The sequence below is a fragment of the Massilia sp. Soil_C_3 genome (genome assembly GCF_057657035.1).
In genome coordinates this window covers 1-57,671 of the sequence record NZ_JBDGJG010000015.1, presented here as the reverse complement: position 1 = coordinate 57,671, position 57,671 = coordinate 1, and the positions used below count along the sequence as shown (strand labels likewise).

46 protein-coding genes and 1 tRNA gene (1 of these 47 running past the window's edge) are annotated in these 57,671 nt (G+C 65.4%); 25 read left to right on the top strand and 22 right to left on the bottom strand.

Features of this window, described 5'->3' with window-relative positions; genetic code table 11:
- The 4 genes from AC3A6F_RS24565 to AC3A6F_RS24550 form a co-directional block, all read left to right on the top strand.
- Positions 1-1,500, top strand: partial view of a type I secretion system permease/ATPase gene (locus tag AC3A6F_RS24565; protein WP_487686266.1) — the 3' portion only. 279 nt of this gene lie to the left of the window's left edge; only the last 1,500 of its 1,779 coding nucleotides appear in the window; its start codon lies off the left edge, out of view; its stop codon occupies positions 1,498-1,500.
- Complete coding sequence (locus AC3A6F_RS24560) at positions 1,500-2,852, top strand: HlyD family type I secretion periplasmic adaptor subunit (protein ID WP_487686264.1); 1,353 nt, start codon at positions 1,500-1,502, stop codon at positions 2,850-2,852. The genes AC3A6F_RS24565 and AC3A6F_RS24560 overlap by 1 nt, the downstream gene beginning before the upstream one ends.
- A gap of 3 nt (positions 2,853-2,855) precedes the next feature.
- On the top strand, positions 2,856-4,220 hold the full coding sequence (locus AC3A6F_RS24555) for a TolC family outer membrane protein (RefSeq protein ID WP_487686262.1): 1,365 nt from the start codon (positions 2,856-2,858) through the stop codon (positions 4,218-4,220).
- Between the two features lie 198 nt (positions 4,221-4,418).
- The gene (locus tag AC3A6F_RS24550; RefSeq protein ID WP_487686259.1) at positions 4,419-5,018 is read left to right on the top strand and encodes a DUF4214 domain-containing protein; all 600 of its coding nucleotides are present in this window, start codon (positions 4,419-4,421) and stop codon (positions 5,016-5,018) included.
- Between the two features lie 249 nt (positions 5,019-5,267).
- On the opposite strand, the gene AC3A6F_RS24545 is transcribed toward AC3A6F_RS24550, so the two are convergent.
- The gene (locus tag AC3A6F_RS24545) at positions 5,268-6,164 is read right to left on the bottom strand and encodes a sulfurtransferase (protein WP_487686256.1); all 897 of its coding nucleotides are present in this window, start codon (positions 6,162-6,164) and stop codon (positions 5,268-5,270) included.
- A gap of 181 nt (positions 6,165-6,345) precedes the next feature.
- Between AC3A6F_RS24545 and AC3A6F_RS24540 the strand changes: the two genes are divergently transcribed.
- The 3 genes from AC3A6F_RS24540 to dnaE all read left to right on the top strand — a co-directional run bounded on the left by AC3A6F_RS24540 (position 6,346) and on the right by dnaE (position 14,209).
- A complete protein-coding gene (locus AC3A6F_RS24540; RefSeq protein ID WP_487686253.1) occupies positions 6,346-7,461 on the top strand; it encodes an acyltransferase family protein in 1,116 nt (371 codons plus the stop codon).
- A gap of 224 nt (positions 7,462-7,685) precedes the next feature.
- Entirely contained in the window at positions 7,686-10,571 is a 2,886-nt protein-coding gene (locus AC3A6F_RS24535; protein ID WP_487686250.1) for a DUF4214 domain-containing protein, read from the top strand.
- A gap of 143 nt (positions 10,572-10,714) precedes the next feature.
- Positions 10,715-14,209 (top strand): DNA polymerase III subunit alpha, encoded by a 3,495-nt coding sequence (dnaE, locus tag AC3A6F_RS24530; RefSeq protein ID WP_487686248.1) that lies wholly within the window; start codon positions 10,715-10,717, stop codon positions 14,207-14,209.
- 159 nt (positions 14,210-14,368) lie between these two features.
- On the opposite strand, the gene AC3A6F_RS24525 is transcribed toward dnaE, so the two are convergent.
- Positions 14,369-15,202, bottom strand: coding sequence for a glycosyltransferase family 2 protein (locus tag AC3A6F_RS24525; protein ID WP_487686245.1), 834 nt, complete (start codon positions 15,200-15,202; stop codon positions 14,369-14,371).
- A gap of 87 nt (positions 15,203-15,289) precedes the next feature.
- Between AC3A6F_RS24525 and AC3A6F_RS24520 the strand changes: the two genes are divergently transcribed.
- Entirely contained in the window at positions 15,290-16,546 is a 1,257-nt protein-coding gene (locus tag AC3A6F_RS24520; protein WP_487686242.1) for an O-antigen ligase family protein, read from the top strand.
- Positions 16,536-18,263, top strand: a complete 1,728-nt coding sequence (gene msbA / locus AC3A6F_RS24515; protein ID WP_487686239.1) for a lipid A export permease/ATP-binding protein MsbA — start codon at positions 16,536-16,538, stop codon at positions 18,261-18,263. Before AC3A6F_RS24520 ends, msbA begins: the two co-directional genes overlap by 11 nt.
- A gap of 167 nt (positions 18,264-18,430) precedes the next feature.
- Here msbA and AC3A6F_RS24510 read toward each other — a convergent pair whose 3' ends face one another.
- Positions 18,431-20,692, bottom strand: coding sequence for a family 1 glycosylhydrolase (locus AC3A6F_RS24510; protein WP_487686236.1), 2,262 nt, complete (start codon positions 20,690-20,692; stop codon positions 18,431-18,433).
- 151 nt (positions 20,693-20,843) lie between these two features.
- On the opposite strand from AC3A6F_RS24510, the gene AC3A6F_RS24505 reads away from it, so the two are divergent.
- Positions 20,844-21,083: a hypothetical protein gene (locus AC3A6F_RS24505; protein ID WP_487686232.1), complete on the top strand. Its 240-nt coding sequence runs from the start codon at positions 20,844-20,846 to the stop codon at positions 21,081-21,083.
- Between the two features lie 115 nt (positions 21,084-21,198).
- Here AC3A6F_RS24505 and AC3A6F_RS24500 read toward each other — a convergent pair whose 3' ends face one another.
- The gene (locus AC3A6F_RS24500) at positions 21,199-22,695 is read right to left on the bottom strand and encodes a class I adenylate-forming enzyme family protein (protein WP_487686229.1); all 1,497 of its coding nucleotides are present in this window, start codon (positions 22,693-22,695) and stop codon (positions 21,199-21,201) included.
- Positions 22,696-22,892: 197 nt separating this feature from the next.
- Between AC3A6F_RS24500 and AC3A6F_RS24495 the strand changes: the two genes are divergently transcribed.
- From AC3A6F_RS24495 to AC3A6F_RS24480, 4 genes are read left to right on the top strand one after another with little or no spacing between them, the layout of a single operon-like run.
- Positions 22,893-23,795: a formate dehydrogenase accessory sulfurtransferase FdhD gene (locus tag AC3A6F_RS24495; protein WP_487686397.1), complete on the top strand. Its 903-nt coding sequence runs from the start codon at positions 22,893-22,895 to the stop codon at positions 23,793-23,795.
- A complete protein-coding gene (locus AC3A6F_RS24490; RefSeq protein ID WP_487686227.1) occupies positions 23,795-24,502 on the top strand; it encodes an ABC transporter permease in 708 nt (235 codons plus the stop codon). The genes AC3A6F_RS24495 and AC3A6F_RS24490 overlap by 1 nt, the downstream gene beginning before the upstream one ends.
- A complete protein-coding gene (locus AC3A6F_RS24485; RefSeq protein WP_487686224.1) occupies positions 24,499-25,152 on the top strand; it encodes an energy-coupling factor ABC transporter ATP-binding protein in 654 nt (217 codons plus the stop codon). Before AC3A6F_RS24490 ends, AC3A6F_RS24485 begins: the two co-directional genes overlap by 4 nt.
- Positions 25,153-25,200: 48 nt before the next feature.
- Positions 25,201-26,004, top strand: a complete 804-nt coding sequence (locus AC3A6F_RS24480; RefSeq protein WP_487686221.1) for an ABC transporter substrate-binding protein — start codon at positions 25,201-25,203, stop codon at positions 26,002-26,004.
- Positions 26,005-26,010: 6 nt separating this feature from the next.
- On the opposite strand, the gene AC3A6F_RS24475 is transcribed toward AC3A6F_RS24480, so the two are convergent.
- The 15 genes from AC3A6F_RS24475 to AC3A6F_RS24405 form a co-directional block, all read right to left on the bottom strand.
- Complete coding sequence (locus AC3A6F_RS24475) at positions 26,011-26,958, bottom strand: zinc ribbon domain-containing protein (protein ID WP_487686218.1); 948 nt, start codon at positions 26,956-26,958, stop codon at positions 26,011-26,013.
- Between the two features lie 119 nt (positions 26,959-27,077).
- Positions 27,078-29,489: a catalase gene (locus AC3A6F_RS24470; protein WP_487686215.1), complete on the bottom strand. Its 2,412-nt coding sequence runs from the start codon at positions 29,487-29,489 to the stop codon at positions 27,078-27,080.
- Positions 29,490-29,634: 145 nt separating this feature from the next.
- Positions 29,635-30,156, bottom strand: a complete 522-nt coding sequence (locus tag AC3A6F_RS24465) for a molybdopterin-dependent oxidoreductase (RefSeq protein WP_487686211.1) — start codon at positions 30,154-30,156, stop codon at positions 29,635-29,637.
- Between the two features lie 126 nt (positions 30,157-30,282).
- Positions 30,283-31,743 (bottom strand): DUF7125 family protein, encoded by a 1,461-nt coding sequence (locus AC3A6F_RS24460; RefSeq protein ID WP_487686208.1) that lies wholly within the window; start codon positions 31,741-31,743, stop codon positions 30,283-30,285.
- 11 nt (positions 31,744-31,754) lie between these two features.
- Positions 31,755-32,147, bottom strand: a complete 393-nt coding sequence (locus tag AC3A6F_RS24455) for a hypothetical protein (RefSeq protein WP_487686205.1) — start codon at positions 32,145-32,147, stop codon at positions 31,755-31,757.
- 116 nt (positions 32,148-32,263) lie between these two features.
- Positions 32,264-33,076 (bottom strand): sensor histidine kinase, encoded by an 813-nt coding sequence (locus tag AC3A6F_RS24450; RefSeq protein ID WP_487686202.1) that lies wholly within the window; start codon positions 33,074-33,076, stop codon positions 32,264-32,266.
- A gap of 146 nt (positions 33,077-33,222) precedes the next feature.
- Positions 33,223-34,686, bottom strand: a complete 1,464-nt coding sequence (rng, locus tag AC3A6F_RS24445) for a ribonuclease G (RefSeq protein WP_123069359.1) — start codon at positions 34,684-34,686, stop codon at positions 33,223-33,225.
- A 158-nt stretch (positions 34,687-34,844) separates the two neighbouring features.
- Positions 34,845-35,462: a Maf family protein gene (locus AC3A6F_RS24440; RefSeq protein WP_487686199.1), complete on the bottom strand. Its 618-nt coding sequence runs from the start codon at positions 35,460-35,462 to the stop codon at positions 34,845-34,847.
- 28 nt (positions 35,463-35,490) lie between these two features.
- Entirely contained in the window at positions 35,491-35,961 is a 471-nt protein-coding gene (rlmH, locus tag AC3A6F_RS24435; RefSeq protein WP_071361491.1) for a 23S rRNA (pseudouridine(1915)-N(3))-methyltransferase RlmH, read from the bottom strand.
- A gap of 8 nt (positions 35,962-35,969) precedes the next feature.
- On the bottom strand, positions 35,970-36,692 hold the full coding sequence (gene rsfS / locus AC3A6F_RS24430) for a ribosome silencing factor (protein ID WP_487686195.1): 723 nt from the start codon (positions 36,690-36,692) through the stop codon (positions 35,970-35,972).
- The gene (locus AC3A6F_RS24425; protein ID WP_487686192.1) at positions 36,692-37,378 is read right to left on the bottom strand and encodes a nicotinate-nucleotide adenylyltransferase; all 687 of its coding nucleotides are present in this window, start codon (positions 37,376-37,378) and stop codon (positions 36,692-36,694) included. The genes rsfS and AC3A6F_RS24425 overlap by 1 nt, the downstream gene beginning before the upstream one ends.
- The gene (hemF, locus tag AC3A6F_RS24420) at positions 37,375-38,286 is read right to left on the bottom strand and encodes an oxygen-dependent coproporphyrinogen oxidase (RefSeq protein WP_487686189.1); all 912 of its coding nucleotides are present in this window, start codon (positions 38,284-38,286) and stop codon (positions 37,375-37,377) included. Before hemF ends, AC3A6F_RS24425 begins: the two co-directional genes overlap by 4 nt.
- A 109-nt stretch (positions 38,287-38,395) precedes the next feature.
- On the bottom strand, positions 38,396-39,661 hold the full coding sequence (purD, locus tag AC3A6F_RS24415) for a phosphoribosylamine--glycine ligase (RefSeq protein WP_487686186.1): 1,266 nt from the start codon (positions 39,659-39,661) through the stop codon (positions 38,396-38,398).
- 12 nt (positions 39,662-39,673) lie between these two features.
- Positions 39,674-40,399, bottom strand: a complete 726-nt coding sequence (locus AC3A6F_RS24410; RefSeq protein WP_123069365.1) for a YebC/PmpR family DNA-binding transcriptional regulator — start codon at positions 40,397-40,399, stop codon at positions 39,674-39,676.
- Positions 40,400-40,478: 79 nt separating this feature from the next.
- A complete protein-coding gene (locus AC3A6F_RS24405) occupies positions 40,479-41,294 on the bottom strand; it encodes a copper chaperone (RefSeq protein WP_487686183.1) in 816 nt (271 codons plus the stop codon).
- A 376-nt stretch (positions 41,295-41,670) separates the two neighbouring features.
- Between AC3A6F_RS24405 and AC3A6F_RS24400 the strand changes: the two genes are divergently transcribed.
- The 7 genes from AC3A6F_RS24400 (at position 41,671) to AC3A6F_RS24370 (ending at position 48,720) form a co-directional block, all read left to right on the top strand.
- A complete protein-coding gene (locus tag AC3A6F_RS24400; protein WP_487686180.1) occupies positions 41,671-42,072 on the top strand; it encodes a methylglyoxal synthase in 402 nt (133 codons plus the stop codon).
- Between the two features lie 20 nt (positions 42,073-42,092).
- Entirely contained in the window at positions 42,093-43,082 is a 990-nt protein-coding gene (locus tag AC3A6F_RS24395) for a quinone oxidoreductase family protein (protein WP_487686178.1), read from the top strand.
- Positions 43,079-43,240 (top strand): hypothetical protein, encoded by a 162-nt coding sequence (locus tag AC3A6F_RS24390; RefSeq protein WP_187271644.1) that lies wholly within the window; start codon positions 43,079-43,081, stop codon positions 43,238-43,240. The genes AC3A6F_RS24395 and AC3A6F_RS24390 overlap by 4 nt, the downstream gene beginning before the upstream one ends.
- A gap of 4 nt (positions 43,241-43,244) precedes the next feature.
- Positions 43,245-44,165, top strand: coding sequence for a TIGR03571 family LLM class oxidoreductase (locus AC3A6F_RS24385; protein WP_487686175.1), 921 nt, complete (start codon positions 43,245-43,247; stop codon positions 44,163-44,165).
- A gap of 133 nt (positions 44,166-44,298) precedes the next feature.
- Positions 44,299-46,176 carry a glycoside hydrolase family 2 protein gene (locus AC3A6F_RS24380; RefSeq protein WP_487686172.1) on the top strand — a complete coding sequence of 626 codons (1,878 nt, stop codon included), beginning with the start codon at positions 44,299-44,301 and terminating at the stop codon, positions 46,174-46,176.
- A gap of 35 nt (positions 46,177-46,211) precedes the next feature.
- Complete coding sequence (locus AC3A6F_RS24375; protein ID WP_487686169.1) at positions 46,212-47,273, top strand: LacI family DNA-binding transcriptional regulator; 1,062 nt, start codon at positions 46,212-46,214, stop codon at positions 47,271-47,273.
- A gap of 97 nt (positions 47,274-47,370) precedes the next feature.
- Positions 47,371-48,720 (top strand): enolase C-terminal domain-like protein, encoded by a 1,350-nt coding sequence (locus AC3A6F_RS24370; RefSeq protein ID WP_487686166.1) that lies wholly within the window; start codon positions 47,371-47,373, stop codon positions 48,718-48,720.
- A gap of 232 nt (positions 48,721-48,952) precedes the next feature.
- On the opposite strand, the gene AC3A6F_RS24365 is transcribed toward AC3A6F_RS24370, so the two are convergent.
- On the bottom strand, positions 48,953-49,600 hold the full coding sequence (locus AC3A6F_RS24365; protein ID WP_487686163.1) for a DUF4136 domain-containing protein: 648 nt from the start codon (positions 49,598-49,600) through the stop codon (positions 48,953-48,955).
- Between the two features lie 184 nt (positions 49,601-49,784).
- Between AC3A6F_RS24365 and pepN the strand changes: the two genes are divergently transcribed.
- From pepN to AC3A6F_RS24350, 3 genes are all read left to right on the top strand, one after another.
- Entirely contained in the window at positions 49,785-52,442 is a 2,658-nt protein-coding gene (pepN, locus tag AC3A6F_RS24360; RefSeq protein WP_487686160.1) for an aminopeptidase N, read from the top strand.
- A 28-nt stretch (positions 52,443-52,470) separates the two neighbouring features.
- Entirely contained in the window at positions 52,471-53,472 is a 1,002-nt protein-coding gene (locus tag AC3A6F_RS24355) for a class 1 fructose-bisphosphatase (protein ID WP_487686157.1), read from the top strand.
- A 139-nt stretch (positions 53,473-53,611) separates the two neighbouring features.
- Positions 53,612-53,687 (top strand) — tRNA-Thr (locus AC3A6F_RS24350).
- A gap of 75 nt (positions 53,688-53,762) precedes the next feature.
- Here AC3A6F_RS24350 and AC3A6F_RS24345 read toward each other — a convergent pair.
- The gene (locus tag AC3A6F_RS24345) at positions 53,763-54,737 is read right to left on the bottom strand and encodes a LysR substrate-binding domain-containing protein (protein ID WP_487686154.1); all 975 of its coding nucleotides are present in this window, start codon (positions 54,735-54,737) and stop codon (positions 53,763-53,765) included.
- A gap of 159 nt (positions 54,738-54,896) precedes the next feature.
- Here AC3A6F_RS24345 and AC3A6F_RS24340 point away from each other — a divergent pair, with 159 nt between their 5' ends.
- Positions 54,897-56,153 (top strand): aminotransferase class V-fold PLP-dependent enzyme, encoded by a 1,257-nt coding sequence (locus AC3A6F_RS24340; RefSeq protein ID WP_487686151.1) that lies wholly within the window; start codon positions 54,897-54,899, stop codon positions 56,151-56,153.
- Between the two features lies 1 nt (position 56,154).
- On the opposite strand, the gene AC3A6F_RS24335 is transcribed toward AC3A6F_RS24340, so the two are convergent.
- On the bottom strand, positions 56,155-57,336 hold the full coding sequence (locus AC3A6F_RS24335; protein WP_487686148.1) for a DUF2325 domain-containing protein: 1,182 nt from the start codon (positions 57,334-57,336) through the stop codon (positions 56,155-56,157).
- Between the last annotated feature and the right edge of the window lie 335 nt (positions 57,337-57,671).

The window sequence follows — 57,671 nt, the reverse complement described above, 5'->3', positions numbered from 1 at the left end:
ATGCTTAACAAACGCATCTATACGGCAGCGTTCGAGCAAAACCTGAAGCAATCCGGCGGCAATGCCGGCCAGGCGCTGAACGACTTGACCAGCCTGCGCCAGTTCTTGACCGGCAATGCGCTGTTTGCCTTCTTCGACGCGCCCTGGTTCCCGATCTACCTGTTCGTCATCTTCATGTTCGAGCCGTCGCTGGGCTGGTTCGCGCTTGCCGGTACGCTGATCCTGGTGGTGCTGGCAATCGTCAACGAACGTGTGACGCGCGCACCGCTGTCGGAAGCCAACTCGATGGCGGTGTCGGCGAGCGCCATGGCAACCAATAATCTGCGCAATGCGGAGGTGATCGAATCGATGGGCATGTTGCCCAACCTGATGGGCCGCTGGTTCAAGACCCATGGTAAGTTCCTGTCGCTGCAGGCGGATGCCAGCCAGAAGGCAGGCACGATCGGCGCAGTGACCAAGTTCGTGCAGACCGCGCTCCAGTCGCTGGTCCTCGGCTTTGGTGCGCTGCTGGTTCTCGAGAACAAGCTCACACCAGGCATGATGATCGCCGCGTCGATCCTGGTCGGCCGCACGATGCAGCCGGTGCAGCAGGTGATTGGTGTGTGGAAGAGCTGGAGCAGCACCCGCAGTGCCCACGAGCGCTTGACCAAGCTGCTCGAGACCAATCCGGCACGTTCGGCGGGCATGGAGCTGCCGAAGCCGAATGGTGCCCTGACCGTTGAAGGCGTCACTGCGGCCCCACCGGGCGTGAGCACGCCGATCGTGCGCAATCTGAGTTTTTCGGTCGCCCCTGGCGACGTCCTCGGCGTGGTCGGCCAAAGCGGTTCGGGCAAGTCGACCCTGGCGCGCCTGCTGGTCGGTATCTGGCCTTCGATGATGGGCAAGGTACGCCTGGATGGCGCCGATATCTATCAGTGGAACAAGGCCGAGCTGGGCCCGCACATCGGCTACCTGCCGCAGGACATCGAACTGTTCAGCGGTACCGTGAGCGAGAATATCGCCCGCTTTGGCGAGGTCGATGCCGAGAAAGTCGTGACGGCCGCCCAGCGCGCCGGTGTGCACGACATGATCCTGCGCCTGCCGAAAGGCTATGACACGCCGCTCGCGGACGGTGGCGGTGGCCTGTCGGGCGGGCAGAAGCAGCGCCTGGCCCTGGCCCGTGCGATGTACGACGATCCCGCGCTGCTCGTGCTGGACGAACCAAACTCGAACCTGGACGAGATCGGCGAGCAGTCGCTGGTCCAGGCCGTGCTCGACCTGCGTCGCCGTGGCAAGACCATCGTGCTGATCACCCACCGTCCAAGCATCCTTGGTGCGACCAACAAACTGCTGGTACTGAAAGAAGGTTCGGTGCAGGCATTCGGTCCGACCCAGCAAGTGATGGCAGCAATCCAGGAAGCAAACAAGAAAGCGATCGAAGCCGCGCAAGCGGCGCGCGCCACGCCCGCTCCTGCCGCCCCCGCCGCGGCAACGCCTGCGACTACCGGAGAATCGAACTAATGAAGCTGGTGAAGAAAGACGCAGCGGAAGTCATCACCCACGACGTGACGCCGCTTGAAGTGAAGACCGATGCGAAAGCGTTCAGCCGTATCGGCTGGCTCGTCGTGTTGATCGGGTTTGGTGGTTTCCTGCTGTGGGCGTTGTTCGCACCGCTCGACAAGGGCGTGCCGCTGTCGGGCACCGTGGCGACTGAATCGAACCGCCAGGCCGTGCAGCATCAGGCTGGCGGCACGGTCCAGGAATTGCTGGTGCGCGATGGTGACCAGGTCAAGAAAGGCCAGGTGCTGGTACGCATGAATCCAATCATCGCCCGCTCCGCATTCGACGTTACCGACGCCCAATACTTATCGGCACTGGCCACCGTGGCCCGCCTGACGGCGGAGCGCGACGGTTCCCGCACGATCAAGTTCCCGGAAGAGCTGGAGAAGCGCCGTAGCGAGCCACGCGTCATGGAAATGATGACTACCCAGAATCAGCTCCTGATGTCGCGCACCAACGCGCTGCAGAGCGAGCTGTCCGGCGTTGACGCCAGTATCGAAGGCCTCAAGATGCAGATCAGCGGCCTGCAGGAATCGCGCGACAGCAAGAAAGAACAGGTCGAATTCCTGAAGGAACAGCTGGGCGGCATGCGTGATCTGGCGAAAGAAGGCTATGTCGCTCGCAACCGCCTGCTCGAACTGGAGCGCACCTATGCTCAGCTCGGCGGCGCGATCTCCGAAGACATCGGCAATATCGGCCGCTCACAGCGCCAGGTGATCGAGCTGACGATGCGCCGCGCGCAACGCCTCCAGGAGTTCCAGAAGGAAGTGCGTACCCAGTTGACCGACTACCAGCGCGAAGTCGATGCCCAGGGTTCACGCCTGCAGGCGCAGCACTTCGAACTGTCGAACGTCGAAGTCCGCTCGCCGGCCGACGGCGTCGTGGTCGGCCTGGCTGTGTTCACCAATGGCGGCGTGGTGCCGCCCGGCTTCAAGATGATGGACATCGTCCCGAGCAATGCGCCGTTGATCGTCGACGGCCAGCTGGCGACCAACCTGGTCGACAAGGTGCATCCGGGCTTGCCGGTCGAGCTGATCTTCTCGGCCTTCAATACCAACAAGACCCCGCACATCAATGGCGAAGTGCTGTACATCTCGGCCGACCGCAGCGTCGACGAGCGCACCGGCAATCCTTACTACAAGGTGCACGTGAAGGTCACTCCGGAAGGCGAGAAGAAAGTTGCCGCCCACAAGATGGACATCCGCTCCGGCATGCCGGTCGAGCTGTTCGTCAAGACCGGCGAGCGCACCATGATGAGCTACCTGCTCAAGCCGATCATGGACCGTGCCCACTCGGCGCTGAGCGAGGAGTAAGCGATGGCGTCGATCAACAAGTTTCGCCTGCGTGGCCTGGTTGCGGGCGCGCTGCTGGCTGCGGGCCTGTGCATGACCGGTGGCGCCGACGCGGTCACCCTGGAAGAGGCCTACCAGGCCGCGCTCAAGCACGATCCGGTGTTCCGCATGCGTTACTACGAGAACGAGAGCGGCAAGGAAAACGCGATCCTGGGCCGCTCGCAGTTGCTGCCGCAGGTATCAGCCAGTCATACGGTCAACCAGAACCGGGTAGACCGCGAGTACACCACCAAGGATGTCCTTGGCCGAGAGCAATTCATACAGGATTACCCAAAATACCTGAGCCGCTCCTCGGTCGTGCAGCTGCGCCAGTCGCTGTTCAATATGGACGCGATCCAGCGCTACCGCCAGGGCAAGGTGCAGAGCGCCCAGGCCAAGGAAGCTTATGAGGCGGGCGCTGACGAAGTCTCGGTGCGCCTGGTCAGCACCTATATGGATGCCTTGTTCGCCGAGGATCAGCTGGCGCTCGCGCGTGCCCAGCGCGACACGCACAGCGAGCAGCAGAAGGTGAACCACTTGCTGTTCGAAAAAGGCGAGGGCACCCGCACCGACATGCTGGAAACCCAGGCCCGGCTCGATGTGGCCGAAGCTGCGCTGGTCGAAGCCCAAGACCATGTGACCGCGGCACGCAACACACTGGCTGGCGTAATCGGCATGGATCCGGGTTCGCTCGACCAGATCGCCCCCAACTTCCGTCCGGTTACGCTGGACGTCACCACGTACGAGGAATGGCAGCAACTGGCGCTGCGCCAGAACAATACGCTGGCGGCGTTGCGGCTGTCGGTGGAAAACTCGCGGCTCGAGATCGGCCGCAACAAGGCGGGTCACCTGCCGCGCGTCGACATGATCGCTTCCTACGGCAAGAACCTGAGCGAGACCTTGACCGTGGCAGGCCAGGAAACGCTCAACCGCTCGATCGGCCTTCAGGTGAATATTCCGATCTATTCGGGCGGCGCAATCAGCGCGCAGACGCGCCAGGCCGCGGCCAACTACGGCCGCGTCCAGGCCGAGCTCGATGCCCGCACCAACGAGACCATGGTCGAGTTGCGCCGCGCATACGACCTGGTGCAGAGCAGCGGTCGCAAGATCGATGCCCTCGTCAAGGCAGTCGATTCGGGTAAGGAACTCGTCAAGGCGACTGAGCAAAGCATCAAGGGAGGGGTGCGTATCAACCTCGACCTGCTCAACGCCCAGTCGCAGCTCGTCACCACCCAGCGCGACCTGGCCCAGGCCCGCTATTCCTACCTCGTGGGATTGATGCGTCTGCGCGCAGCCTCCGGCACGATCGCGCCGGAAGCCATCCGCGAGATCGCAGCCTTCTTCCGCTGATCAGCGACGGCCGCCTGCACCCGCAGGCGGCCGCATCCGCCCAAGCGTCAGCCGGGGCGAGGTAACTTCTCATATCCCGCAGCAACCATCGTTATCTTGCGATCAAAAGACGTGATTTTCACGAATCCCTCCGATGTGTGCGCCGCTAATTCGTCGTTTTGAGTAATATCAAATCACCAATTAATAGCGGAGGTAACTATGGCAATCGCCGAACTCGATATCCAGGAACTGTACGTAGCATATTTCAACCGTCCAGCCGACGTTGCCGGGCTGGACTACTGGAAGGATGCGCTAGACGCGAACCCGGATGCGCTGAATGAACTGTCGCGCTCGTTTTCGACATCGAATGAATATCGCGACACCTATGCCGGCATGGACAACCGTGCCGTGGTCAGCGAGGTCTACATGAACCTGTTCGGCCGCGAGGCCGAGTCCACGGGCGTGGACTACTGGGCCAATCTGCTCGATAACAAGATGATCACCATCGATAACGTGGTGACCCAGATCGCCGACGGCGCTGAGGGGCAGGATGAAATCGCCTTCAAGGGCAAGATCGCCGCCGCGACCCTGTTCACGGATCGCCTGGATGAGCCGGATGAACAGGCGGCCTATGCTGGCGCCAACATCGATATCGCGGCTGAATTCCTCGCCACGATCAAGGATCTGTCGTCCGCCGCCGATGCGCTCGACACGGAAGTGGTCGATGCGTGGATCGACCGGATCGTGGACGCGCATACGGCTGGCGAAACCGCGCTGGTGGGCGTGCAGACCGGCGCCGAAGCGCTGCCGGTGGTGTAACGGTAAAGCTCCACTCAGCGGTCGTCCCTGTAGCTTAACTTAGCCGTCGTCCCCGCGCAGGCGGGGACCCAAGGTCGCTCGAGCTGATGGAAAAGGTCTGCAGCGGAAATTAGGTTCCCGCCTTCGCGGGAACGACATGCTTATATCGCGGGAACGACGTGCTTATACCGCGCCAACGACGTGCTTATATCGCGCCAACGACGTGTTATATCGCGCTAACGACGTGCTTATATCGCGGGAACGACGTGGTTATGCTTGGGCCGCTGGCTGGGCGGCAGGCGCATTGAGCGTTTCACCCGGCGCTGGCTTGCCCGCGCAATGCGGGCACGATACACCCACGACATAGTCGGGCGACAGCTGCTGGCGCGGCGTCACCACGGCGCGGCAGGCGAAGCACTGCGCGGTCTCGGTCGGTTCCAGTTTCGGGTTGAGCGCGGTGCGGTAGTCGAACACGAAGCAGTCGCCGTTGTAGTGGTCGCCACCGACTTGCTCGAAATACTTCAGGATGCCGCCTTCCAGCTGGAACACGCGGTCGTAACCGATTTCCTTCATGTGGATCGCGGCTTTTTCGCAGCGGATGCCGCCGGTGCAGAAGGTCACCACGGTCTTGCCGGAGAGCTCTTCCTTGTGCGCGGCAGCCACGGCCGGGAATTCGGTGAACTTGTCGATGCGGTAGTCGAGCGTGTTCTCGAAGGTGCCGACGTCCACCTCGAAGGCATTGCGGGTTTCCATCATGACGACTTCGACGCCGTCGTCGTCATGGCCCTGGTCGAGCCAGCGCTTGAGGGTAGGGGCATCGACCACCGGCGCGCGGCCCAGTTCCGGCTTGATCAGCGGCATGCGCATGGTGATGATCTCTTTTTTGATCTTCACCAGCATGCGCTTGTGCGACTGCTCGGCCGACAGGCTTTCTTTCCATTCCAGGTCGGCCAGGCGGACGTCGCTGCGCACCCAGGCCAGGTACTGGTCGATATGTTCGCGCGTACCCGATAGGAACATATTGATGCCTTCCGGCGTCAGCAGCACAGTCCCCTTCAATCCCAGCTCGTTGCACAGGTCCTGGTATTGCGGGCGCAATTGTTCCAGGTTGTCGAGCGTGATGAATTTATAGGCAGCGATGTTGACGTACTGGTTTTCGGAAGACATGGTCGGTAGGCCTTGCAAAGGCGTGAGATAAGACAGGGCGACATTATAAGTCAGCATGCGGCGTCTACCACGTGGCGCTGGTGTTTTCACGACAGTGCAACCATGCGTGGCCGGCCGCAAATACACCGGTCATTTCACGACAGTAACGCTACAATGCTTGCCTTTGATAACGGGGCACAGCATGCAGTCGCTGAACATCGGGTACAACCCACGGATTGACCAGTTGCGCTGGCTGGCGGCCACGCTCGTGTTCCTGTTTCACTTCCACCTCGAATACCGCGGCCTCGGCGGCACTGGCCTGAGCTCGCCATGGGCGGCGCTGATCATCGAAGGCCATACCGGCGTGGGGCTATTCTTCACGCTGTCGGGCTTCCTGTTCATGCTGATCGCGCTGCACCAGCGTCAGATCGTGTATGCCGACTTTTTGCGCAACCGCCTGCTGCGCATCCTGCCCCTGTACCTGGTGATCTTCTTGGTCGCCACCTCGATCGGACGCGACAAGTTCCAGCCGGCCGACCTGCTGTACGTGTTCGCCACCAACCTCGGGCTGGCGCCGACGTCCGGCACGCCGATCACCGGGGCTGCGTGGACCATCTCGCTCGAGTTCCTGTTCTACCTGGTCTTCCCGTTCCTGGCGCGCTTCGCCATGGAAAGCGGCATCCGCTACCTGGCGGGCTGGCTGGTGCTGCTGCTGTTCTTCAAGGCGGCCGCGTTCACCGTCAACACCAACAGCACGCTGATGTATTTCAGTACCTTCGTCGGCCGCTTCGACCAGTTCATCATCGGCATGATCGCCGCCATGGTGTACGCGCGCCATGGCGCCCTCCTGCAGCGCATCGCGCCCTTGCTGGTGCCGGCGTCGATCGCGCTGGTGATGTGGGATACGGCACTGATGCACCGGCTGGCGAGTTTCGGCAGCGTGCCGCATTCCCCGTTCTGGATCGGCTGGTCGCTGCTCGAAAGCGCGGGCTGGGCGCTGCTGATCCTCGGCTGGACCGCCTTCCGGCCGCGCCTGCCGGGCGTGGTGGAGCGCGTGCTCACGCATGGCGGCAAGATCAGCTTCTCGTTCTACCTGCTGCACATGGCGCTGTTGCACCTGCTGGCCACCCAGGTCGGGACGGTGCGGCCGTTCGCCATTGGCTGGCTCGACGCCCTGTTCATGATTGTCGTGACTTATGCGGCGACCTGGGCGCTGGCAACGCTCAGTTATCACATCATCGAAGAGCCGTTCTTGCGGATGCGCCGCCGCTATGGTGCGACTGCCAGGAAGGAAGTAGCTCCGCTTGGCCAGGGATAGGTTGGCAGAATTTTCAAGGCCCGTTTTTCGCCTGACGGGGTTCCTGAATTTCGGTATTTGCAGATTAATTGCCGATGGTACCTAAATTCGATGATTAAAAGTTCATAAAACGTCGGCTAAATACGACAAGGCAGCAAAAACAGTAAAAATTTGTACGTCTGCAATCTCTGGTGCATGGATACTTGGCCTTCGGCAATTTTCGCCTGGTCCATACCCTATAAACCATGAGCACGCTTAGCACCCACGATTCGACTGTCAATTCCTTCTACCTGGCTTTCTACGGTCGCCCTGCCGATCCTGCCGGCCTCAAATTCTGGTCGCAGCAGCTTACCGCGAATAACGGCGACCTGGGCGCGATCACCCAGGCGTTCGCTACCTCTGAAGAAGCGCAAGTCCGCTTTGGCACCGATTCGCTGGGTGACCGCATCGGGGAAATCTACCAGCAACTGTTCAACCGGGCGATGGACGCCGACGGCCTGGCCTACTGGACCGACGTGGTCGAGCAGGGTGATGCCTCGCTGGCCGACGTGTCGATCGCCATTCTCAACGGCGCTCGCGGCAGCGACGCGACCCTGTCCGCACTGCGCCAGCAGGCGGTCGACGAATTCACCGCGCAGGTCGAAGCGACCGGCAGCCAGTACGGTGGCTACGCCTCGATCGAGGCTGCCCGCATCCTGGTGCGCGCCGTAACCGCGGACGCCACCGCAACCGACCTGGCGCAGCTGGTCAAAGCGGCGGTCTCGTTCGCCGATACCGCCACCAAGACCCCGCAAGTGGTCGAAGCGATCGCCGTCAACACGACGCTGCTGGCGCTGTTCGACACCACGCGCGGCAAGGGCGATCCGGTTGCGCTGGCCCAGGCGCTGGCCGACACCGCCAAGGCCGCCGCAGGCGACCCGGTCACGCTCGAATCGCTGCTGCGCGGCGGCGGCATGGACAAGGTGCTCAAGGTGATGCCGGCTGCGGCTACGCTGAAGGATGTGGTGGTGGCGTTGGGCAAAGGTGGCCTGCCAGCTGCGGTTGAAGTCGTTTATCCGACGATACCGGTCGCGCCTCCGTCCCCTGAACCCGTACAGGAACCCCAAAAGACCTTCATTGTCGGTGGCGACGGACACAAGCTGAGCATTTCCGGCACAGCCACTGATGATGTCGTCATTGACCTGACCAACAACACCATCCTGCGCGCGGGCCATCAGCCAATCCAGGCCATGAACGACATCACCGGTGTCGATGTCAAGGACTATGCCGGTAAGGTAACAGTTACCGGTACGGTATCTGAAATCGACCTGGCACTGCTCGGTTCAGACAAGAGCGGCGTGCACTCTTACGGCGTGGTTGACGAGAAAAATTCGATTTTTCTCGGGGAACCAGGCGCGCGCCAGTTCAAGTCCAAGGACATTGACATGGTTCTCGACCGCGCGAACTTTGTGAAGATCACCGATGCGCTATCGAAGCAGGAGCGCGCATTGTTCGACAGCCTGCAGGGCTTCAATACCGCCAAACTCGATGCGAAAGTGGACAACCAGGCACCGGGCGCGCCATCCGTTGCTCTTGATGTGGATACCGGCAGTTTCCCAACCGCAGAGAAGGATAACGTGACCAATGTTGGCACCTACACGGTGAAGGCAGAAGACGGCGCGACGGTCCAGTTCAGTGAAAACGGCATGGATAATTGGACCACGATTAAGCCGGAAGCGAAATCGGGCAATAACGCCTTCTTCGTGCGCCAGATCGACAAGGCCGGTAACATCGGCGACAGCGTCGAATTTAAGTTTACGCTACTGACCGGTAAGCCGGCCGCACCGGTCCTGGCCCTTGAGAACGACACTGGCACCAAGGGTGATGGCATCTCGGCGGTTGGCGACATCCGCGTGAGCGAATTGATGCCAGGTTTTACAACGGTCGAGTACCGCACTGGTTCAGAAGGACAATGGCAGGTGACACCTGTGATCGGCAATACCGACAGCATCGTGATCAAGATTCCCGGTGAAGGTTCGAAGCACATCGAAGTCAGGCAGATTGACCAAGCCGGCAACAAGGGCTCCGTGCAGTCAATTTCGTATGTCGTGGATCCGAATGCACCACAAGGCCCGCAGCCGAAACCTTCGGGCCTTGCGTCTGTTGGGTATGAACTGACGGGCAACCCTGGCGTCCTGTATCTCAATAGTCAAAATGGTCCTGTCAAAATGTCGACAAGCGATCCGAGCCAGGCCGGCTTTATGGACAAGTCGGGTTTCCATCTCACGAATTTGGCAACCGGACTGGCCGATACGGCAGCTACGAGTGGGCCGAGCTTCGGTATCCCGATGGATGGCATGCTGCGCTTCGGTACAACAATCAAAGCAGGCCTGTATTCCATGAGCTGGGAGGACAGTACTTTCGCAACTGCCGACGGCTATCTGAACAAGGGAACGCTCAATTTTGCCGGTGGCGTCAATGGTCAGTTCTTGCAGGAAGGCTTTTTGCTGAGCTTTATTCCGCCCGAGAGCAACAGCCCTGATGAGGCGCTTTTCAGCGGCGCATATATCGGCAGTAACTTGACGCAAAAACACATTGCGACCGGTGGTGGCCAGGACGCCATATTTGCCGACGGTGCAGATCTGACCATCGAGTATCGGGTAGTAAACAGCAATGCCCAAGACCTGATCGTGGGCTTTGGGTCTGGCGACAAAATCCTGTTCACCGGCGATGCTGCAGCGCGCATCGATCGTGATGGGCACAATGGCATCCAATGGGCTGACAATAGTATCGCCGAGCAAACTCCTGCTGGCAACGCTTGGCCGAAAGTCGCAGTCGGTGATGCCGACGAAGCAGTGGAAGTCGTTGTGCAAGGCATTGTTTCGAGTGTTATGTTTGGACCATCGTTACAGCAGACGTTGACGACCCTCAATGGCGCACTTGCCATGAATGAAAATTCGGCACCTGATAGCCTGTTGATCCTGGCGAAGAACAATAGTGGCGGTGCAGCTTTGCTGTTCTTCGATAATTTGAACAAGGATGCAAACATCGATGCGAATGAATTGTCGCTCATTGCGATGTTCAGCGACAGCATCGTCGAGCCAGTCAACATTGAGCTGATCGGTTCACAGATGGGCATTCCGGGCGGCTGATAGCGAGCGAGGGCGACCCCAGCGTTCGCCTCAAGCGAGCGCTGGGCAAGTATGCAGGCCCTTGATGGAATGATAACTACATATACATGCTTGTGGACATGCACGGTCTGCCGCACCTGGCCGGCTCACGGTAAAATGCGCGGATGACTTCCCCGACTTTCACCCACCTGCGCGTCCACTCCGAATACTCCATCGTCGACGGCCTGGTCCGCATCGACGACCTGGTCAAGGCGGCCGTCAAGGACAACCAGCCGGCGCTGGCCGTGACCGACCTGGCCAACACCTTCTGCCTGGTGCGTTTCTACAAGGCGGCGCGTGGCAAGGGCATCAAGCCGATCGTCGGGGTCGACGCCTGGATCACCAACGACGACAACCGCGACAAGCCGCACCGCCTCTTGATCCTGGCCAAGAACCACACCGGCTACCTGCAGCTGTGCGACCTGCTGGCGCGCGCCTGGCTCACCAACCAGCACAAGGGCCGCGCCGAGCTGCGCACCGAGTGGCTGGAAGCGCTGGCCACGTCGGTGTCGACGCTGCATCCCGACGAGCCGCAGGCCAACGCCCTGATCGTCCTGTCGGGCGCCCATTTCGGCGACGTCGGCCAGGCGATCGAGAATGGCGACTTGCCGAAAGCCGAAGCCAATGCCGAGCGTTGGGCGAAGATCTTCCCGGGCCACTTCTACATCGAGATCCAGCGCGCCGGGCAACCCAACCAGGAGCAGCAGGTGCGCCATTCGGTGGCGCTGGCCGGCCGCCTGGGGCTGCCGGTGGTGGCGACGCACCCGGTGCAGTTCCTGGACAAGAGCGAATTCATCGCCCACGAAGCGCGCGTGTGTATCGCCGAGGGCGAGATGCTGGCCAACGCCAAGCGCGTGCGCCGCTTCAACGAGAATATGTGCTTCAAGTCGCAGGACGAGATGGCCGAGCTGTTCAAGGACTTGCCGGGCGCGCTCGCCAATTCGGTCGAAATCGCCAAGCGCTGCAACGTCACGCTCACCCTGGGCAAGCCGCAGCTGCCGAATTTCCCGACCCCGGGCATGACGATCGACGAATTCCTTGTCGCCGAGACCAAACGCGGTCTTGAAGAGCGCCTGGTCCAGCTGTATCCGAACGAGGCGCAGCGCGAAAAGGAGCGTCCGCGCTACGAAGCCCGCCTCGATTTCGAGAACAAGACGATCATCAACATGAAGTTCCCGGGCTACTTCCTGATCGTGGCGGAGTTCATCCAGTGGGGCAAGAACAACGGCGTGCCGATCGGCCCGGGCCGCGGCTCGGGCGCGGGCTCGCTGGTCGCTTACGCACTGAAGATCACCGACCTCGATCCGCTGAAGTACAACCTGCTGTTCGAGCGCTTCCTGAATCCGGAACGCGTCTCGATGCCCGACTTCGACATCGACTTCTGCCAGGAAAAGCGCGAACTGGTGATCCAGCACGTGAAGGACCTGTACGGCCGCGACGCGGTGTCGCAGATCGCCACCTTCGGCACCATGGCGGCCAAGGGCGCGATCCGCGACGTCGGCCGCGTGCTCGACTTCGGCTACAACTTCTGCGACGGCATCTCCAAGCTGATCCCGTTCAAGCCGGGTAAGCCAGTCTCGATCGCCGAGGCGATCGAAGAAGAACCGATGCTCAAGGAGCGCCTCGAGAACGAAGAAGAAGTGAAACAGCTGCTCGACCTGGCGCAGCAGGTCGAGGGCATCACGCGCGGCATCGGCATGCACGCCGGGGGCGTCTTGATCGCGCCGGGCAAACTCACCGACTTCTGCCCGCTGTACACCCAGGGCGGCGACGCCGGCGTGGTGTCGCAGTACGACAAGGACGACGTGGAGGCCGTGGGCCTGGTCAAGTTCGACTTTTTGGGATTGACCACCCTGACCATCCTCGACCGCGCCGTCAACTACATCAAGGATCTCGACCCGGCCGAGAGCGAATTCGACCTGGCCAAGCTGCCGCTGGACGACCGCGCCTCGTACAAGCTGCTCTCTGACGCCAAGACGGTCGCGATCTTCCAGCTGGAGTCGCGCGGCATGCAGGGCATGCTGAAAGACGCGCGCCCTGACCGTTTCGAGGACATCATCGCGCTCGTCGCCTTGTACCGACCGGGCCCGATGGACCTGATCCCCGACTTCTGCAAGCGCAAGCACGGCGAGAAGTTCGACTATCCCGATCCGCGCACCGAGTCCATCCTGTCCGAGACCTACGGCATCATGGTCTATCAGGAGCAGGTGATGCAGATGGCGCAGATCGTTGGCGGCTACTCGCTGGGCGGCGCCGACATGCTGCGCCGCGCGATGGGCAAGAAGAAAGCCGAAGAGATGGCCGAGCACCGCGAGATATTCCGCGCCGGCGCCGCCAAGGATGGCCTCACCACCGCCAAGGCCGATGAGATCTTCGACTTGATGGAAAAATTCGCGGGCTACGGCTTCAACAAGTCGCACGCGGCCGCCTATGCGCTGCTGTCGTACCACACGGCGTATTTGAAGGTGCACCATACCGCCGCGTTCATGGCAGCCAATATGTCGCTGGCGATGGAAGACACCGAGAAGATCAAGATCCTGGTGGAGGATGCGAAAGAAGTCTGCAAGCTCGTGATCCTGCCGCCGGACGTCAACGAATCGCAGTTCCGCTTCACCCCGGAAGGCGAAGCGAAGTCCAAGACCGGCAAGCAGGTGACCAATATCCGCTACGGCCTGGGCGGCGTGAAGGGCGCGGGGCAGGGCGCGATCGAGGCCATCATCGCCGCGCGCAAGGAAGGCGGCAAGTTCAAGGACCTGTTCGATTTCTGCAAGCGGGTCGATCGCAAGCAGATCAACCGCCGCACCATCGAGTCCTTGATCCGCGCCGGGGCGATGGACGCCTTCGGCGTCGACCGCGCCGTGTTGCTGGCGTCGGTGGCGTTCGCGATGGAAGCGGCCGGCCAGGCAGCGGCAGCGGCCAACCAGGTCAGCCTGTTCGGCGGCGACGATTCCGACCTCGTGGCGCCGCCCGAGTACGTCAAGGCCACGCCCTGGACCGACCGCCAGAAGCTGTCCGAAGAAAAGATCGCGCTCGGCTACTACCTGTCGGGCCATATGTTCGACTCGTATGCGCAAGAAGTGCGGCGCTTCGCCAAGACCAAACTGAAGGACCTGGAGCCGTCGCGCGACCCGCGCATGATGTGCGGCGTGATCACCGGCGTGCGCACCCAGATGACCCAGCGCGGCAAGATCCTGATCGTGGCGCTGGACGACAAGACCGCCGTGCATGAGGTGACCGTCTACAGCGAAGTGGCCGACGCCAACAAGCACGCCCTCAAGGAAGACGAGTTCCTGCTGGTGGTCGGCAAGGTGTCCGAAGACCGCTTCAACGGCGGCCTGCGCATCACGGCCGAGAAGGTGTTCGACATCGCGGCATCGCGCATCCAGTACGGGCACAAGCTCGAGATGGACCTGGCTACCACTGTCGATCCGGCGAAGATCGCCGAAGTGCTGCAGCCCTATCGGGTGCAGGACGGGATGCCAGTCAGCCTGCGGCTGGAGACCAACGGGATACCGTATGTGGTGCAGTTGGGTGACGAGTGGCGAGTGGGGCCGTCGGATACGCTCAAGCAGGCGCTCGAGCTCACGCTGGGGGCGAAGGACGTGGCGGTCGAGTACTGACCTGACGCTACCGCACCACGTCGTTCCCGCGCAGGCGGGAACCCAAGTCATTCGCCCCGCCGCTTACATCAAACATAGCAACTACGCGAGCAAACTTGGGTTCCCGCCTCCGCGGGAACGACGTGTCGAAGTAGCGGGGAGACGTTGCGCTGGCGGCGCTCAGTGCGCCGGATCCGCGTGCTCGCGCAAGCCGATCGTCGCCTGCGTGGTCCCGTTCGCCGCCCGATCCAATACGATCTTGCGGTTGCTCGACTCCTGGTCGCGTTGCGCCTCGCGGTGCCACAAATGCAGCACCTCGGTGGCCAGCGCGCCGTCCTTGCGCAGCACGCCGGCGTGGAATAGCCGCACCACCAGGTCGGAATCCTCGTGGCCCCAGCCGGTGAAGCTCTCGTCGAAGCCGTTCACCTTGACCAGGTCCGACTTCCACACCGCCAGGTTGCAGCTCTTGATGCGGCGCCAGCTGAACTTGCGGCGCACGCGGCCGAGGTCGGGCCAGCGCAGCATCGTCTGGATCACCTTGTTCATGTCGCCGGACAGGCGATGGCGCAGGCGTTCGCCCACGCCCATGCCGGCGACGTCGACGTGTTCGCGCAAAACGCGCTCGGTGAGCCCCTGGCTCAGGAGGATGCGGCTGCCGGAAACCAGGAAGCCGGGCTGGGCCAGCGCCCGGTGGCGGCGGATGAAGTCGCGTTGCGGGACGCAATCGCCGTCCAGGAAAATGATATAGTCGCCTGTTGCCGCCAGCGTGCCGCGGTTGCGCGCCATGGCGGCCCGAAAGCCGTCGTCCGGCTGCCAGACGTGTTTCAGGGGCACCGGCGACCTGGCGGCCAGGCGCTCGATGCAGTCCCGCGTGTTGGCAGTCGAGCCGTCATCAGCGATAATGATTTCGAAATTCTTGTCGTCCTGTAAAAAACAGGCTTCCACCACCGCCTCCAGGGCGTCGGGCCGGTTGTACGTGGTGATCACGACCGAAATTGTCTGTGTTTGCTGCATTGCTGTCCGATTCAATAGCCGACTAGGTCGCAAGAATATCCCACAAGAACCTGAATGAACAATAAGCCGATGATGTCCCGGGAGCCAATGCAGGTTTGGATCGGCCTCCAGGTGTTCCTGTTTCCCTTCCTTAGCCTGACCACGCCCTCGGGCATCGGATTTTCCAGCCTCCTGTTCCTGCTGTCGGCCCTGTGCGTGCCGCGCAAGGCGTGGGCCGCGCTGAGCCCGCACTGGAAGGAGGTCCGCTGGGTGGTCGCGGCCTTCTGGTTCCAGTTCGCGCTTGCCATCGTGGCCTTCCTGATCCGGCCCGAGGCCGGCCTCGATACCCTCGACAAGCCCTCGCGCATGCTGCTCGGCCTCACCTGCATGGCCCTGGTCCTGCTGGCGCGGCCGTCTCCCGCCTTCCTGTGGTGGGGCGTGGTGGCCGGCAGCGTGGCCGCGCTGCCCTTCGTCGCCTGGCAACGCATCGTGCTGCAGGTCGAGCGCCCGGGCGGCTTCCTGAATGCGATCACCTTCGGCGACCTGGCCCTGGTGCTGGGCCTGGTGGCGCTGACGGCGGCGATCGACTATCGCCACCATACCCGCAAGGCGCTGCTGGCCGGGGTCGGGACGCTGGCCGGGCTGGCCGCCTGCATGCTCACCGGCACCCGTGGCGCCTGGGTCGCGCTGGCGCTGGCCGCGCTGCTGTTCCTCTCCTATGCCCAGCTGCTCAAGAGCCGCAAGGTGCGCCTGCTGCTGGCCGGGAGCTTCGCCCTGGTCGGCGCCGCCTTCCTGGTGCCGGCCACCGGCATGCAGGAGCGCGCGCTGCAGGGCGTGGACGACGTCCAGACCTGGGTCGACGGCGGCAACGTCTTCACCAACGTCGGCACCCGGCTCGAATTGTGGAAAGGCGCGGCGATCCTGATCGAGGAACGGCCGCTGTTCGGCCTGGACCGCAACACGGTGCGCGCCGAGATCCGCCATCTGGTGGAGCAGGGCACGCTCGATCCGGCGATCCTGTCGCTCGAACACCTGCATAATGACGCCCTGCAGGCGCTCGCCACCGGCGGCGTGTTCGGGCTGGCGGCCTGGATCGGCATCCTGGCGGCGCCGTTCATTTTCTTCGCGCGCCAGCTGGGCCGCGGCGGCGCGGACCGCGCGCCGGGCGCCAGCCTGCCGCAATTCGCGCCGGCGCTGGCCGGCATGCTGGTGGTGCTGTGCTACTTCAGCTTCGGCCTGACCGAAGTCATTTTCTGGTCCCTCAAAGGCAGCATGTTCTATGCGCTGATGGTGTTCCTGCTCATGGGATTCTGCCTGGCCGCGCGGCCGGCAAGGGAAGCAAAGGTTGAACAACGTGGAAACTAAAGTGATCATCCGGCGCCTGCTCGCGCTGGTCAAACCGTATCAATCGCGCGCCTGGATGGCGCTGCTGTCGATGGCCATCACCGCCGCCACCCAGCCGCTGCTGGGCGAGGCGCTCAAGGTCCTGCTCGACGACGGCTTCAAGGACAACATCGCTTTCAGCCTGTGGTGGATCCCGGCCATCCTGGTGTCGATCTTCATCCTGCGCGGCATCGGCACCTTCGGCACCGCCTACTTCAACAACTGGGTGCTGTCCCGCGTTCTGAACGACATGCGCGCCATGGCCTTCGAAAAGGTGTTGCGCCTGCCGGTGGCGCGCTACCAGGACGAATCGACGGGCAAGATCATCAACACCGTGGTCAACGACGTGCGCCAGGTGGTGGACATGATCCAGTCGGTGTTCGTGGCCTGCGTGCGCGACGTGCTGGTGGTGATCGGCCTCTTGGGCACCCTGCTGTACCTGAACTGGAAGCTGACCCTGGTCGCCATCATCGTGATCCCGCTCACCGCCGTCATCGTGCGCACCACCACCAAGCGCCTGCGCAACCTGAACCGCGAGAGCCAGCGCGTCACTGCCGAGATGACCGGCGTGGTCGAGGAAGCCGCGCGCGGCCACCAGGTGATCCGCGTGTTCTCGGGCGAGAGGTACGAGCGCCAGCGCTTCCACAAGCGCAGCGAAGCCCTGCGCGGCTTCTCGCAGCGCATGACGGTGGCCTTCGCCGCCACCACCCCGGTGACCCAGATCGCCACTTCCCTGGCGCTGTCGCTGGTGATCGTGCTGGCGATCCAGGCCGACATGACGGTCGGCGAGTTCACCCAGTTCGTGACCATGATGCTGATGCTGCTCACGCCCCTGAAATCGCTGGCCGAGGTGAACGGCCCGATGCAGCGCGGGATGGCGGCGGCCGAGACGGTGTTCGGGATCATCGACTCCGAACCCGAGGTCGACACCGGCAGCCGCGAACTGGGGCGCGCACAAGGCCACCTGGTGCTCGACAACGTGGTGTTCCGCTATCCGAACGCGCTCAGCCCGGCCATGAACGGCGTGTCGCTGGAAGTCAAGCCGGGACAGACGGTGGCGCTGGTGGGCGTGTCGGGCGGCGGCAAGTCTACTTTTGTGAACCTGGTCACGCGCTTCTACGATCCGGAAGCAGGCCGCCTGCTGCTCGACGGCGTGCCGTACACCGACATCAAACTGGCCTCGCTGCGCGGCCAGCTGGCGATGGTGAGCCAGAACGTGGTGCTGTTCGACGACACGCTGGCGGCCAATATCGCCTACGGCGCCGAGCAGGTCGACTACGAGCGCCTGGCGGCGGCGGTGCGCGCCGCGCACCTGACCGATGTGGTGGCGCGCCTGCCGGACGGCATCGACACCCGCATCGGCGAGAACGGCTCGCGCCTGTCGGGTGGCCAGCGCCAACGGGTGGCGATCGCGCGCGCGATCTACAAGGATGCGCCGCTCCTGATCCTGGACGAGGCCACGTCGGCGCTGGACAACGAGAGCGAGCGTGCGGTGCAGGCGGCGCTCGACACCCTGATGGCCGGCCGCACCACGATCGTGATCGCACACCGCCTGTCGACGATCGAGCGCGCCGACCGCATCGTGGTGATGGAGGCCGGGCGCATCGTCGAGCAGGGCACGCACGACGAACTGCTGGCGCACAAGGGCATGTATGCCAATCTGTATCACCTGCAGTTTACGGCGGGCGAAGCGCAATAAGCCTGATGGCCCGCAGCCCGTGGCCCGCGGCCCAAATACGCCGTCGTTCCCGCGCAGGCGGGAACCCAAGTCTTTCGCGCAGCTACTACGTTTGGTGTAAGTGGTGCGGCGTGATACTTAGGTTCCCGCCTTCGCGGGAACGACGTTTTGGAGGTAACGCTCACCGCTCACCGCGCGTAATGCGCCGCCTCTCCCGCGTGCTCATGACCAAGGCTGACGCCATTGGCCCGTTCCTGCACCGCTTCCACATAGCGCTTGAGCGCATCGTCCAGCGACGGCAATAGCAGGCCGCGTTCGCTGCTCATGGCGCTGTAGCCCGGGCGGCGGGCGGCGTAGCCGCATTCCTCGATCGAGACTTCCTGCAGCCTGTCGCTCGAGACCCCGGCCGCCGCGCAGGCGCGCCGTGCAAGCTCGGCCCAGCTGACCGCCTCGCCATTGGTCAGGTGCCAGATCCCGCGTTCGCGGTCGATCAGGAGGTCCAGCGACACGTTGACCAGGTCCGGCACATAGGTCGGCGACACCAATGCGTCGCGCGCCGCCTGGAACGGCAGGCCGACGTCGAGCGCGTTCAGGGCCTGGGTCACGAAGTTGTGCTGGTCCCAGGGACCGAAGAAGGCACTGGTGCGGATCACCAGCGCCTGCGGGTCGGCGTCCAGCACGCGCTGCTCGGCTTCGAGTTTGCTGCGGCCGTACACGCCGAGCGGGTTGGCGGCATCGGATTCCACGTACGGCCGCTCGCTGGCGCCGTCGAACACCAGGTCGCTCGAGAAGGTCATGAAGCGCAGCGCGTGGCGGATAGAGGCCAGCGCCAGCACGGTCGGGCCCAGCGTGTTCTCGCGCATGCAGCGGTCAAGATCGGCTTCGGCCTCGTCGACCCGCACGTAGCCGCCGGCATTGACGATCGCCCACGGCTTGAAGCGCACGATCGCCGCTTCCACCGAGGCCGGGTCGGTGATGTCCATTTCCTGGCGCGTCAGCACGTGGCAGGCCAGGTTGCGCTTTTCGCAGATGCGCTTGAAGGCCGAGCCCAAGGTGCCGCTGGCGCCCGAGATCAGGATCGGTTGCACGGGGTTCGACTTGAACTGGCTGCGCACGGCGATGTCAGCCACCGCCGTGCGGGTCGCGACCGGCTTGCACAGGAAGCGGCCCGGCCGGCGCCACCAGCCTTCGCCCTGCAGTACCGGATTGGACAGCGGCCGCTTGCTGGCCAGCTCGCGCATCAGGGTGGCGAGCGCGGTCGGCCGCGGCGCCGGGCCGCGCACGTCGAACGGGCCCGGCTCGTAGTAGCCGCGGCATTCGGTCACCAGGCAGTTCCAGTCGAAGGAGCCGAGCAGGGCCCACACCGTGACCGCGCGCACGTCGGCGCCTTGCTGGCGCGCCTTGAGCGCGGCGTTCCAGATCTCGAGCAGCCAGCGCAGCTGGTCTTCGCGGTTGGCGTCGATATGGGCTTCGGTGACGGCGATCGGCAGGCCATAGCGTTCCCAGGTTTCCATCAAGAGCGGGGCGATGCCCGGCGTCGGCGTGGCCAGCGCGCGCGGCGCCTCGACGTCGGCATGCGGCACGCCGCGAAACACGTGGCGATGGGATTCCGGATAGCGCTCGGGACGATGGTCGAGCCAGCGCTCGCTGGTGATGTAGTAGTTCACGCCGATCACGTCGGGCGGGCAGGGATTTTCGCGGAACCAGCGCAGCTCTTGTTCGCTGGCGCCAGAGTCGCGCAGGTAGGTCCACAGTTGATGGTTTTCGTCGATCATCCCGCACAGCAGATCCCAGGCCAGCCAGCGGCGCTCGTTGAAGAAACCGCTGATCTCTTCCATCTCGGGGGTGCCATAGGTCTTGGACAGGTCGTCGGTCTGGACCAGTTTGGCATCAGGATTGACGGCGCGGATCGCGCGCATCGACAGCACGGTGGCGCGGCACTGCACCAGCAGGGCGCGGACGAAGGTGGCTTCGTCGCCGCCATGCGGATACCAGAGCCCGGCCAGGCCCGAAAAGCGCGCCGTGGTGCAGATCTCGTTGACCGGCGTGTAGTACTCGACCCAGGGGTAGCGCGCCGCCACCGCGCCGGCGTAGTCGGCCAGCAGCTCGGGGAAGGCGGGATCGACCAGGCTGGTGTGGCGCGGACCGCTGCCGTGGTGGACCAGGCCCACGATCGGCGTGACGCCCAGCTGGCGCAGCGCCGGGAGGCGCTCGTCGGGCCAGGACCAGTCGGCCTTGTCGACGCCGTCGGGCGCAGTGCGTTCCCATAGCACCGGATAGCGGATCGCCTTGACGCCGAGGGAAGCGAAGCGTTCGATGTCTTGCAGGCGGCCGGCGTGGCCGTTGCGGTCCATCTGGCTGAAGTAATTGTCGCGTACGCGGTTGACCGTGCATTCGAGACCGCCCCACAGGGCAAGGTCCGGCGTGGAGGCGTCGTTTTGAATATTCATGAAGTCAGTACCTGCGTAATGAACACAGATCCCAGCCTAACGGCCCGATGCAACCGCTTATGTGAAGTGGCCCACATAATCGGCTTTTTTCGGACAAATCCTACTTTCTGTCGGCATTAAAATGGAGGCACGTTCAGCGAGGAGGAAAGCGATGTATATGGTGTACTGGACCGTCGTCGTCGGCGACGGCGCGAGCGAGCCCCATGCCCGGCCTTTCGACACCAGCGAGATGGTGCCGGCGATGCAGTTCATGGAAGAGCTGCGCCAGCGCCAGCGTGCGGGCGAGGGCGTGCGCTTCATCACCATGTGCTCGGAGCATCCGGACGTGGTGGGGCACCCCGGCGTGGATGTCACCGGCCCCGGTTACGACTGGAAGAAGCGGCGCCGGTAACGTCGTTCCCGCGGAGGCGGGAACCTAAGGTTGCTGGCGCTGACGCTACGTTCGGCAGTATCGGCGGCTTGGAGAACTTGGGCCCCCGCCTGCGCGGGGGCGACGTGCGGCGGCTTCAGGCCAACGGCAGACGGCTCTTGAGGATCTTGCCGCTCGGCGCGGCCGGCAGCGCGTCCATGAACACGATGCGCGCCGGCCGCTTGTAGGGCGCAAGGCGCGGTAGCAGCCAGGCCTGCAGCGCCGCCTCGTCGACCCCGTGCGCCTCGACGAAGGCCACCACTTCTTCCTCGGCCGCCGGCAGCGGCCGGCCCACCACGGCCGATTGCACGACCGCCGGATGCGCGTTCAGCGCCGTCTCGACCTCCAGCGGATAGACGTTGAAACCGGAGCGGATGATCAATTCGCGCGTGCGGCACAGCAGGAACAGGGCGCCGTCCGGGTCCTGGCGCGCCAGGTCGCCGGTCGCCAGCCAGCCGCCTGGCTGCAGCGCGGCGCTGCTCGCGGCAGGATCGCGGTAGTAGCCGCGCATGCGTCCCGGGCTGCGTATCCACAGCTCGCCGGTCTCGCCCGGCGCCACGTCGAGACCATCGCGCGCCACGATGCGCACCTCGACGCCGGGGATCGGCAGGCCGACCGAAGTGTCGGTGCGCGGGGCGTCGAGGCGGGTCTGGCTGACGGTCGGCCCGCCCTCGGTCAGGCCGTAACCGTTGTGCAGCGGCAGGCCGAACATGGCTTCGGCCGCGCGCTTGAGAGCCGGATCGAGCGGCGAGCCGCCGGCGTAGCAGAAGCGCAGCCGCGACGACAGCGGCCCGGCCGCTTCCTCCATCATCGCCAGCAGGCGGGCATACATCGCCGGCACGCCCTGCACGATGGTCAGCTCGCCGGCGCGGATCGAGGCCAGCAGGGTCCCGGCATCGAAACGCGGCGCCAACTGCAGGCAGGCGCCCGCGTACAGGGTGCCGAGCAGCACCGAGGTCAATCCATAGACGTGCGAGACCGGCAGGCCGCCCCAGGCGCGGTCTTGCGGGGTCAAGCCGCGCAGCCGGCTCGAGGTCGCGGCCACGAACAACAGGCCGGCGTGGCTCAGCATCACGCCCTTGGGCTGGCCGGTGGTGCCGGTGGTGTACATGAGGGCGGCGACCTGGCCGGCGCCGGCCTCTATCGGTTCGGGCACGCAGGCTGCATCCAACCCGCCGGCCAGCACGCCGTGCCGGTCGCCCGCGCAGGGCAGGGCGCCGGCGCGCGCCGCGTGACGGGCGGCGTCCGGTGAATTGCCCGTCACGTAGAGCACGCGCCGCGCGCCGCTGTGCGCGCGGATGGTTTCCAGCTCGCCCTCGCTCAGGCGCGCATTGACGATGACGCTCCAGGCGTCGATGGCGGCGGCGGCGAACAGCAGCGCCACCTGGGCCACGCAGTTTTCGGCCACCAGCATCACGCGGTCGCCGGGACGCACGCCGAGCTCGGGCAGCAGCGTCGCATACGCATCGGCGACGGCGGCCAGCTGCGCATACGACCAGGTGCGGCCGTCCTCGACGAGGGCCGGGGCGTCCGGGCGCTGGGCGGCGCCGTGGCGCAGGATGTCGCTGATGCGGCGATAGTCGGTGGACTGCATGAGGAGGACGATGAGTCGACAGGGGCGAACGTTATACCTCCTGGCGCGGTGCATCGCAAGCGAACTTGCATAAAAGTAAATTGTTTCAGCCGTGCGCCGCTCTGGAGGTTTATACTGTTTTGTAAAACCGCCAACAACCGACAGGAGACAGTGTCTTGGCCAGGAAGGACGCAAGCGGCAATGGGTTGCACAGCGTGATGCGCAGCGATGCGCGCCAGGGATCCCCAGCCGGGCGGCCGCTGCTGTCCGAGGCGCGCGCCGTCCTGACCCACGAGGTGCTGGCCATCGACGAGCGCGGACGCCGCTCCGCCATTTCCATCCCCGCCGAACGGCCGCTGACGATCTACGTCGACCGGCGCGAACTGGTCACCCTGATGACGCTGGGCGGCGCGCCCGAGGCGCTGGTGCTGGGCTACCTGCGCAACCAGCGCCTGGTGCGTGCGCTGGACGACATCGTGTCGATCCAGGTCGACTGGTCGGTGGACGCGGTGGCCGTGGTCACCCGCCACGGCATAGAGGACGTCGAGGCGCGCACCGCGAAGAAAGTGGTCACCACCGGCTGCGGCCAGGGCTCCGTGTTCGGCGGCCTGATGGACGAGGTGGACCAGATCGCGCTGCCCGCGGATGCGCGCCTGGCGCAGGCTGGCGTCTACCGCATCGTCGACACCATCCGCACCCAGCAGTCGGTGTACAAGCAGGCCGGCTCGGTGCACGGCTGCGCGCTGTTCACGGGCGACGGAGAGTTGCTGTACTTCGTCGAGGACGTGGGCCGCCATAACGCGGTCGACGCCATCGCCGGCCTGATGTGGCTCGACGGCGTCGATGGCGCCGACAAGGTGTTCTATACCACCGGCCGGCTCACGTCCGAGATGGTGATCAAGGGCGCCCAGATGGGCATTCCCTTCCTGCTGTCGCGCTCGGGCACGACGCAGATGGGCCAGATGGTGGCCGAGCGGGTCGGCATGTCGCTGCTGGCGCGCTGCAGCGGACGCCATTTCCTGCTGCTGGCCGGGCACGAACGCCTGGTGTTCGAACCGCAGCTGCTGGACACGCCCTACGTTCGTCCCGACCTGCGCGCCGACACCGACCCTCGCGATTAATGGCCCTGCTGGACGCCACCACGCACGCCTTCGCGCTGCTGTTCAGCGGCGACGCGGCCCTCTGGCACATCGTCTGGGTCTCGATCAAGACCAGCCTGCTGGGCCTGATGCTGGCCACGCCGCCGGCGGTGCTGCTCGGCTACCTGATCGCCATGCACCGCTTTCCCGGGCGCCGCATCGCGGTCTGGCTGGCCCAGGCCGCGCTGTCGCTGCCTACCGTCCTGATCGGCCTGCTGCTCTACCTGATGCTGTCGCGGCGCGGGCCGCTGGGCGGACTCGAATGGCTGTTCTCGCAGCCGGGCATCGTACTGGGACAGTTCATCATCGGCCTGCCGGTGCTGCTGGCCTTCACGCTGGCGGCAGTGCAGGCGCTCGACCCGCGCTACGCCGAGACCGCGATCGCCCACGGCGCTACGCGCATGCGCGTGATGTTTACCGTGCTGCACGAAGCGCGCTATGGCGTGATGGCGGCCGTGATCAGCGGCTTCGGACGCGTGATCTCGGAAGTCGGCTGCGCGCTGATGGTGGGTGGGAATATCGAGGGCGAGACGCGCACGATCACCACCGCGATCGCGCTCGAGACCAGCAAGGGCGAGTTCGCCCAGGGCATCGCGCTGGGCATCGTGCTGGTGACCTTGGCGCTGCTGATGAACGGCGTGCTGGTGCTGCTGCAGGGCGAGGCGCACAACCCCGGGGCGCGGCTATGAACGCATTGCTCACGGTGCACGGCCTGCGCAAGGCCTACGGCGAGCGCCTGCTGTTCGACGTCGCCCGGCTCGAGATCGAGAAGGGCGGCGCCTATGTGCTCACCGGCGCCAACGGCACCGGCAAAAGCACGCTGCTGCGCATGCTCGGCGGCCTGGAACGGTGCGACGCCTGCACGGTCGAATTCGAAGGCAGCCGCCTGCCGCTGTACCCGTATCCGCAGGCGCTGCGGCGCGCCATCGTCTACGTGCACCAGCATCCGATCATGTTCTCGACCAGCGTCGGCCACAACATCGCCTACGGCCTGCTGGTGCGCGGCGTGGACCGGGGCCAGGTGCGCGGCCTGGTCGACGAGGCGATGGCCTGGGCCGGCGTGCTGCACCTGCGCGACAACGATCCGGCGCGCCTGTCGGGCGGCGAAAAACAGCGCGTGGCGCTGGCGCGCGCGCGCGTGCTGCAACCGCGCCTGCTGCTGCTGGACGAACCCACGGCCAACCTCGACGGCGCGGCGCGCGAGCAGGTGATCGGGCTGATCCCGACCCTGGTCGGGCAGGGCGCCAGCGTGGTGATGGCCTGCCATGACCGCGACCTGATCAACCTTCTCGGCGTGCGGCGGCTCAAGCTGCGCGAAGGACAACTCGAAGTACGATAAGAGCCTATCCCACCTACCGGGACAGGCTCTAACCCCAAGGAGATCAACATGCAACGCCGTTCACTGCTCGCCGTCCTGCTATGCGCCACCTTCGCCTCGCCATCGGCGCTGGCGCAGGAAGTGATCAAGCTGTCGACCACCACCAGCACCGAGAACTCGGGCCTGCTCAAGCACCTGCTGCCGGTGTTCGAAGCCAGGACCAATACCAAGGTCCACGTGATCTCGGTCGGCACCGGCAAGGCGCTCGAACTGGCGAAAAACGGCGACGTCGATGTGACCCTGGTCCATGCACGCGAGATGGAAGACAAGTTTGTCGAGGAAGGCTGGGGCGTGGACCGGCGCGACGTGATGTACAACGACTTCATCGTGGTCGGCCCAACATCCGATCCGGCCCGCATCAAGGGCTCGAAGGATGTGGTCGACGCCTTCAAGCGCATCGCGGCGACCAAGGTCAAATTCATCTCGCGTGGCGACAACTCGGGCACCGACGTGATGGAAAAGGGTTACTGGCAGCGCGCCGCCGCCCTGCCGCAGGGCGCCAACTACGTGTCGGCCGGCCTGGGCATGGGAGAGGTGCTGAACATGGCCGCCGAGATGCGCGCCTACACGCTGACCGACCGCGCGACCTATGGCGCCTATAAGGCCAAGACCGGACTGGCGATCGTGGTCGAAGGCGACAAGCGCATGTATAACCCCTATGGCATCATCGCGGTCAATCCCGCCAAGCACGCGGGCGTGAACTACAAGGGCGCGAAACAGCTGATCGAGTGGATCACCTCGCCCGAAGGACAGGCGCGCATCGCCTCGTTCAAGCCGGCCGGCGAGCAGCTGTTCTTCGCGCCGCTGCGCTGATCCCGCTCAGCGCGACGGATCGTTCATGCCGGTCAGGCTGACCACCTGGCCATCCTCGGTCACGATGCCATCCTCGAGCACGATCGTCGAGGCGCCGTTGACGTCCGGTAGTTCGAGCTCGATCGTGTCGCCGCGCTGCACGAAGCTGCCGCGCGCCGCGCAGGTGCCGAACATCGGCGTCGGCCTGACGCCGGACGCATCGGCGAGCAGGAAGAAGAACATGGTCTCGCAACTGGCGCCGCGGCCGCCGCTGCTGGCCATCAGGATCGCCTCTTTGCCACCCGACAGCGCGAAGCTGCGCAGCGGGAACTGCCAGCCGGCGTCCTCGCCGCTGAACAAGACCCGGCCGCCCAGGGTGACGGCGCGGCTGCCGTCGGCATTCGTGCGGCGGTCGAGGAGGCCAGCGACGGTCGACAGCGAGGCCGGCAGGTTGTCGGCATTGCTGTCGACGATGCCGCGCGCGGTGACGGCGGCGTCGTTCGCGCGCGCGGGCGGCTCGCTGCGCTCGACCGTAACTGCGCGGTCGACATCGACGACGTCAGGCGCGAACATGGCCGCCAGCACGGCCAGGACGATGGCGGCGATCGTGATGCCGATCCCCCACTGCGACCATTTTCTCTGGACCCGGTTGAAATGCTCCAGGCTCTCCCACTGCTTGTTCTTCCAGGCCATCTCGCGTCCCTTGAAACCGAGCCAGAACGCCATAATCCAGCCGACATAGGGAACGAGCGCCAGCAGCCCGATCCAGCTGCGGTTGCCGATCGCCCAGATCCAGTTGAGCAGGAACGCGCCCCAGCTCCAGCCCTTGACGCCATCGGGAATGCCGCCATCCGTGTGTGGCGCAGGCGCGGAAGGTTTGTCCAGGTTGACCGGGCCGGCGCCGGCGGCCTTGCCGCAGACGGAACAATAAGCGGCGTCGGGCGCCATCTGTGCGCCGCAATGGGAACAGAACATCGGTAGTCTTTCCTGCTGGTTGACAAAATAAAGCGGCGCCGCGAACTTCGCGGCGCCGCAGGAAGATTATAGCGACCGTCGCCGGCGCGAATCTAACTTATTCCCACCGTCAGTGGCGATCAGACCGATGGCGGATCGGTCTCGCGCGCGAACACACGATGGCCGGCCAGCGCGGTCTTGAAGGCGTCGAGCGCCAGGTCCACGTTGGCCGGGTCACCCAGGACCAGGCCCGGATCGGCCGAGCCGTCCGGCAGCTTCTGCGGGATCATGGCTTTCGTCAGCAAGTCGGAACCGCTGCCGTAGGCCAGGATCGGCTTGCCGTGGCGGTACTGTTCGCGCAGGAATTCCAGTACCAGGGCGTTCTTCGCCAGCGCTTCGACCGCTTGCGCGCCGTCCGGCACGATCACGGCGTCGTACATCACGGACGGCCCGGCCTCGACCGAGATCTCGACGTCGATCGGGTCACCATCGACCGCTGTCACCTTGCCCAACAAATTGCCGACCATGCGCGGCACGGCGCCGTCCTTGAGGAGGCTGGCGTACTGCTTCTTGACCGCCTTGTCGTCCACGCCGCTCGCGATCAGGACCGCGACACGGCGGCCCTTGATGCCGGTCTGGCCCGGACGGCTCAGCAGCGACAGCGACGGCGACGGCGGATAGGTCGGGATCGGCGCATCGGTCGCCAGCGGCAGCGGTGGCGGCACCTCCAGGCCCAGGCCCTCGGCCACGCGCGCCACCAGGGTGTCGTCGACGTTGGCCAGCAGGGCCAGCGTTCGGATGCGCACCGCCGGCGTCTGCACCCGGGTCAGCTCGAAGCGGAAGGCGTTGACCATGTGGTTCTGCTCGGCCGGGGTCTGGCTTTGCCAGAACAGGCGCGCCTGCGAGTAGTGGTCGGCGAACAGCTCGGGCTTGCCGCGCACCTTGTCCTCGCTGATGCGCTCGGGGAAGCTGGTGAAGCCCATCTTGCCGGCCTGGAAAGGACAGCCGCCGCCCAGCGAATTCGGTTCGTAGTTCACGCGGCCACGGTTGATCGCCTGGCGGTGGAAGCCGTCGCGCTGGTTGTTCTGGATCTGGACGATCGGCGAGTTGATCGGGATCTCGTGGAAGTTCGGGCCGCCCAGGCGGGTCAATTGGGTGTCCTGGTAGGAGAAGTTACGGCCTTGCAGCAGCGGATCGTTGGTGAAGTCGATGCCCGGCACCACGTGCGAGGTGCAGAACGCCACCTGCTCGGTCTCGGCAAAGAAGTTGTCGGGGTTGCGGTCCAGGACCATCTTGCCCACCGGCGTGAGCGGCACCAGTTCTTCCGGCACGATCTTGGTCGGGTCCAGCACGTCGAAGGGGAAGCCCGCGGCCTGCTCTTCAGTGAAGACCTGCAGGCCCAGTTCCCACTCAGGGAAGTTGCCGGCTTCGATCGCTTCCCACAGGTCGCGCCGGTGGAAGTCGGGATCGGCGCCGGAAATGCGCACCGCTTCGTCCCATACCAGCGAATGGGTGCCGGCCAGCGGGGTCCAATGGAATTTGACGAAGCGCGATTCGCCCTGAGCGTTGACCAGGCGGAAGGTGTGCACGCCGAAGCCCTGCATGGTGCGGTAGCTGCGCGGGATGGCGCGGTCCGACATCGTCCACATCAGCATGTGCGCGATTTCGGGCGAGAGCGAGGCGAAGTCCCAGAAGGTGTCGTGGGCGGTGGCCGCCTGCGGCATCGCGTGATGCGGTTCCGGCTTGGCCGCGTGCACCAGGTCGGGGAACTTCATCGCGTCCTGGATGAAGAACACGGGGATGTTATTGCCCACCAGGTCCCAGTTGCCTTCTTCGGTATAGAACTTGACCGCGAAGCCGCGCACGTCGCGCGCGGTGTCGGTCGAGCCGCGTTCGCCGGCCACGGTCGAGAAGCGCAGGAACACCGGGGTGCGCTTGCCCTTCTTCGAGAACGGCACCGCGCGGGTCAGCGCGCTGAAGTCGTCATAGGCCTCGAAGTAGCCATGGGCGGCCGAGCCGCGCGCATGCACCACGCGCTCGGGGATACGTTCGTGGTCGAAGTGGCTGATCTTCTCGCGCAGGATGAAGTCTTCCAGCAGGGTCGGGCCGCGCAGGCCGGCCTTGAGCGAATGCTGGTTGTCGGCCACCGGCACGCCCTGGTTGGTCGTCAGGTGGCGCTTGGCCGGATCGACGCGCACGCGGTCGAGCGGGTCCGTGGTCGGGTTCTCGCCCTCCGGCGGATTGCCCGAGCCGACCTTGTCGTTGGCGACGATCTCGCTGGCGGTGCTGCCGGTGGCGGCGTGGGTCGACGGCTTGGAGGTCTCGCCCTCGGTCGGCGTGCGCGCGGCGTCGCCGTATTCGCTGGCCTTGGTGGCGTTGTAGGGACGGTCGGCCGCCAGTTCCTGTTCGGAAGGGATCTTGTCGAGCAGGCGGTCGGCGACCGGGTTGCTCACACCGAGGCTCTGCGGTGGATTGGCATCGGAAGGGCCCGAAACGGTGCTCAGGATCGAACCTGCGCCGTCGACCGGGCTGGTGTGTTTGGAAGTGGGCATCCTTGTCCTCTCTGGTTGTAGGGTTAATAAGTAACCTCGACAACATAGCCCAGCAGGAAAGGCGAGCACTGTGGGATGACACACACAGTGCAGTATTGGCATCAAATTATTTTTATCAGAACAATAGGGTAAGGCTATGGCTCGTCTATTCGACGACCTGGCGCACATCGATCGCTCGCAGCCATTTGACGTGGCGCGGGCCGGTACGCAGGTCGTCGGCGGACAGGAGGGCCAGCGGACCCTCGGCGTGCGGCAGCGGCTGGCCGTCGCGCTCGAACAGCACCAGCACGTTCTCGCCGGCACTGGCGTTGAACAGTTCGTTCCACGAGAACACCACCGAGTACTTGTCATCGGCGCTGGCGATGATGGCCAGCTTCTTGACCGTGTTGTGGTCGCGGGTGACGATGCCGGCTTCCTTCAGCAGGTCGCGCAGGCGCACGCCGCGCACGACGCTCGTGCGGCCGAATTTGCCGGCCACGCGCAGTTCGGCCAGCTCGGTCGATGGACGCTGGCGCAAGTCCTCGACGTTCAGGGTCAGGCTGCGTTCGACGCCGCCGGCGATGGTGAGCCCGCGGGCCGGGGTAGGCAGCGGCGCGTCATGCGCAATAGCGCAGGCGGAGCAGGCGAAGGCAAGGGACAACAGGGTGGCGTGCATCAGGCGCGGCATGGGGTTCCTCTTCGGTAGTCGTTGAGTAGTGACCTACGAGGACCTGGCCGATATGGATGCCATGGCGACCTGCCCTGGCGCTTGCGCCGCCGCCGGGCAATCGAGCCGATGGCAGCGATTGCACGCTCAAGGCAGGACCATGCGCGGATGACCCTGCAGCACGCCATCGTAAGGTGTCGGGGCGGCGCTGATCAGCACCTGGCCGTCGACGATCTCGAAGTCGCGGATCTGCCGGCTGTGGCGGCTGCCACGCAGCTTGACCACCGAGATCACGGTGCGCAGTTCGGAACGGGTCTCGATATAGCGCTGCATGATGACGGCGTCGACCAGCACCGCGTTGCCATAGGGGCTGAAGCTGAGCTCGTTGAAGCGGTCTTCGAGCTCGCCCGTCATGAGTACCGTCACGCCCTTGGCGCCGAGCACGGTGGACATGCGGTACAACGCCTCGCGGAAATCCTCGCGGTATTCGGGCGCCAGCGCCATCTCGAAGCCCGACAGCGAATCGAGCACCACCCGCTTGGCCTGCGTGGCGTCGATCATTTGCACCAGCTCGTGCAGCATCTCGTCGATCGACATGTCGAGCGCGCGCACGCTGAGCATACTGACCTTGCCGGAGCGCACCATGCTGTCGAGCTTGAGGTTCATCATCTGGCTCGGACTGCGCTCGAACAGGGCGATCACGCCGGTCTCGCCATTGGCCACTCCGGCGGCCAGGAACTCGGTGGCCAGCACGGTCTTGCCCGAGCCGGTCGGACCGACGATCAGGGTCGAATAGCCGGTCGGGATACCGCCGGCCAACATATTGTCGAGCTCGGTCACGCCGGTCGACAGCCTGCCGCTGGGCAGTCCTACCGGTGGCGTGGCGCCGACCGGTTCCGGCGCTGGAATGATGCGCGGGAAAATCTCGAGGCCGCTGCGATTGATGCGGAAGGCATGCAGGCCGGGTCGCTGCTGCTGGCCGCGCATCTTGATCACCTGGATCTTGCGCGACATCGCATTGCGCTGCACGTTCTGGGTCAGCCAGATGATGCCGTCGGCGACGGTGAAGATCGGGTTCTGGTCGGCCTCGTTGGCCAGGTATTCGCCGATCAGGAAGGAGGTCGCGTTCCAGCTGGTCATATGGGTCACCAGGCGCTGGACGAAAATTTGCAGGGCCGCCACGTCGCGGTGGTCGCCGCGCGCGGCCTGGACGAAGGAGCGGAAGGAATCGATGAACACCAGGGCCGGGGTGTGGATGCGGATCTGTTCCAGGATATGGGTCATCACGGCATCGTAATCGCCTTCCTCGACCTGGGAGGCCAGGCTGACGAAGGTGACCGACTCGTCGACCTTGTCAAGATCGAAGAAGTCGAACTGCTGCTGGTAGCGCAGCATCTTGACCGGCGGCTCGCCCATTGCGGTAAAGAACAGCGCCTTGCATTTCGGTCCGGCCAGGCTGAACATGATTTGCTGGGCGAAGGTGGTCTTGCCGCTGCCGGGGGCGCCGCCGATGATGTTGAACGACAATTCCGGCAAGCCGCCGCCAAGAACGGTATCGAGTCCGGGTACGTCCGTCGTCAGCAGGCGAAGGTCAATTTTGTCGGTCATGCCGCATTCTCCTAAGTATTCTTCGTAGCGCTTGCGTCGGGGAAGGCCGAACGCAGGAAGCGGGTGCTCAGCTGCATGCCGATCAGCTCGCACAAGGCTTCGGTATAGGTCGCCAGCAGGGCGCGGTTGACGCGCGCCAATTCATCCGGCGCGATCTGGTCCAGGCGGCGCTCGAACTCATCGAAGATGGTCTCGAACGCGGACGAGGTCATGGTTTCTGGTAGCCAGGGAAATTGCGCCTGATGCGCCTCGAGGCTGCGCACGAACAGCAAGCCGCTGCTCAGGCTGCCGAGCAGCGGGTCGAGCTTGTTGCGCAGCCGTCGCCAGACCGCGATGGCCGCGTCGGGCGTGCCCGCCTCGAAGGAGGCCGAAATCGTCGCGAGCAGATCGGTCGGTATTGGCATGGCGTTCCGGCAGCTACAGCATGCCCCGCTGACGATGATCGCGCGTCTCGTTCCCCGGGGAGGTTAGTGTTTTCAGGGCATGATTCTATCCGATCGGCGCGCACCGGACGAGGCTATCAAGGGCCGACCGGCAGCCGCAAGGTGAGCCGGGTGCCGTGCATGTGCTCACTGACGAGCTCGAGCGTGCCGCCCAGCGCCGCGACCTGCTCGCGCTGGATCGACAGGCCGAAGCTGCTCGCCTTCGGCGGCGCCGCCACGTCGAAGCCGATGCCATTGTCCTCGATCGTCAGCTCGATCACCTTGCCTGCGTGCACCAGCGTGACGCGCACCCGGCTGGCCAGCGAGTGGCGAAACACATTATTCAGGGCTTCTTGCAGCACGCGGTAGACGCTCATCAATCTGTCCTCGCCGGTGACCAGTGCATCCAGATCCTCGGCCACCTGCACGGTGCAGGCGATGCCGCTGGCGAGCGAAAAGCGGCGCGCTTCGATCTCGACCGTCGATTGCAGGCCAAGGTCGAAGCCGGCGGGCCGCAGTTCGCTCAGCAGGTGCTTGACGGTGTGCAGGGTCAGGTCGAGATTGTCGAGGGCGGCGCCGACCCAGCCGTGCAGGCGCGCATGGCGCTCGCCGGTGTGCTGGTGCAGGCTGGCGATGTCCATGCGCAGCGCCAGCAGGTTTTGCCCTAGAGAATCGTGGATCTCGCGCGACATTTCCTTGCGCTCAGCGTCGCGCCTGGCGCGCTGGTGGGCCAGCAGCTCATGCAGTTTCTGCTCGGAATCGTGCAAGTTCGCCTGGCTGCGTTCGCAGGCGAAGATCTTTTCGACCAGCGCCTGGTTGACCAGCATCTGGTCTTCGGTCATGCGCAGGACGGCACTCTCGAGCGCGTCGCCCTGTGCGTCGATGATCTGATTGCGAACACGGCTAGGCATGGCGGCACACTCCGGATGCAGATCGGGTATCGGCAGGGCTTCCAACTGTTTAGTCCTAAACGCTAAATATTTTGCTGATCCAAGTCAAGGAAAAGCTCGCATTCAAGCGCATTACTTATTGGAGACCGCCGGCGACAAAAAGGTCCTCACATCAGGATCACGTCGTACTGCTCCTGGTGATAGCCCTTCTCCACCTGCAGCGAGATGCGCTTGCCGATAAAGTCGCCCAGCATGGCCAGATGCTGCGATTCTTCTTCGAGGAACAGGTCAATCACCTCTTGCCCGGCGACAATGCGGAATTCGCGCGGATTGAACTGCTTGGCTTCGCGCAGCAGTTCGCGCAGGATCTCGTAGCAGATCGTGCGGCTGGTTTTCACCTGGCCCTTGCCGGAGCAGGCCGGGCAGGGTTCGCACAGGATGTGGGCCAGCGATTCGCGGGTGCGCTTGCGCGTCATCTCGACCAGGCCCAGGGCCGAGAAGCCGCTCACCGAGACCTTGGTGCGGTCGCGCGCCAGGGTTTTCTTGAGCTCGGCCAGCACCGCGTTGCGGTGCTCGTTGTTCTCCATGTCGATGAAGTCGAGGATGATGATGCCGCCCAGGTTGCGCAGGCGCAGCTGGCGCGCGATGGCGTGCGCCGCCTCCAGGTTGGTCTTGAAAATCGTGTCGGCGAAATTGCGCCCGCCGACGTAGCCGCCGGTGTTGACGTCGATGGTCGTCATCGCCTCGGTCTGGTCGACGATCAGGTAGCCGCCGGACTTGAGGTCCACGCGCCGGCCCAGCGCGCGCAGGATTTCCTCTTCCACGCCGTACAGGTCGAACAGCGGGCGCTCGCCCGTGTAGTGCGCCATGCGCGACAGCACGCTCGGGGTGTAGATCTGGGCGAATTCGGCCAGTTTCAGGAAGTTCTCGCGCGAGTCGACCTGGATGCTGGCCGTCTCGTCGTGCACGAAGTCGCGCAGCACGCGCTGGGCCAGGCTCAGGTCCTGGTACAGCAGGGTGGTGGGCGGCAGGGTGCGCGCGCCCTGCACGATGGCGCCCCAGGTCTTGCGCAGGTAGTCGACGTCGGCGGCGATGTCGTCGCTCGACGCTTCCTCGGCCATCGTGCGCACGATGTAGCCGCCTTTTTCCTCGGCCGGCAGCAGGCTTTGCAGGTGCGTGCGCAGGCGTTCGCGTTCGGCTTCCTTCTCGATCTTCTGCGAGATGCCGATGTGGTGGTCTTGCGGCAGATACACCAGCATGCGGCCGGCGATCGAGATCTGGGTGGACAGGCGCGCGCCCTTGGTGCCGATCGGGTCCTTGATGACCTGCACGGTCAGCACCTGGCCGTCGAACAGCAGTTTTTCGATCGGGGTGGGCGGGGCGTTGCCGCCGTCGTGGCTGCGCGCTTCCCAGATATCGGCCACGTGCAGGAAGGCGGCGCGCTCCAGGCCGATGTCGATGAAGGCCGACTGCATCCCCGGCAGCACGCGCACCACCTTGCCCAGATAGACGTTCCCCGCCAACCCGCGCGTGAGCGTGCGCTCGATGTGCAGCTCCTGTACCGCGCCCTGCAGGACCAGCGCGACGCGCGTTTCCTGCGGTGTGATGTTGATGAGGATGTCTTCGTTCATGGACCCTGCCGTGCGTATTGTTCAGGGTGACATGATACACGCGCAGGCCCCGGGGCCGAAGCGTCGTAGGGTCGGCGGCTCGTAATCTGGTCCACTGGACCAGATTACCCAACGCGGTGATGGTTGGCGGCTAAGTCATCCGGGACGAGCACGGAGCCCTAAATGGCCAATCCCGCCTTGCGCAGCAGGTTGGCGGTCTCGAACAGCGGCAAGCCCATGATGCCCGAATGGCTGCCTTCGATGTGCTCGATGAACAGCGCCGCCGGGCCCTGGATGCCGTAGCCGCCGGCCTTGTCATACGGCTCCAGCGTGGCGCAATAGGCCCTGATCTGGGCCGGAGTGAGGGTGGCGAAGCGCACGTTGGACACTTGCGTGACCTGCTCGGCCACGTGCTGGGAATGCACGGCGACCGAGGTCAGCACCTGGTGGGTGCGGCCGGACAGGCGTTCCAGCATGGCGACCGCTTCCCGGTTATCCGCCGGCTTGCCGAGGATCTCGCCGTCGATGGTGACGGTGGTGTCGGCCGTGAGCACCGGACGCAGCGGCTGGCGCCGCTGCAGCAGCAGGTTGAAGGCGAAGGCGCCCTTGGCGCGGGCCACGCGCGCCACGTAATCGTGGACGTTTTCGCCTGGCAGCACATCCTCGCTGACGTCGACCACGCGGCCCGGGTCGCTGCGTAGCAGCATCAGTTCGAAGTCGACCCCGATCTGGCGCAGCAGTTCGCGCCGGCGCGGGCTCTTGGAAGCGAGGTAGATTTTTTTGTGCTGGTTTTTCATCGCTGTTCTTGATCGCTGCCGGGGCTCTTCAGACCCGGTGATACGGATGGTTCTGGGTGATCGACCAGGCGCGGTAGAGCTGTTCCGCCAGCATGACCCGGACGATTCCGTGCGGCAGGGTCATGCTGGAGATGCGGATCAGTCCTTCGGCGCGCGCCTTCAGTTCGGGATCGAGGCCATCGGCCCCGCCGATCAAAAAGGCGGTGTCGCGGCCGTCGCGCTGCCAGGTTTCCAGTTGCTGCGAGAGGCCGACGCTGGTCAGGTCCTTGCCGCGTTCGTCCAGGGCGATGATGCGCACGCCCTTCGGCAGGGCGGCCTCGATGCGCTCGCGTTCGAGCGCCATCGCGGTGGCGGCGGTCTTGCTGCCGGAGCGCTCGACCGGCTTGATCTCCTTGAGCACGATGCGCAGCTCGGGCGGCATGCGCTTCGTGTACTCGGTGAAGCCGGACTCGATCCAGGCCGGCATCTTGTGGCCGACCGCGGCAATGATCAACTGCATGAGGACCCTTACTCAGCGTCCTTCTTGATGCGGCGGATCACCTTCTTGACCGGCGCATCGGCGACCGGGGCGGCCTTCGGTGCGGCAGCCTTGGTCACGCGCTTCGGCGGCTTGGCCTTGGTCGCTTCGACGGCGGCGACTTCGGTCTTGCTCGGTGCAACCTTCACGATCTTGCCGGTCGGGACTGCCTTGGCGGCGGCTTTCTTCGCGGGCGCTTTCTTGGCAGCAGGCTTGGCGGCGGTCTCGGCGGCGGCCTTGGTCGCGCGCTTGGCGGCCGGCTTGCGTTCGTTGACCGGCTTGGCTTCATCCTGCGCCTGGTTGGCGGCCAGGTGCTTCGACTTCGGCTTGGCGGCCTCGGCTTCGATGCCTTCGACGGTCGACTTGCGCTTGGCGGCGCCCAGCTTGACCGGCTTCTCGCCCCAGATTTCTTCGAGGCGATAGTATTGGCGGATGGCCGGCTGCATGATGTGGACGATCATGTCGCCCAGGTCGACCAGCACCCATTCGCCGGTGTCTTCGCCTTCCAGGCCGATCACGTCGCCGCCCGCCGCCTTGACCTTGTCGCGTACCGAGGCGGCCAGCGCCTTGGTCTGGCGGTTCGACGTACCCGAGACCACGGCGATGCGGTCGAACAGGCTGGTCAGGTGGGTCGTGTCGAACAGGACGATGTCCTGGCCCTTCACGTCTTCCAGGGCGTCGACGACGAGGGTTTGCAGTTTCTTGATATCCATTAGTTTTTGTACAGGTTATGTTGTTGAATATAGTCTAGCACTTGCGCCATCCCGAGCGCGCTTGCATCCGCGCCGGATTGCAAGGCCGCACGGAGCTGGCTGGACGAGAGGTCCACATCCAGCGTCGGCGCGAGGCAGACTTTTCCGTGCGCCAGCAGGCGCACGGTGTCGGGCGTTGCAAGCCGCGTCGACAGTTCTTGGGCCACCACCGGTGGCAATGCTTCTTGCGCCAGGTCGTAGCCCGGACGCGTCGCCACGCCCAGGTTGGCAAGGGCGAACAGTTCGTGCCACTCGTTCCAGCTATCGAGCTTGCGCAACTGGTCGGCGCCCATCAGGAACACGATCGAGGCGCGCGGGCCCAGCTCCCTGCGCAGCCCGCGCAGGGTTTCGACCGTATACGTTGGCGTGTTACGTTCGATTTCCTGCAGGTCGATCATGACCGGCAGGCTCGGGCCCTTCAAGGCCTCGAACGCCAGTTCCAGCATCGCGACCCGGTCGCGGTCGCTGGCCTGGAGGCCATTCTTTTGCCACGGCTGGCCGGCCGGCAGGATGCGCAAGGCGTCCGGCCGCAACAGGCCGGCGAACAGCCGCGCCAGCGCGACGTGGCCCTGGTGCACCGGATCGAAGCTGCCGCCCAGGACGGCGATGCAGCGGTTGCGGCCCGGCGCGCTGCTAGCGCCGGTCACGGCGCCAGCCAGTCCCGGTGCACCAGGAAGTCGGAATACAGCCGTGCTTCAGGGCTGCCGGCTTCGGGATGCCAGTCGTAGCGCCATTTGACGATCGGCGGCATCGACATCAGGATCGCCTCGGTCCGTCCGCCCGACTGCAGGCCGAACAGGGTGCCGCGGTCCCAGACCAGGTTGAACTCGACGTAGCGGCCGCGCCGGTAGGCCTGGAAGTCGCGCTCGCGTTCGCCATACGGCTGGTCCTTGCGGCGCGCCAGGATCGGCAGGTAGGCGTCCAGGAAGCGCTCGCCCACGCTGCGCACCAGCGCATACGATTGCTCGAAGCCGAGCTCGTTCAAGTCGTCGAAGAAGATGCCGCCCACGCCGCGCGGCTCCTTGCGGTGCTTGAGGTAGAAGTAATCGTCGCACCAGGTCTTGCAGCGCGGGTACAGCTCGCTGCCAAACGGCGCCAGCGCATCGTGGCAGACCTGGTGGAAGTGGCGCGCGTCCTCGATCTCGCCGTAGTACGGCGTCAGGTCCATGCCGCCGCCGAACCACCAGACCGGCTCCTTGCCGGGTGCGGTCGCTTCAAAAAAGCGCACATTCATGTGCACCGTCGGGGCGTGGGGGTTACGCGGGTGCAGCACCAGCGACACGCCCATCGCTTCCCAGGCGCGGCCGGCCAGCTCCGGACGCACCGCCGTGGCCGACGGCGGCAGGGCCGCGCCGCGCACATGCGAGAAGTTCACGCCGCCCCGTTCCAGGACGTTGCCCTCCTCGATCAGGCGCGAGATACCGCCCCCGCCCTCGGGCCGCTGCCATTCCTCGCGCAGGAACGGTTTGCCGTCGACCTGTTCGAGACCATGGACGATGCGCGCCTGGAGCTCGAGCAGCCAGGCCTTGATGACGGCGGGGTTGGGGGAAGACATGAAGATGGGCTGACCGGGAATGAAAAGTGGGCCGATTGTACACCGGCCCACCGAATGTCTACATCTGGCGTTGGTTGGGAAAGCCGTAAGAGCCTTCTGAGGGCGGCTCTTACTTGACCCCGCGCCAGCCGATGTCGCGCCGGTACTGCGCGCCATTGAAATGGATCTTCTCGACGGTTTCATACGCCTGCTTCTGCGCCATCTTGACGCTGTCGCCCAGGCCCACCACGCACAGCACGCGCCCGCCGCTGGTCTGCAGCTTGCCGTCCACCAGGCGGGTGCCGGCGTGGAAGGTGACGCATTCCGGCACTTCCGCCGGGATGCCGTCGATGACGTCGCCCTTGCGCGGGCTGTCCGGATAGCCGGCGGCCGCCATCACGACGCCCACGGCGGTGCGGCGGTCCCATTCCAGCTCGACCGTGTCGAGTGTGCCGTTGCAGGCGTGTTCCAGCACGGTGGCGAAGTCGCTCTTCAGGCGCGCCATGATCGGCTGGGTTTCCGGGTCGCCCATGCGGCAGTTGAACTCGAGCGTGCGCGGGTTGCCGTCGGCGTCGATCATCAGGCCGGCGTACAGGAAGCCGGTGAACGGGATGCCGTCGCGCGCCATGCCCTGGATGGTCGGGTTGATAATCTCGCGCATCACGCGCGCATGCATCGACGGCGTCACGATCGGCGCCGGCGAGTAGGCGCCCATGCCGCCCGTGTTCGGGCCCTGGTCGGCGTCCTTCAGGCGCTTGTGGTCCTGGCTGGTGGCCAGCGCCAGCACGTTCCTGCCGTCGCACATGACGATGAAGCTGGCTTCTTCGCCGGCCAGGAATTGTTCGATCACGATGCGGGCGCCGGCGTCGCCGAAGGCGTTATCGGACAACATGTGGTCGACCGCAGCGTGGGCTTCGTCGAGCGACATCGCCACCACCACGCCCTTGCCGGCCGCCAGGCCGTCGGCCTTGATGACGATCGGGGCGCCGTTGGCGTCGATGTAGGCGTGGGCCGCGGCGGCGCTTGAAAAGGTCTCGTACTTCGCGGTCGGGATGCCGTGGCGGTGCATGAAGGCCTTGGCGAAATCCTTCGAGCTCTCGAGCTGGGCCGCCTCGCGGGTGGGGCCGAAGATCTTGAGGCCGCGCGAGCGGAAAAGGTTGACGATGCCGGCCGCCAGCGGCGCTTCCGGGCCGACCAGGGTCAGGGCCACGCCTTCGGCCACCACGAAGTCGGCCAGCGCCTCAGGGTCAAGCACGTCGACCGTCACCAGGCGCGCATCGAGCGCGGTGCCGCCGTTGCCGGGGGCGACGAAGACCGTCTGGATGCGTTCCGATTGGGCCAGTTTCCACGCCAGCGCGTGTTCGCGGCCGCCCGAGCCGACTACGAGGATTTTCATATTCGCTACCAATTATTCTTCGATCACGGCGTTGGTGAAGACTTCCTGGACGTCGTCCAGGTTTTCCAGCGCATCGAGGAGTTTCTGCATCTTGACCGCTTCCTCGCCCGTGAATACGGTCTCGGTGGCGGGCTTCATGATGACTTCGGCCACTTCGGCCTTGAAGCCGGCGGCTTCCAGTGCTTCTTTCACGGAGGAGAAGGCGTGCGGATCGCACAGCACTTCGAAGCCGCCTTCTTCGTCGGCCATGACGTCGTCGGCGCCGGCTTCGAGCGCGGCTTCCATCAGTTTGTCTTCGTCGACGCCCGGCGCGAACAGGAACTGGCCGGTGTGCGTGAACATGAAGGCGACCGAACCTTCGGTGCCCATATTGCCGCCGAATTTGCTGAAGGCGTGGCGCACTTCGGCCACGGTGCGGACACGGTTGTCGGTCAGGCAGTCGACGATGATCGCCGCGCCGCCGATGCCATAGCCTTCGTAGCGTACTTCTTCGTAGTTGACGCCTTCGAGCTCGCCCGAGCCTCGCTGGATCGCACGGGTGACGTTATCCTTCGGCATATTCGCGTCGGCGGCCTTCTCGACCGCCAGGCGCAGGCGCGGGTTGGACGGGATGTCGCTGCCGCCCATGCGCGCGGCCACGGTGATCTCCTTGATCAGGCGCGTCCAGATCTTGCCGCGCTTGGCGTCGGTAGCGGCTTTTTTATGCTTGATATTGGCCCATTTGCTGTGTCCAGCCATGTCGAGAATTCCTTAGACGGTATGCAAGAGTGGCCGATATTCTAGCATAGCCCCCTCCTGCAAAAACGTCGCTCAACTGTCACGGAAACAACAACCGGGTCCCCAGGGCGAGCAGCGCCAGCCCGCCCGCGCAGGCGATCCAGTGGCCGCTGGCGAGGCGGATCTCGGCCACCACGAACAGGCCGACGACAGCGATCGCGGCCGGGTTGTCCGGGCCGGCGGCCAGCAGCAGGAGCATCAGCAGCCAGCAACAGCCCAGGCACTGGCGGGCATGGGCGGCGCCGCGCCAGAACGCGCCTGGCAGGCCGTCGCGCCAGCCGGCCAGGATGCCGGGCAGGGGCGCCCGGCAGTGCTCCAGGCAGGCATGCTTGGTGGGTGTCCACTGGTAGACGCCGGCCGCCACCATGGCCAGGCCGAGCAGCAGAGGGTGGCGCACGGCGCCGCCGTGGTCTGACTCGTGCAGCGTCCATTGGGCGATCGCGGCCAGCAGCGCGAAACCGGTCCAGGCGCCCAGGTAGCCGAGCACGAACAACCAGGTGCGCAGGCGCGCCCGCTGGGCCGCGTGCTCCCCGGCGATGCGCGCGAACAGCACCGTGGCGCGGCTGGCCAGGGGCAGCATCATGGCCGTGCACAGGCCGGCCCAGGTGAGGAAGACCAGCGCCAGCTGGCCGGCATGGTAGGCCAGGGAGGGCGCGGCGCTGGCCGCGGCGCTGGCCGTACCCGCGGCCCCGACGCTGCCGGCCGTCGCGTCCGCGGCAAGGGGCGCGCTGCCGAGCACCAGGCCGCCCAGCACGAGGCCGGCCCAGCACAGACTGGCCAGCACCGATACGACGATCAGGGCCAGCAGCAAAAAGCGGTCGCGGCCAAGGCGTGCTTCGACGTCACGCAGGTTCATTGCGGCGCTCCCGGTGGCCCCGTGCGCTCTGTCTTCCAGGTCATGATGAATTCCCCTTTTAGTTGAGATGCATGGTTTCGACCGCGCGCATATCGACCCCGTTCGGCGGGCGCGGCGGGATGCGCCTTGACGCCGAGGCCGCCGTCGCCCGATGCGCCTGGTGCTGACGCCAGCGGTGCAACTCTCCTGCCACACGCGCGATGCCGCACCGCCGCGATCGCCCCCGTCGTGACGCCGAACTTCGGCGCCGCCGCCACAGCCTTGCACAGATATTGATCGCCTTCAGAACGTCATGGCGCAGTCAGTGGTCTATATGACCGCTTGAGCGAATGCGGTATTCTTATGAGCGTCCCGACCATACCAACGCCGCCACGACATGACCATCACGACCGCCGCCCCACGCATTGCCCTGATCGCCCACGACAAGAAGAAGGACGACATGATCTCGCTCGCCGCCGAGTACCGCGATTTCCTGCAGGGCTGCACCCTGTCGGCCACCGGCACCACCGGCGGGCGCCTGATCAACGAGCTGGGCCTGAATGTCGAGCGCAAGCATTCGGGGCCGGTCGGCGGCGACCTGCAGATCGGTTCCCTGCTGGTCGACGGCCTGATCGATTGCGTGATCTTCCTGCGCGACCCGATGACGCCGCAGCCGCACGAACCCGACATCAACGCGCTGGTGCGCGCCTGCGACGTGCACAATATCCCGTGCGCGACCAATGTCTCGACCGCGCGCCTGGTGCTGTCGCAACTGATGGGCGCGCGCAGCGCCGCCTGACCAACCCCACAGGAGAAACCATGCTCGCCAAAGCGATCCGGATCGCCGCCACCGGCGGCCCAGAAGTGATGGAATACGTCGACGTCGAGGCGCCGGCGCCCGGGCCGGGCGAGGCGCGCATCGTCCAGCACGCGATCGGCCTGAACTTCATCGACGTGTATTTCCGCACCGGCCTGTATCCGCAGCCGCTGCCCGGCTTTCTCGGCAAGGAAAGCGCGGGCGTGGTCGAGGCGGTGGGCGAGGGCGTGACCCATGTGCGGCCGGGCGACCGCGTGGCCTATGCCGGCGGACCGCTGGGCGCCTATGCCAGCGTGCGCACCATGCCGGCCCGCTTCCTGGTCAGGCTACCCGACGCGATCGGCTTCGAGACCGCGGCCGCCATGATGCTGCAGGGCCTGACGGTGCAGTACCTGCTCCGTCAAACTTATCGGGTCGAGGCCGGCGACACGATCCTGTTCCACGCCGCGGCCGGCGGCGTCGGCCTGATCGCCTGCCAGTGGGCGCGCGCGCTCGGCGTGCGTTTGATCGGCACCGTCGGCTCGAAGGAAAAAGGCGAGCTGGCGCTGCGCCACGGCGCGGCCCACGTCATCAATTACAACGACGAAGACATCGTGGCGCGCGTGCGCGAGCTCACTGGCGGCGAGGGCGTTCCGGTGGTGTACGACTCGGTGGGCAAGGACACCTTCACCGCCTCGCTCGACTGCCTGCGCCGGCGCGGCCTGATGGTCAGCTTCGGCAACGCCTCGGGCGCGGTCGAGCCGTTCGCCCCGGCCGAGCTGTCCAGGCGCGGCTCGCTGTTCCTGACCCGGCCGACCCTGTTCGACTACATGCACACCCAGGAAGAGCAAGAGGCGATGACGGCCGAGCTGTTCGAGATGGTCGGCAGCGGCAAGGTCGGGGTCGAGGTGCGCCAGACCTTCGCCCTGGCCGAGGCGGGCGAGGCGCACCGCGCACTGGAAGCGCGCCGCACGACCGGTTCGACGGTGCTGCTGCCGGAGTTGTCGTCATGAGGGATGCGCGCGACGACGACCCGCTGCCGCAGTTGCCGCCATCCGTGCCGCCATCCGGCGACGGCGCGCCGAAGTTCGGGCGCCTGCTGATCGTGCTGGTGCTGGCGATGCTGGTAGTGGTGGCGCTCACCTTCGGCTCCGAAGCGTATTTCACCTGAACCCATGGAGGACTTCAACCGCGCATACGGGCAGGTCTTCGTTCCCGGCCGTCTGACGGTCGGGCTGATGACGCCCATGGCGGGGCAGTCCGGCGCCCTGGCCGACCTCGCGCTGGCGCAAGAGCATGCGCGCCTGGCCGACGCGCTGGGTTTTGCAGCGCTGTGGACCCGCGACGTGCCCCTGATGATCCCGCAGGGCAGCGCCAACGAGACCGCGGCGCTGGACGATCCTTTCCTGTGGCTGGCCGCGCTGGCGGCGGTGACCGAGCGGATCGTGCTCGCCACCGGCGCCATCGTGCTGCCGCTGCGCCATCCGCTGCACGTGGCCAAGGCGGCCCTCTCCCTGGACCGGATCAGCCACGGCCGCCTGCTGCTGGGCCTGGGCTCGGGCGACCGGCCCGAGGAATTCGCGCGTTTCGGGGCCGACCTCGATACACGCGACGTGGCCTTCCGCGAACACTGGCGCGCCGTGCGCGCCGCGCTCGCGCCGGCGCCGGCCGTGGAAACGGAAGAGTACCGCGTCTTGCCCCCGCCGCAGGCGCGCATCCCGATGCTCGCGGTGGGCAGCGCGCGCCAGTCGCTGCAGTGGATCGCCGAACATGCCGATGCCTGGGCCAGCTATCACCGCGAGGAAGACCGGCAAAAAGGCCGGATTGCCCTCTGGCACATGGCGCAAGACCAGCGCTCGCCCGGCATGCGCAAGCCCTTCATCCAGTCGGTGCAGCTGGACTTGCTGGAGGATCCGGCTGCGCCGGCCGAGGCGATCGAACTCGGCCTGCGCACCGGCCGCCATGCGCTGGGCGCCTACCTGGAACGCATGCGCGAACTCGGCGTTGCGCACATCCTGTTCAACCTGCATCGGGGACCGCGGCCGGTCGACGAGGTCCTGCGCGAATTGGGCGCCGAGATCCTGCCCCAGCTTTAGGGCTGTATTGGCAAAGGTGTCGCCGCCAAGCATTTTGTTGACACAACAAAACTGTCCCGCTACGATAGTCCAGCACTAGATACCGGTAACAAAAACCAACCGGACGGCGCCAGCCGGAGAGCGGGAGACAACCATGAAGCATCTTGGCAATGCATTGGGGACGGCGCTGTGCGCGCTGGTCCTGTCCTGGCATGTGAACGCAATGGCGCAAGCAGCGGCGCCGGCGGCCGGCCTTGCGACCGAGGCGCAAGCATCCGCGCCGCTGCAGAACATCTACGGCCGCCAGTACCTGAGCCTGAACGGCCGCTGGAACTACATCGTCGATCCCTACGAGACGGGGTATTACAACTACCGGCGCGAGCCGTTCGACGCGACGCCCTCGGGCAAGGGCGGCTTCTATGACGACCTGGGCTCGCCGCAGAAGGGCGAGCTGGTCGAGTACAACTTCGACCTGTCCCCCACGCTCAAGATTCCAGGCGACTGGAATTCGCAGGATGAAAAGCTGCTGTTCTATGAAGGCACGGTGTGGATGCGCCAGGTGTTCAACGCCGAGCCGCAGGACGAAAAGCGCTATTTCCTCTACTTCGGCGCCGTGAATTACCAGGCCCACGTTTACCTGAACGGCAAGAAGCTGGGCACGCACAAGGGCGGCTTCACGCCGTTCCAGTTCGACGTCAGCGGCAAGCTGAATAAAGGCCGCAACTTCGTGGTGGTCAAGGTCGATAATATGCGGCACCAGGACGAGATACCGACCGTGAACACCGACTGGTGGAACTATGGCGGCATCACGCGCGATGTGCTGCTGGCCGAAGTCCCCGCCACCTATATCGCCGACTACAAGGTGCAGCTGGCCAAGGGCGACCTGAAACGCATCCAGGGCTTCGTCCAGCTGGCCGGCGCCCAGCCGCGGCAAAGCGTCAGCGTGACGATTCCCGCGGCCGGCATCCGGACCACGGTCCAGGCCGACGCCAGTGGCCGCGCCGCCATCGACATCCCCGCAGGCAAGCTGCGCTACTGGTCGCCCGAAACGCCGACCCTGTACGACGTCGAGATCGCGGCCGGCCCGGACACGGTGAAGGACAGGGTGGGTTTCCGCACCATCGAGACCCGCGGCCAGGACATCCTGCTCAACGGGAAGTCGATCTTTTTGCGCGGGATCTCGCTGCACGACGAAAACCCGCTGGCCCAGGGCCGCCTGCGCGGCGAAGGCGATATGCGCATGATGCTGCAGTGGGCGCGGGAGCTCAACGCCAACTTCGTGCGCCTGGCCCACTATCCGCATAGCGAGCACATGTCGCGCCTGGCCGACGAGATGGGCCTGCTGCTGTGGGCCGAGGTGCCGGTGTACTGGACCATCTCGTGGAGTAATCCCGACACCTACCGCAACGCCGACCGCCAGCTGACCGATATGGTGGTGCGCGACAAGAACCGCGCCAGCGTCATCGTCTGGTCGATCGGGAACGAGACCCCGGTGGGCGAGCCGCGCAACGTCTTCATGGGCCGGCTGGCCGACACCGTGCGCGGCCTGGACGACACGCGCCTGGTGGCGGCGGCGCTCGAAGTGCACCGCGAGGGCCAGCGGGTCGTGGTCGAGGATCCGCTGGCCGGCAAGCTGGACCTGGCCAGTTTCAACGAATACGCGGGCTGGTACTGGAGCGATCCCGAGGACATGCTCAACTATCACTTCGATATCAAGGTGAACAAACCGGTGGTGGTCAGCGAATTCGGCGCCGATGCACTGGGCGGCTACCACGCCGACGCCACGACCCGCTGGAGCGAGGAATACCAGGAACGCCTGTACCAGAACCAGTTCAAGCTGCTGACCGCGATCCCCGGCCTGCGCGGCATGACGCCGTGGATCCTGGCCGACTTCCGCTCGCCGCGCCGCCCGCATCCGCAGTACCAGGATTTCTGGAACCGCAAGGGCCTGATCTCGGACACCGGCCAGAAAAAGAAAGCCTTCCATACTTTGAAGCGCTTCTACGACGGCATGCAGCAGAAATACCGCTAGAGGGCGCGGCATACCTCGGTGCTAGAATCGCGGCCATGGAAACCCCCGCCCCGAAGGACGCACCAGCAACCGCCCGCAAGAGCCGCAAGGGCGCCACGCCCACGGTGCGCGACGTCGCCCGCCTGGCCGGCGTGGCCCCGATGAGCGTCTCGCGCGCGCTGAACAATCCCGATTCGGTCTCGCCCGAGATCCTGCAGCGCGTACGCGAGGTGGTGGACCGGGTGGGTTACGTGCCGAACCTGCTGGCCGGCGGCCTGGCCTCCAAGAAGAGCCGCATGGTGGCGGCCGTGGTGCCGACCATCAGCGGCTCGGTCTTCCTCGAGATGGTGCAGGCGCTCACCGACGGCCTGGCCGCGCGCGGCTACCAGCTGATGCTGGGCCAGGCCGGCTACGAGAACTCGCGCGAGGACGCGCTGCTCGAGGCCATCATCGGGCGCCGTCCGGACGGCGTGGTGCTGACCGGGATCATGCGCTCGGAGCAGGGCCGGCGCCGCCTGCTGGCCAGCGGCATCCCGGTGGTCGAGACCTGGGACCTGACCGACAGCCCGATCGACATGCTGGTGGGCTTCTCGCACGAACAGATCGGCAGGGCGGTGGCCGAATACCTGCATGGGCGCGGGCGCCGCAAGATCGCCGCCATCAGCGCCGACGACGAACGCGCGGTGCGCCGCAACCGGCAGTTCGCCGATACCGTGCTGGCGCTGCAGCCGGGACTGGGCACGGACCGCGCGGCGGTGCCGACCTGTATCGTGCCGGCGCCGACCTCGCTCGGCAGCGGCCGCGCGAGCCTGCGCGAGCTGCTGGCGCGCGACCCCGGCATCGACGCTGTGTTCTGCAGCTCCGACATGATGGCCCAGGGCGTGCTGCTCGAAGCGCTGGCGCTGGGCATCAAGGTGCCCGAACAACTGGCCGTGGTCGGCCTGGGCGACCTGGCGTTCTCGCGCGACCTGCACCCCCCCTTGACCACGGTGCGCATCGACGGCACTGCCATCGGCTCCACCGCCGCCCAGCTGATCATCGACCGCGCCGAAGGCCGGCCGGTGGAGGAGACGGTGCGCGACGTCGGCTTCGTCATCGTCGAACGCGGCAGCAGCTAGCTGTCAGAGGCCTCTACAGCGTATTGACTTCAACCGCAAGATACCGGTATCATCGATCTCAATTGATACCGGTAACATAGCTTTTGGAGACAGATTGATGACCATGGAATCTTCGACGCCGGGAGGCACGCCGACGATCACCGCGATGCGCGTGGTGCCGGTCGCGGGCCGCGACGGCATGCTGCTCAACCTCAGCGGCGCCCACGCGCCGTGGTTCACCCGTAACCTGGTGATCCTCACCGACAGCAGCGGCCAGCAGGGCGTCGGCGAAGTGCCGGGCGGGGAGAGCATCCGCCAGACGCTCGAGGATGCGCGCGCGCTGGTCGTCGGCCAGCCGATCGGCGCCTGGAACGGCGTGCTGCGTTCGATCCGCACGACCTTCGCAGGACGCGATGCGGGCGGCCGTGGCCAGCAGACCTTCGACCTGCGCGTAACGATCCACGCGGTGGCCGGCGTCGAATGCGCCTTGCTCGACCTGCTGGGCAAGTTCATGGGCGTACCGGTGGCCGACCTGCTGGGCGACGGCCGCCAGCGCGACCAGGTCGAGATGCTGGGCTATCTGTTCTACGTGGGCGATCGCAAGGCGACCGACCTGCCTTATGCCAGCGAGCCGGATGCGGATGACGAGTGGCTGCGCCTGCGCCATGAAGTGGCCATGGACACCGACGCCATCGTGGCCCAGGCACGCGCCGCGCAGAAGCGCTACGGCTTCAAGAGCTTCAAGCTCAAGGGCGGCGTGCTGCGCGGCGAACAGGAAATCGAGGCGGCGCGCGCGCTCAAGGAAGCCTTCCCGCAGGCCGGCATCACGCTCGACCCCAACGGCTGCTGGCTGCTGCAGGACGCGATCCGGCTGTGCCGCGACATGAAAGGCGTGCTGGCCTATGCCGAGGATCCCTGCGGACCCGAAGGCGGCTATTCGGGCCGCGAGACGATGGCCGAGTTCCGCCGCGCCACGGGCCTGCGCACCGCCACCAATATGATCGCCACCGACTGGCGCCAGCTGGCGCACGCGGTACAACTGGGGGCGGTGGACATCCCGCTGGCCGACCCGCATTTCTGGACCATGCAGGACACCGTGCGCGTGGCGAAGATGTGCGAAGCCTGGGGACTGACCTGGGGCTCGCATTCGAACAACCACTTCGACGTCTCGCTGGCGATGTTCACCCATTGCGCGGCGGCGGCGCCGGGCGACATCACGGCGATCGACACCCACTGGATCTGGCAGGACGGCCAGCACCTGACCCGCAATCCGCTGCGCATCGTGGACGGCATGGTCACCGTGCCGACGACGCCGGGGCTGGGCGTGGAACTCGATATGGAGGCGGTGGAGGCCGCGCACCAGCGCTACCTGGCGATGGGGCTGGGCGGGCGCGACGATGCGGTGGGGATGCAGTACCTCGTTCCGAACTGGAAGTTCGATAGCAAGAAACCTTGCATGGTGCGCTAAGAAGCGCCGGCACTACCGTTGTCTCTCGTTGTCTCTAGTTGGCCCGTCGCGCCTAGCGTGACGGGCTTTTTTTGCGTCGCTGCGCACCGCGTTCGTTTATTGAATCCGTGGCCCCAAAACGTCGTCCCCGCGCAGGCGGGGACCCAAGTTTTAGCATGTCGATTACGCTGGCAGTACTTGGATTCCCGCCTCCGCGGGAATGACGTGGTGGTGGTGAGTCAGGTGGCCAGGATCAGCCCTTCGGCTCCTGCTTCACCTCGACCCGCCGCGCCACGCCCGACGGTCCCGGGAAGCCTTCGAAGGCGCTGTGCACCAGCGCCGGCATGATTTCCGGCGTCGACATATTGCGGCTGGTGTTGTGCACCGTAACGTCGAACAGGCGCTTGCCGTCGCGCGCCGACTTGATCGAGACCTGGAGCTCGCGCCGGTAGTGGTGCTCGATCGAGGTCTGGTAGGCCGGATACGGACCCCAGAACGGATCGTAGAACGGGCTGTACCAGCCGCCCCAGTAGCGGCGATTGAAGCCGCGGTAGCCGTAGCCGTAGCGTGCGCCCGGATAGAAGTACGGCGTCATGATCGGTTCCAGTACGCGCACCGGAAGGTCGGTGGTGGTGAAGCGCATCGCCACCGTCAGCGCCGGCGTGGCGCCGTCGGCGTCGCTAAAGCCCTGGCGCGCCAGCTGGGTGCGCACCAGTTCCTGATAGCTGCGCCATTCCAGCGTGTCGTCCTGCGGCGACGGCACCTCGAACACATAACTCTTGTCTTGTATCTGGGCCGGCCATTGGTGGAAGGTCGTGACGTCGCTGCGGATGGTGGTCGCGCAACCGCCCAGGAGCAGTGCAAGCGCCGTGCCGGCGGCGACCATGATGAGGCGTTTCATACAGTCTCCAAAATATTTGTGCGGAATTTCGTCGATGATCAAGCTTACCGCTTGTTCAGGATCAATGAACCGGGTTTTACACCCCGTTACCGTGCATACACTGCGATACATGGAATCGAACGAAGCACCGGAAAAGCTTGTTGGTAAAATAAGCACTTCTCCACTGTGTTCTTGGACCTTTCCTATGCGCACCGATACGCCCCAGACCATTTACCGCAAAGACTATACCCCGCCGACTTACCTTGTGGATACTGTCGAGCTCGGCTTCGACCTGGATCCCGCGCGTACGGTCGTGGCCAACCGCCTGACATTGCGCCGCAACCCGGCGGCCACCGGGCGGGCCATCGAGCTGCATGGCGAGGAAATCGAACTGGTGGCGCTGCGCCTGAACGGCAAGACCCTGAGCGGGGCCGATTACACGCTGGCCGACAATCTGCTGGTCATCCACGCGGCGCCAGATGAGGTGGTGCTCGAGATCGAATCGGTCTGCGTACCCGAGCAGAACACGACGCTCAGCGGCTTGTATGTATCGAATGGCAACTTCTTCACCCAGTGCGAGGCCGAAGGCTTCCGCCGCATCACTTATTTCCCGGACCGCCCGGACGTGATGGCCAAGTACACGGTGATGCTGCGCGCCGACAAGGCGCGCTACCCGGTGCTGCTGTCGAACGGCAACCTGATCCAGGAAGGCGACCTCGACGACGGGCGCCACTATGCACTGTGGGAAGACCCGTTCAAGAAGCCTTCTTATCTGTTCGCGCTGGTGGCCGCCAAGCTGGTGTGCCAGGAAGAGACCTTCCGCCTGGCGGACGGCCGCGACGCCCTGCTGCAGGTATGGGTCGAAGAAGGCAACCTGGACAAGACCGACTATGCGATGCAGTCGCTCAAGCACAGCATCCGCTGGGACGAAGAGAAATACGGCCTCGAGCTCGACCTGGACCGCTTCATGATCGTCGCCACCAGCGACTTCAATATGGGCGCGATGGAAAACAAGGGCCTCAACATCTTCAACACCAAGTTCGTGCTGGCCAACCCGCGGGTGGCGACCGACGTCGACTTCCAGGGCATCGAGGCGGTGGTGGCGCACGAATACTTCCACAACTGGACCGGCAACCGCGTGACTTGCCGCGACTGGTTCCAGCTGTCGCTGAAAGAAGGCCTGACGGTATTCCGCGACCAGGAATTCACGGCCGACATGATCGGCACCGACACCGGCCGCGCCGTGACCCGCATCGACCAGGTGCGCACGCTGCGCCAGCACCAGTTCCCCGAGGATGCCGGCCCGATGGCGCACCCGGTGCGTCCCGATTCCTTCGTGGAGATCAATAATTTTTATACGGTGACGGTGTACGAGAAGGGCGCCGAAGTGGTGCGCATGTACCAGACCCTGTTCGGCGAGGAGGGCTTTCGCAAGGGCATGGACCTGTACTTCGCGCGCCATGACGAGCAGGCGGTCGAGTGCGACGATTTCCGGCGCGCGATGGCCGACGCCAACGGCCGCGACCTGACCCAGTTCGAACGCTGGTACAGCCAGGCCGGCACCCCGGTGCTGCGCTTCGAGGGCCGCTGGGACGAGACCGCCCACACCTACACGCTCAAGCTGATCCAGTCCTGCCCGCCGACGCCGGGCCAGCCACAGAAGCTGCCGTTCCATATCCCGGTGGCGGTCGGCCTGCTCGACGCCGCCGGCAACGACATGCGCCTGGTGGTCGATAGCGTCGACCGCGGCACGACGGCGGTGCTCGAGCTGACCCAGGGCGAGCAGACCTTCGTCTTCACCGACGTCAAGGAGCAGCCGGTGGCCTCGGTGCTGCGTGGCTTCTCGGCGCCGGTGGTCCTGCAGGGCAGCTATACCGATGCCGATCTGCTGCACCTGTTCAGCCATGACAGCGACCCGGTCAACCGCTGGGAAGCGGGCCAGCGCCTGGCCATGAGCCGCCTGCTCAAGCTGGCCGGCGAGGCCGCGGCCAAGGGCAATAGCGGCGCCAGCCTGAACCTGGACGAGACCTTCATCGAGGCGATGCGCAAGGTCCTGGTCGACGAAACCCTCGACCCGGCCTTCCGCGAACAGGCGCTGCTGCTGCCATCCGAAGGCATGGTGGCCGAGCAGATCGACGGCGTCGACCCGCTGGCCGTGCACATCGCGCGCCAGTTCATCCGCGCCGACATCGGTGCGCGCCTGCGCGGCGAGCTGCTGGCGCAGTACGAGGCCAACCTGACGCCGGGGGCGTACAGCCCGGATGCCGCCTCCGCCGGCAAGCGCGCACTCAAGAACATCGCGCTGTCCTACCTGAACGCGGCGCCCGACGAAGAGAGCGTGGCGCTGGCCCAGCGCCAGTTCGACGACGCCGACAACATGACCGACCGCGCCGCCGCGCTGGGCGCGCTGATCGCATCGCGCGTGCCGGAAGCGGCCGACGCGCTGGACGTGTTCTACCAGGAGTTCCAGGGCGAGGCCCTGGTGGTGGACAAGTGGTTCATGATGCAGGCCGCGGCCCCGACCACCGACGTGGCGGCCGTGCGCGCGCTGATGCGCCATCCGGCCTTCACCCTGCGCAACCCGAACCGCGCGCGCAGCCTGGTCGCCGCCTTCTGCATGAACAATCCAGTGCAGTTCCACGCGCCGGACGGCAGCGGCTACGCCTTCTGGGCCGAGCAGGTGATCGCGCTCGACGCGCTCAACCCGCAGGTCGCAAGCCGCCTGGCGCGCGCCATGGACCGCTGGCGCCGTTACGCGCCGGCGCTGCAGGAGCAGATGCAGGCCGCGCTGCAGCGCGTGGCGGGGCAGGGCAAGCTGTCGAACGACGTGCGCGAAGTGGTCACCAAGGCACTCGCCAATTAAAAGAACGTAAACCAAACCTGAGGAAGTCATGAAACGCGTAAGTCTGACGCAATACCTGGTCGAAGAGCAGCGCCTGCACCAGAACATCAACGCCGAGCTGCGCCTGCTGATCGAGGTCGTCGCCCGCGCCTGCAAACGCATCAGCTATTCGGTGAGCAAGGGCGCGCTGGGCGAAGTGCTGGGCAGCGCCGAGACCGAGAACATCCAGGGCGAAGTCCAGAAAAAGCTGGACGTGATCTCCAACGAGATCCTGCTGGAAGCGAACGAGTGGGGCGGCCACCTGGCGGCGATGGCGTCCGAAGAGATGGAAACCATCCGCCAGATCCCGAGCCGTTATCCGATGGGCGAATTCCTGCTGCTGTTCGATCCGCTGGACGGCTCGTCGAACATCGACGTCAACGTCTCGATCGGCACCATCTTCTCGGTGCTCAAGGCGCCGGAAGGCATGAACCAGCCGACCGAGCAGGACTTCCTGCAGCCCGGCACCGCCCAGGTGGCGGCCGGCTATGCGGTCTACGGCCCGCAGACCATGCTGGTGCTCACCACCGGCAACGGCGTGCACTGCTTCACGCTGGACCGCGAGATGGGTTCGTGGGTGCTGACCCAGAGCGATATGCAGATCCCCGCCTCGACGAAGGAATTCGCCATCAATATGTCCAATAAACGCCACTGGCATCCGCCGGTGCAGCGCTACGTGGACGAGCTGCTGGCGGGCGAAACCGGCCCGCGCGGCAAGGATTTCAATATGCGCTGGATCGCCTCGATGGTGGCCGACGTGCACCGCATCCTGACCCGAGGCGGCGTCTTCATGTATCCGGCCGACCTGCGCGATCCCGCTTCGCCGGGCAAGCTGCGCCTGATGTACGAGGCCAATCCGATGGCGATGATCGTCGAGCAGGCCGGTGGCGCCGCGACCGACGGCCAGGGCCGCATCCTGGACATCCCGCCGACCAAGCTGCACCAGCGCGTGCCGGTGTTCCTGGGCTCGAAGGAAGAAGTCGAGGTCGTCACGGGCTATCACGGGGCCTGAATTTCCTCTTTTCGGCCGATAATGCGGCACGCTAGCGATACACACTAGCAAGTTTGCCGCATTGTTTGCTAGAATATGGTTCTTTCGTCACGGCGGCTATGTCGTCGTGCGCTGAAAGGCAAGGCGAAGCACAGGTTTCGCCGCTGTAGCTCAGTCGGTAGAGCAGCGCATTCGTAATGCGAAGGTCACCAGTTCGATTCCGGTCAGCGGCACCAAGATTTGCAGGATAAAGGGTTACAAGCTCAGGCTTGTAGCCCTTTTTCTTTTGGGTTTCGTGTTATCGGTTCGTGTTATCGCCCGGCCGCCGGCGTCTCCAGCGGCTGGAATTGGTGCAGGACGACCTTGCCGGCGGCCGGCGGCATCGTCGCGCGCAGCCGGTCCATGTCCGCCTGCAGCCGCGCGCGCATCGCGCCCAGCATCTGGCGCACGAAGGTTGACAGCGGCCGGCCGGCGGGCCACATCGTCAGCGCCGTGAACTCGAGCCGTTCCGAGAACGGACGGAACACCAGGCCGGCATCGAGGTAGTCGACGGCCGTGACCGGATTGACCAGGGCGACGCCGATGCGGTTGCGCACCAGTTCGCACAGGCTGAAGGTGTACGAGGTTTCGACTGCGGTCTGCAGCTGCACGCCGTGGGCGTGCAGAATCGCATCCAGGCGCAGGCTCACCGCATCGTCCGGTTGCAGGGCCACGAAGGGATGGCGCGCCAACTGCTTCGGCGTGATCACGTTGTTGCGCGCCAGCGCGTGGCCGGCGGGCAGGGCGACCACGCCGAAGTAGTGCGCGAACAGCGCGTGCTCGACGCCGGCGGTCGAGATGTCCTGGGCCGCGATGCCCAGCTCCACCTCGTCGCGCAGTACCTGGCTGCGCACGTCGTGCGATCCCATCACCTGCAGCGACACCATGCTGCGCGTGCCGGCGGCTGCCAGGTCGGCCAGCACGCGCGGCACGAAACCGGTGCCCAGGCCGGGAAAGGCAGCGATGCGCATCCGGCCGGCGCCGAACTGCTTCAGGCTGCGGATGCGCTGCTCGATCACGTCCATGCCGAGGAAGTGGCGCTGGACCTCGGCCAGCAGGGCCTGCGCCTGTTGGGTAGGCTGCAGTTTGCCGCCGGGACGCTGGAACAGTTCCAGGCCCGCGCGTTCCTCGAGCCGGCGCAGCGCCATGCTGACGGCCGGCTGCGACAACCCCAGCACCTTCGCGGCGCGGGTGGCGGAGCCCGAGGTCATCACGGTGCGGAAGATCTCGATGTCGCGGCTGAGCATGGCGATTGTCTCGTGGTGAAGGTGGTCCCGATTCTAACCCGGCGGCGTCGCTGGCGAGCGGGGGTATCAATGGCGCTTATGGGGTGATCAATCACCGGGCAGGCGCACTGCGCTGGCCTGCCTATACTTTCCTGCACATCCATTTTAGCGGGAGCCTCCATGAAACCGATCGCCTATCGCCGCCGCAAGCTGCTGCGCACCGCCGCAGGCTTGAGCCTCGGGAGCGCCGTGCTGCCCTGGCCGGCCGCTGCGGCGGCGGCCGACGATGCCGGCCTTGGCGCCAGCTACGACGTGGCCGGCGACATCGTCAACCTGGAAAACGCCTATTACGGCATCATGGCGCGCCCGGTGCTGGAAGACTACAAGCGCAATCTCGACTACCTGAACCGCCACAACACGCACTACCTGCGCACGCGCTTCGACCGCGCAGACATGACGGCGATCCGCGCGCAGCTGGCGGCGTATGCCGGCGCCGCGCCTGGCGAGATCGCGATCACGCGCAGCGCGGTGGAGTCGCTGCAGAACCTGATCCTGAACTACCGGCGGCTAGAGGAGGGCGAGGCGGTCATGATCTGCAACCTGGACTACGGCACGGTGATGGACGCCATGCGCGAGCTGGCCAAACGTCGGGGCGCCGGGCTGGTCTCGGTGACGATCCCCGAGCCTGCCACGCGCCAGAACGTGATCGATGCCTATGCCGAGGCGCTGCGGCGCCATCCGCGCACGCGGCTGCTGCTGCTCACCCACATCAACCATCGCACTGGCCTGGTGCTGCCGGTGGCCGAGATTGCGCGCATCGCCCGTGAACGCGGCGTCGACGTGGTGGTGGATATCGCGCAATCGTTCGGCCAGCTCGATTTCCGCATCCCCGACCTGGGCGCCGACTTCGTCGGCGCCAACCTGCACAAGTGGATCGGGGCGCCGCTCGGGCTGGGCTTTCTCTACGTGCGCGAGGGGCGGCTACAGGACATCGACATCGATTGCGGCAACACCGAGCATCCGCCGACCGACATCCGTGCGCGCGTAAACGCCGGCACCCTGAACGTGGCGGCGGTGATGACGATTCCGAGCGCGCTGGCCTTCCATGCGCGCATCCCGCTGGCGGCGCGCGCGGCGCACCTGCGTTCTCTGCGCGACTACTGGGTGACACGGGTGCGCGGGCTGCCGAACGTGCAGGTGCTCACGCCCGACGATGCGGGGATGACGGGCGCGGTGACCTCGTTCCGCCTGAAGGGAAGAACGTCGTTCGAGGACAACGTGGCGCTGGCGCGCACGCTGGCCGAGCGTCATGGCATCTTCACAGTGGCGCGCGAAGGCCCGGTCGGCGGCAGCTGCATCCGCGTCACGCCTTCGTACTTCACGACCACGGCGCAGCTGGACCGGCTGGTGGCGGCGATCCGCGCGCTGGCCGCCTGATTCAACCTGGCTGGGTTTCCTCGGTAGCGGCTTCCTGCAGGCCGCGCACCAGGCTCGAGACGCTCGGGTTGTCGACGAAGACGCAGCGCTTGCCGTGGCGCTTGCAGTGATCTTTCACGCGCCAGTAGGCGCTGTGGCTGATGCAGCCGGTCTGGCAGATCACGAGGTCGGCCGCGGCCAGGCTGGCGTCGAGCTGGCTGCTGCTGTCTTCGAGGCCGCCGTCGTGGTGGGCGAACTGGGCGCCGACGCGCTCGATCATATTGCGGTAGATCGGCACGCTGCTGCTGCGGCCTCCGACGCACAGGACGCTGCGGTTTTCCAGGCGCACCGGCATCGCAACCGGCGCCACCTGGATCGGGGCGGGCGCGGCCACTTCGGCTTCCGGCGCGGGCGCACGCGCCGCCTTCAGCTCGGCCAGTTGCGCACGCAGCGCCTGTTCGCGCGCTTCCATCTGCGCCACCCGCTCGGCCAGGCGCTCGCGTGTCTCGAGGTCGGGAACGCTGGCCTGCAGCCGCGCCAGTTCGGCGCGCAGGGCTTGCACGTCGCCATCGCGCGCGATGGTCGCCGCCCGCGCCGCCCGGAGCTGGTTCTCGAGGCGTTCGCTCTCTTGCGCTTTTTCATGCCCCAGCGCATTGCAGCGCTCCTGCAGGCGCGCCACTTCGCGTTCGAGGCGGGCGTTGTCGGCGACGACCGCATTGAACTTGTTGATGTCGGCGCGCGCGCAGGCCCCGGCCTGGTGCTGCACCATATGGATATCGCGGCACATCTTTTCTTCGAGCGCGGTGGTGCAGCGCGGATGCGACAGCCCGGCCCAGAACGCCCCGGCGACATCCCCGGCGGCCACTGCGGCATCCCACATCGCCTCGACCTGCTCGGTGGTCTTGGCGGCGCGGAAGCGCTGCACATGCTGCGCATAGCGGCGCTCGAGTTCCTTCTGCACCGCATCGGCGACCGGCGTGCGCAGCGCGCACTCGCTGACGGTGCCGACGTGGATGTCGTAATCGTCGTGCAGCACCTTCCCGCCCGTCACCTTCTCCACCAGCTTGCGCAAGCCGCCCAGCGGCAATCCGACCCCGACAAGCGGGCAATGGCAGGCATGGGACAGCTCCCACACGCGCCGCCGGCGCGATCCCTGCAGGCCGTCAGCAGGGCAGGGTACGTTCGCAGCGTGTTTGTCGCACATATCGTTCCTCTCGACGCAAGGTAGTGGCATCAGATGATAATGATTCTCATTCATTATTCTATCTCACCCACCACGCCGCGCAAGCGAAATCTTCACCCGTGCGCCCCCAGCCCCCCAACATGAGGGTCAGAGTAGATTTATTGAGCAATTCTCCAGAATTGCCTTTAATTCGACTCTGACCCTAATTGTTCAGTTGAGAAGAAATTGCCGGTCAAGCTGACTCCGTCCCCAACTAATCCAATTAGGTGAGAAATTGCTCAATAATTCGACTCTGAGATAGCCCGGGTTTGGTGGACATCCAAAATAGGAGACAATACGTCCTATGGATGACACTA

Excerpts from the sequence above, each read along its gene's own strand:
- AC3A6F_RS24495 (WP_487686397.1), top strand. The coding sequence starts at position 22,893 with ATGCGCAGCGATGCGCGCCAGGGATCCCCAGCCGGGCGGCCGCTGCTG.
- AC3A6F_RS24485 (WP_487686224.1), top strand. The coding sequence starts at position 24,499 with ATGAACGCATTGCTCACGGTGCACGGCCTGCGCAAGGCCTACGGCGAG.
- AC3A6F_RS24455 (WP_487686205.1), bottom strand. The coding sequence starts at position 32,147 with ATGCCAATACCGACCGATCTGCTCGCGACGATTTCGGCCTCCTTCGAG.
- AC3A6F_RS24370 (WP_487686166.1), top strand. The coding sequence starts at position 47,371 with ATGACCATGGAATCTTCGACGCCGGGAGGCACGCCGACGATCACCGCG.
- AC3A6F_RS24470 (WP_487686215.1), bottom strand. The coding sequence starts at position 29,489 with ATGCCCACTTCCAAACACACCAGCCCGGTCGACGGCGCAGGTTCGATC.
- AC3A6F_RS24410 (WP_123069365.1), bottom strand. The coding sequence starts at position 40,399 with ATGGCTGGACACAGCAAATGGGCCAATATCAAGCATAAAAAAGCCGCT.
- hemF (WP_487686189.1), bottom strand. The coding sequence starts at position 38,286 with ATGTCTTCCCCCAACCCCGCCGTCATCAAGGCCTGGCTGCTCGAGCTC.
- purD (WP_487686186.1), bottom strand. The coding sequence starts at position 39,661 with ATGAAAATCCTCGTAGTCGGCTCGGGCGGCCGCGAACACGCGCTGGCG.
- AC3A6F_RS24380 (WP_487686172.1), top strand. The coding sequence starts at position 44,299 with ATGAAGCATCTTGGCAATGCATTGGGGACGGCGCTGTGCGCGCTGGTC.
- AC3A6F_RS24400 (WP_487686180.1), top strand. The coding sequence starts at position 41,671 with ATGACCATCACGACCGCCGCCCCACGCATTGCCCTGATCGCCCACGAC.
- AC3A6F_RS24555 (WP_487686262.1), top strand. The coding sequence starts at position 2,856 with ATGGCGTCGATCAACAAGTTTCGCCTGCGTGGCCTGGTTGCGGGCGCG.
- AC3A6F_RS24535 (WP_487686250.1), top strand. The coding sequence starts at position 7,686 with ATGAGCACGCTTAGCACCCACGATTCGACTGTCAATTCCTTCTACCTG.
- rlmH (WP_071361491.1), bottom strand. The coding sequence starts at position 35,961 with ATGCAGTTGATCATTGCCGCGGTCGGCCACAAGATGCCGGCCTGGATC.
- rng (WP_123069359.1), bottom strand. The coding sequence starts at position 34,686 with ATGAACGAAGACATCCTCATCAACATCACACCGCAGGAAACGCGCGTC.
- AC3A6F_RS24505 (WP_487686232.1), top strand. The coding sequence starts at position 20,844 with ATGTATATGGTGTACTGGACCGTCGTCGTCGGCGACGGCGCGAGCGAG.
- AC3A6F_RS24490 (WP_487686227.1), top strand. The coding sequence starts at position 23,795 with ATGGCCCTGCTGGACGCCACCACGCACGCCTTCGCGCTGCTGTTCAGC.
- AC3A6F_RS24540 (WP_487686253.1), top strand. The coding sequence starts at position 6,346 with ATGCAGTCGCTGAACATCGGGTACAACCCACGGATTGACCAGTTGCGC.
- AC3A6F_RS24440 (WP_487686199.1), bottom strand. The coding sequence starts at position 35,462 with ATGAAAAACCAGCACAAAAAAATCTACCTCGCTTCCAAGAGCCCGCGC.
- AC3A6F_RS24355 (WP_487686157.1), top strand. The coding sequence starts at position 52,471 with ATGAAACGCGTAAGTCTGACGCAATACCTGGTCGAAGAGCAGCGCCTG.
- AC3A6F_RS24550 (WP_487686259.1), top strand. The coding sequence starts at position 4,419 with ATGGCAATCGCCGAACTCGATATCCAGGAACTGTACGTAGCATATTTC.
- AC3A6F_RS24390 (WP_187271644.1), top strand. The coding sequence starts at position 43,079 with ATGAGGGATGCGCGCGACGACGACCCGCTGCCGCAGTTGCCGCCATCC.
- dnaE (WP_487686248.1), top strand. The coding sequence starts at position 10,715 with ATGACTTCCCCGACTTTCACCCACCTGCGCGTCCACTCCGAATACTCC.
- AC3A6F_RS24510 (WP_487686236.1), bottom strand. The coding sequence starts at position 20,692 with ATGAATATTCAAAACGACGCCTCCACGCCGGACCTTGCCCTGTGGGGC.
- AC3A6F_RS24395 (WP_487686178.1), top strand. The coding sequence starts at position 42,093 with ATGCTCGCCAAAGCGATCCGGATCGCCGCCACCGGCGGCCCAGAAGTG.
- AC3A6F_RS24450 (WP_487686202.1), bottom strand. The coding sequence starts at position 33,076 with ATGCCTAGCCGTGTTCGCAATCAGATCATCGACGCACAGGGCGACGCG.
- AC3A6F_RS24375 (WP_487686169.1), top strand. The coding sequence starts at position 46,212 with ATGGAAACCCCCGCCCCGAAGGACGCACCAGCAACCGCCCGCAAGAGC.
- AC3A6F_RS24385 (WP_487686175.1), top strand. The coding sequence starts at position 43,245 with ATGGAGGACTTCAACCGCGCATACGGGCAGGTCTTCGTTCCCGGCCGT.
- AC3A6F_RS24460 (WP_487686208.1), bottom strand. The coding sequence starts at position 31,743 with ATGACCGACAAAATTGACCTTCGCCTGCTGACGACGGACGTACCCGGA.
- pepN (WP_487686160.1), top strand. The coding sequence starts at position 49,785 with ATGCGCACCGATACGCCCCAGACCATTTACCGCAAAGACTATACCCCG.
- AC3A6F_RS24475 (WP_487686218.1), bottom strand. The coding sequence starts at position 26,958 with ATGTTCTGTTCCCATTGCGGCGCACAGATGGCGCCCGACGCCGCTTAT.
- AC3A6F_RS24520 (WP_487686242.1), top strand. The coding sequence starts at position 15,290 with ATGCAGGTTTGGATCGGCCTCCAGGTGTTCCTGTTTCCCTTCCTTAGC.
- AC3A6F_RS24480 (WP_487686221.1), top strand. The coding sequence starts at position 25,201 with ATGCAACGCCGTTCACTGCTCGCCGTCCTGCTATGCGCCACCTTCGCC.
- AC3A6F_RS24525 (WP_487686245.1), bottom strand. The coding sequence starts at position 15,202 with ATGCAGCAAACACAGACAATTTCGGTCGTGATCACCACGTACAACCGG.
- AC3A6F_RS24365 (WP_487686163.1), bottom strand. The coding sequence starts at position 49,600 with ATGAAACGCCTCATCATGGTCGCCGCCGGCACGGCGCTTGCACTGCTC.
- AC3A6F_RS24465 (WP_487686211.1), bottom strand. The coding sequence starts at position 30,156 with ATGCCGCGCCTGATGCACGCCACCCTGTTGTCCCTTGCCTTCGCCTGC.
- AC3A6F_RS24500 (WP_487686229.1), bottom strand. The coding sequence starts at position 22,695 with ATGCAGTCCACCGACTATCGCCGCATCAGCGACATCCTGCGCCACGGC.
- AC3A6F_RS24405 (WP_487686183.1), bottom strand. The coding sequence starts at position 41,294 with ATGAACCTGCGTGACGTCGAAGCACGCCTTGGCCGCGACCGCTTTTTG.
- AC3A6F_RS24545 (WP_487686256.1), bottom strand. The coding sequence starts at position 6,164 with ATGTCTTCCGAAAACCAGTACGTCAACATCGCTGCCTATAAATTCATC.
- AC3A6F_RS24345 (WP_487686154.1), bottom strand. The coding sequence starts at position 54,737 with ATGCTCAGCCGCGACATCGAGATCTTCCGCACCGTGATGACCTCGGGC.
- rsfS (WP_487686195.1), bottom strand. The coding sequence starts at position 36,692 with ATGGATATCAAGAAACTGCAAACCCTCGTCGTCGACGCCCTGGAAGAC.
- AC3A6F_RS24340 (WP_487686151.1), top strand. The coding sequence starts at position 54,897 with ATGAAACCGATCGCCTATCGCCGCCGCAAGCTGCTGCGCACCGCCGCA.
- AC3A6F_RS24335 (WP_487686148.1), bottom strand. The coding sequence starts at position 57,336 with ATGTGCGACAAACACGCTGCGAACGTACCCTGCCCTGCTGACGGCCTG.
- AC3A6F_RS24560 (WP_487686264.1), top strand. The coding sequence starts at position 1,500 with ATGAAGCTGGTGAAGAAAGACGCAGCGGAAGTCATCACCCACGACGTG.